The sequence below is a fragment of the Lutibacter sp. B1 genome (assembly GCF_012524075.1).
GTDB lineage: Bacteria > Bacteroidota > Bacteroidia > Flavobacteriales > Flavobacteriaceae > Lutibacter.
Window position 1 is genome coordinate 1 of the sequence record NZ_JAAZUI010000004.1, and the last position, 57,671, is coordinate 57,671.

At 30.5% G+C, this 57,671-nt stretch carries 48 protein-coding genes and 1 tRNA gene (1 of these 49 running past the window's edge); 34 read left to right on the plus strand and 15 right to left on the minus strand.

Annotated elements, in window-relative coordinates:
- Nucleotides 1-63: 63 nt before the first annotated feature.
- A complete protein-coding gene (locus HGB55_RS03220; RefSeq protein ID WP_168814608.1) occupies nucleotides 64-477 on the minus strand; it encodes a hypothetical protein in 414 nt (137 codons plus the stop codon).
- A gap of 88 nt (nucleotides 478-565) precedes the next feature.
- Nucleotides 566-1,585, minus strand: a complete 1,020-nt coding sequence (gene pheS / locus HGB55_RS03225; RefSeq protein ID WP_168814610.1) for a phenylalanine--tRNA ligase subunit alpha — start codon at nucleotides 1,583-1,585, stop codon at nucleotides 566-568.
- Between the two features lie 261 nt (nucleotides 1,586-1,846).
- Between pheS and gdhA (HGB55_RS03230) the strand changes: the two genes are divergently transcribed.
- From gdhA (HGB55_RS03230) to gdhA (HGB55_RS03240), 3 genes are all read left to right on the plus strand, one after another.
- Nucleotides 1,847-3,190, plus strand: a complete 1,344-nt coding sequence (gene gdhA, locus HGB55_RS03230; protein WP_168814612.1) for an NADP-specific glutamate dehydrogenase — start codon at nucleotides 1,847-1,849, stop codon at nucleotides 3,188-3,190.
- Between the two features lie 119 nt (nucleotides 3,191-3,309).
- Complete coding sequence (locus tag HGB55_RS03235) at nucleotides 3,310-6,345, plus strand: PEP/pyruvate-binding domain-containing protein (RefSeq protein ID WP_168814614.1); 3,036 nt, start codon at nucleotides 3,310-3,312, stop codon at nucleotides 6,343-6,345.
- 104 nt (nucleotides 6,346-6,449) lie between these two features.
- Nucleotides 6,450-7,787, plus strand: coding sequence for an NADP-specific glutamate dehydrogenase (gdhA, locus tag HGB55_RS03240; protein ID WP_168814616.1), 1,338 nt, complete (start codon nucleotides 6,450-6,452; stop codon nucleotides 7,785-7,787).
- Nucleotides 7,788-7,994: 207 nt separating this feature from the next.
- On the opposite strand, the gene HGB55_RS03245 is transcribed toward gdhA (HGB55_RS03240), so the two are convergent.
- A complete protein-coding gene (locus HGB55_RS03245; RefSeq protein ID WP_168814617.1) occupies nucleotides 7,995-11,747 on the minus strand; it encodes a restriction endonuclease subunit S in 3,753 nt (1,250 codons plus the stop codon).
- Nucleotides 11,748-11,856: 109 nt separating this feature from the next.
- Between HGB55_RS03245 and dinB the strand changes: the two genes are divergently transcribed.
- Nucleotides 11,857-12,948, plus strand: coding sequence for a DNA polymerase IV (gene dinB, locus HGB55_RS03250; RefSeq protein ID WP_168814628.1), 1,092 nt, complete (start codon nucleotides 11,857-11,859; stop codon nucleotides 12,946-12,948).
- A gap of 90 nt (nucleotides 12,949-13,038) precedes the next feature.
- On the opposite strand, the gene HGB55_RS03255 is transcribed toward dinB, so the two are convergent.
- The gene (locus HGB55_RS03255; protein WP_168814630.1) at nucleotides 13,039-14,157 is read right to left on the minus strand and encodes a saccharopine dehydrogenase family protein; all 1,119 of its coding nucleotides are present in this window, start codon (nucleotides 14,155-14,157) and stop codon (nucleotides 13,039-13,041) included.
- A 248-nt stretch (nucleotides 14,158-14,405) separates the two neighbouring features.
- Between HGB55_RS03255 and HGB55_RS03260 the strand changes: the two genes are divergently transcribed.
- Complete coding sequence (locus HGB55_RS03260) at nucleotides 14,406-15,173, plus strand: membrane metalloprotease (RefSeq protein ID WP_168814632.1); 768 nt, start codon at nucleotides 14,406-14,408, stop codon at nucleotides 15,171-15,173.
- Here HGB55_RS03260 and HGB55_RS03265 read toward each other — a convergent pair.
- A complete protein-coding gene (locus HGB55_RS03265) occupies nucleotides 15,134-16,108 on the minus strand; it encodes a TIGR01212 family radical SAM protein (RefSeq protein WP_168814634.1) in 975 nt (324 codons plus the stop codon). The two genes, HGB55_RS03260 and HGB55_RS03265, sit on opposite strands and share 40 nt — an antisense overlap.
- Nucleotides 16,109-16,172: 64 nt before the next feature.
- Here HGB55_RS03265 and HGB55_RS03270 point away from each other — a divergent pair, with 64 nt between their 5' ends.
- Nucleotides 16,173-16,628, plus strand: a complete 456-nt coding sequence (locus HGB55_RS03270; RefSeq protein WP_168814636.1) for a 3-oxoacyl-ACP synthase — start codon at nucleotides 16,173-16,175, stop codon at nucleotides 16,626-16,628.
- Nucleotides 16,629-16,728: 100 nt separating this feature from the next.
- On the opposite strand, the gene HGB55_RS03275 is transcribed toward HGB55_RS03270, so the two are convergent.
- The gene (locus HGB55_RS03275) at nucleotides 16,729-18,876 is read right to left on the minus strand and encodes a prolyl oligopeptidase family protein (protein ID WP_168814637.1); all 2,148 of its coding nucleotides are present in this window, start codon (nucleotides 18,874-18,876) and stop codon (nucleotides 16,729-16,731) included.
- 227 nt (nucleotides 18,877-19,103) lie between these two features.
- On the opposite strand from HGB55_RS03275, the gene trxA reads away from it, so the two are divergent.
- On the plus strand, nucleotides 19,104-19,460 hold the full coding sequence (trxA, locus tag HGB55_RS03280; protein ID WP_168814638.1) for a thioredoxin: 357 nt from the start codon (nucleotides 19,104-19,106) through the stop codon (nucleotides 19,458-19,460).
- Between the two features lie 72 nt (nucleotides 19,461-19,532).
- Here the strand turns inward: trxA and HGB55_RS03285 are convergent, their stop codons facing one another.
- A complete protein-coding gene (locus HGB55_RS03285; RefSeq protein ID WP_168814643.1) occupies nucleotides 19,533-20,537 on the minus strand; it encodes an aspartate-semialdehyde dehydrogenase in 1,005 nt (334 codons plus the stop codon).
- Between the two features lie 197 nt (nucleotides 20,538-20,734).
- On the opposite strand from HGB55_RS03285, the gene HGB55_RS03290 reads away from it, so the two are divergent.
- The 10 genes from HGB55_RS03290 (at nucleotide 20,735) to HGB55_RS03335 (ending at nucleotide 32,990) form a co-directional block, all read left to right on the plus strand.
- Nucleotides 20,735-22,087: a kelch repeat-containing protein gene (locus tag HGB55_RS03290; RefSeq protein WP_168814644.1), complete on the plus strand. Its 1,353-nt coding sequence runs from the start codon at nucleotides 20,735-20,737 to the stop codon at nucleotides 22,085-22,087.
- Between the two features lie 133 nt (nucleotides 22,088-22,220).
- A complete protein-coding gene (locus HGB55_RS03295) occupies nucleotides 22,221-23,474 on the plus strand; it encodes a peptidase U32 family protein (RefSeq protein WP_168814645.1) in 1,254 nt (417 codons plus the stop codon).
- A gap of 2 nt (nucleotides 23,475-23,476) precedes the next feature.
- A complete protein-coding gene (locus tag HGB55_RS03300; RefSeq protein WP_168814646.1) occupies nucleotides 23,477-23,707 on the plus strand; it encodes a ferredoxin in 231 nt (76 codons plus the stop codon).
- 114 nt (nucleotides 23,708-23,821) lie between these two features.
- Entirely contained in the window at nucleotides 23,822-25,051 is a 1,230-nt protein-coding gene (locus HGB55_RS03305; RefSeq protein ID WP_168814647.1) for a regulatory iron-sulfur-containing complex subunit RicT, read from the plus strand.
- On the plus strand, nucleotides 25,051-25,533 hold the full coding sequence (locus tag HGB55_RS03310) for a gliding motility lipoprotein GldH (RefSeq protein WP_168814648.1): 483 nt from the start codon (nucleotides 25,051-25,053) through the stop codon (nucleotides 25,531-25,533). The genes HGB55_RS03305 and HGB55_RS03310 overlap by 1 nt, the downstream gene beginning before the upstream one ends.
- On the plus strand, nucleotides 25,533-27,815 hold the full coding sequence (locus HGB55_RS03315; protein WP_168814649.1) for a penicillin-binding protein 1A: 2,283 nt from the start codon (nucleotides 25,533-25,535) through the stop codon (nucleotides 27,813-27,815). The genes HGB55_RS03310 and HGB55_RS03315 overlap by 1 nt, the downstream gene beginning before the upstream one ends.
- A gap of 8 nt (nucleotides 27,816-27,823) precedes the next feature.
- A complete protein-coding gene (locus HGB55_RS03320) occupies nucleotides 27,824-29,638 on the plus strand; it encodes an AMP-binding protein (RefSeq protein ID WP_168814650.1) in 1,815 nt (604 codons plus the stop codon).
- Nucleotides 29,635-30,396 (plus strand): exodeoxyribonuclease III, encoded by a 762-nt coding sequence (locus HGB55_RS03325; RefSeq protein WP_168814651.1) that lies wholly within the window; start codon nucleotides 29,635-29,637, stop codon nucleotides 30,394-30,396. The genes HGB55_RS03320 and HGB55_RS03325 overlap by 4 nt, the downstream gene beginning before the upstream one ends.
- 76 nt (nucleotides 30,397-30,472) lie before the next feature.
- Nucleotides 30,473-32,014 (plus strand): lytic transglycosylase domain-containing protein, encoded by a 1,542-nt coding sequence (locus HGB55_RS03330; protein WP_168814653.1) that lies wholly within the window; start codon nucleotides 30,473-30,475, stop codon nucleotides 32,012-32,014.
- Nucleotide 32,015: 1 nt separating this feature from the next.
- The gene (locus HGB55_RS03335) at nucleotides 32,016-32,990 is read left to right on the plus strand and encodes a DUF4837 family protein (RefSeq protein ID WP_168814654.1); all 975 of its coding nucleotides are present in this window, start codon (nucleotides 32,016-32,018) and stop codon (nucleotides 32,988-32,990) included.
- Nucleotides 32,991-33,061: 71 nt separating this feature from the next.
- Here the strand turns inward: HGB55_RS03335 and HGB55_RS03340 are convergent, their stop codons facing one another.
- Entirely contained in the window at nucleotides 33,062-34,741 is a 1,680-nt protein-coding gene (locus tag HGB55_RS03340; RefSeq protein ID WP_168814655.1) for a glutamine--tRNA ligase/YqeY domain fusion protein, read from the minus strand.
- 99 nt (nucleotides 34,742-34,840) lie between these two features.
- Between HGB55_RS03340 and HGB55_RS03345 the strand changes: the two genes are divergently transcribed.
- The 6 genes from HGB55_RS03345 (at nucleotide 34,841) to HGB55_RS03370 (ending at nucleotide 40,091) form a co-directional block, all read left to right on the plus strand.
- Nucleotides 34,841-35,056 carry a zinc ribbon domain-containing protein gene (locus tag HGB55_RS03345; protein ID WP_168814656.1) on the plus strand — a complete coding sequence of 72 codons (216 nt, stop codon included), beginning with the start codon at nucleotides 34,841-34,843 and terminating at the stop codon, nucleotides 35,054-35,056.
- Nucleotide 35,057: 1 nt separating this feature from the next.
- Nucleotides 35,058-35,420 (plus strand): dihydroneopterin aldolase, encoded by a 363-nt coding sequence (folB, locus tag HGB55_RS03350; protein ID WP_168814657.1) that lies wholly within the window; start codon nucleotides 35,058-35,060, stop codon nucleotides 35,418-35,420.
- Between the two features lie 51 nt (nucleotides 35,421-35,471).
- Nucleotides 35,472-35,542, plus strand: a tRNA-Cys gene (locus HGB55_RS03355).
- Nucleotides 35,543-35,635: 93 nt separating this feature from the next.
- Nucleotides 35,636-36,496, plus strand: coding sequence for an MBL fold metallo-hydrolase (locus HGB55_RS03360; protein WP_168814658.1), 861 nt, complete (start codon nucleotides 35,636-35,638; stop codon nucleotides 36,494-36,496).
- Between the two features lie 14 nt (nucleotides 36,497-36,510).
- Complete coding sequence (locus HGB55_RS03365) at nucleotides 36,511-38,154, plus strand: S8 family peptidase (protein ID WP_168814659.1); 1,644 nt, start codon at nucleotides 36,511-36,513, stop codon at nucleotides 38,152-38,154.
- Nucleotides 38,155-38,255: 101 nt separating this feature from the next.
- Complete coding sequence (locus HGB55_RS03370) at nucleotides 38,256-40,091, plus strand: M1 family metallopeptidase (protein WP_168814661.1); 1,836 nt, start codon at nucleotides 38,256-38,258, stop codon at nucleotides 40,089-40,091.
- Nucleotides 40,092-40,172: 81 nt separating this feature from the next.
- Here the strand turns inward: HGB55_RS03370 and HGB55_RS03375 are convergent, their stop codons facing one another.
- From HGB55_RS03375 to HGB55_RS03405, 7 genes are all read right to left on the minus strand, one after another.
- A complete protein-coding gene (locus HGB55_RS03375) occupies nucleotides 40,173-41,549 on the minus strand; it encodes an aldehyde dehydrogenase (RefSeq protein ID WP_168814662.1) in 1,377 nt (458 codons plus the stop codon).
- 29 nt (nucleotides 41,550-41,578) lie between these two features.
- Entirely contained in the window at nucleotides 41,579-42,379 is an 801-nt protein-coding gene (locus HGB55_RS03380; protein ID WP_168814663.1) for an SDR family oxidoreductase, read from the minus strand.
- A gap of 111 nt (nucleotides 42,380-42,490) precedes the next feature.
- A complete protein-coding gene (locus HGB55_RS03385; RefSeq protein WP_168814664.1) occupies nucleotides 42,491-45,361 on the minus strand; it encodes a glycosyl hydrolase 115 family protein in 2,871 nt (956 codons plus the stop codon).
- Between the two features lie 146 nt (nucleotides 45,362-45,507).
- Entirely contained in the window at nucleotides 45,508-45,888 is a 381-nt protein-coding gene (locus HGB55_RS03390) for a hypothetical protein (protein ID WP_168814665.1), read from the minus strand.
- Nucleotides 45,889-45,905: 17 nt separating this feature from the next.
- Nucleotides 45,906-46,970, minus strand: coding sequence for a magnesium/cobalt transporter CorA (corA, locus tag HGB55_RS03395; RefSeq protein WP_168814666.1), 1,065 nt, complete (start codon nucleotides 46,968-46,970; stop codon nucleotides 45,906-45,908).
- Between the two features lie 132 nt (nucleotides 46,971-47,102).
- Entirely contained in the window at nucleotides 47,103-47,780 is a 678-nt protein-coding gene (locus HGB55_RS03400) for a LysE family translocator (RefSeq protein WP_168814667.1), read from the minus strand.
- A 37-nt stretch (nucleotides 47,781-47,817) separates the two neighbouring features.
- Entirely contained in the window at nucleotides 47,818-48,873 is a 1,056-nt protein-coding gene (locus HGB55_RS03405; RefSeq protein WP_168814668.1) for a 2Fe-2S iron-sulfur cluster-binding protein, read from the minus strand.
- Between the two features lie 121 nt (nucleotides 48,874-48,994).
- Between HGB55_RS03405 and HGB55_RS03410 the strand changes: the two genes are divergently transcribed.
- The 11 genes from HGB55_RS03410 to atpA form a co-directional block, all read left to right on the plus strand.
- A complete protein-coding gene (locus HGB55_RS03410; RefSeq protein ID WP_168814669.1) occupies nucleotides 48,995-50,473 on the plus strand; it encodes a DUF5687 family protein in 1,479 nt (492 codons plus the stop codon).
- 17 nt (nucleotides 50,474-50,490) lie between these two features.
- Nucleotides 50,491-51,186 carry an ABC transporter ATP-binding protein gene (locus HGB55_RS03415; RefSeq protein ID WP_168814671.1) on the plus strand — a complete coding sequence of 232 codons (696 nt, stop codon included), beginning with the start codon at nucleotides 50,491-50,493 and terminating at the stop codon, nucleotides 51,184-51,186.
- A 93-nt stretch (nucleotides 51,187-51,279) separates the two neighbouring features.
- Nucleotides 51,280-53,445: a tetratricopeptide repeat protein gene (locus HGB55_RS03420; RefSeq protein WP_168814673.1), complete on the plus strand. Its 2,166-nt coding sequence runs from the start codon at nucleotides 51,280-51,282 to the stop codon at nucleotides 53,443-53,445.
- Between the two features lie 22 nt (nucleotides 53,446-53,467).
- Nucleotides 53,468-53,866, plus strand: coding sequence for a polymer-forming cytoskeletal protein (locus tag HGB55_RS03425; protein ID WP_168814675.1), 399 nt, complete (start codon nucleotides 53,468-53,470; stop codon nucleotides 53,864-53,866).
- Complete coding sequence (locus HGB55_RS03430; protein WP_168814676.1) at nucleotides 53,835-54,065, plus strand: AtpZ/AtpI family protein; 231 nt, start codon at nucleotides 53,835-53,837, stop codon at nucleotides 54,063-54,065. Before HGB55_RS03425 ends, HGB55_RS03430 begins: the two co-directional genes overlap by 32 nt.
- Entirely contained in the window at nucleotides 54,058-54,444 is a 387-nt protein-coding gene (locus HGB55_RS03435) for a DUF6168 family protein (RefSeq protein ID WP_168814677.1), read from the plus strand. Before HGB55_RS03430 ends, HGB55_RS03435 begins: the two co-directional genes overlap by 8 nt.
- A 115-nt stretch (nucleotides 54,445-54,559) precedes the next feature.
- Complete coding sequence (atpB, locus tag HGB55_RS03440; protein ID WP_168814678.1) at nucleotides 54,560-55,660, plus strand: F0F1 ATP synthase subunit A; 1,101 nt, start codon at nucleotides 54,560-54,562, stop codon at nucleotides 55,658-55,660.
- 32 nt (nucleotides 55,661-55,692) lie between these two features.
- The gene (atpE, locus tag HGB55_RS03445; protein ID WP_168814679.1) at nucleotides 55,693-55,884 is read left to right on the plus strand and encodes an ATP synthase F0 subunit C; all 192 of its coding nucleotides are present in this window, start codon (nucleotides 55,693-55,695) and stop codon (nucleotides 55,882-55,884) included.
- A gap of 73 nt (nucleotides 55,885-55,957) precedes the next feature.
- A complete protein-coding gene (locus HGB55_RS03450) occupies nucleotides 55,958-56,458 on the plus strand; it encodes a F0F1 ATP synthase subunit B (RefSeq protein WP_168814680.1) in 501 nt (166 codons plus the stop codon).
- 10 nt (nucleotides 56,459-56,468) lie between these two features.
- A complete protein-coding gene (gene atpH, locus HGB55_RS03455) occupies nucleotides 56,469-57,026 on the plus strand; it encodes an ATP synthase F1 subunit delta (RefSeq protein WP_168814681.1) in 558 nt (185 codons plus the stop codon).
- A gap of 34 nt (nucleotides 57,027-57,060) precedes the next feature.
- On the plus strand, nucleotides 57,061-57,671 hold the beginning of the coding sequence (gene atpA / locus HGB55_RS03460) for a F0F1 ATP synthase subunit alpha (protein ID WP_168814682.1). 967 nt of this gene lie beyond the right edge of the window; 611 of the gene's 1,578 nt are visible here — the first part of the coding sequence; the start codon lies at nucleotides 57,061-57,063; its stop codon lies off the right edge, out of view.

The window sequence follows — 57,671 nt, forward strand, 5'->3', positions numbered from 1 at the left end:
TGATAACTTAATCGAACTGTTTGATCTTTAAACTCTTTACTGTAAATACGTTTTTTCATGTTTCTAAGATATTTGTTTTGTAACAAACGGTCTTAAATTTTGTGTCCGAGTAAAGGTAACAACTCCACTTTCTTTTATAGTTCCTTTTTTAAACAAATATTTTTTATCGAACATTTTAGAATTTTCAAAAAAAGTAACATTAAAAGCATTAGAAAGTTTTATAACATCTTCTTGAAGCAATTCAACTTTAGCAAAAGAATTTGCAGGCAAATTGTCAATTTTATGGCGAAAAAGAGAAGTTTCAATACCTTTTTCTTCATCAAAACCTTTAGAAACTATTATAACCATTTCCAGCTCAACATCTTTATTGTTAATAATATAAGCATTCCAATCTTCACATTGAAATTCTTCATTATATTCTTTTACAACAGCCATGTAAACATTAGAAACCTCAGGTATTTGAATATCTTTTTTCATTGTTCCATTCTTCATCCTTCCCAAAGGGAAAGAAACTTATAATTATTTTTACACGTATTTTTAATTTTCCCTTAAGGGATTCGGGGGCTTACAACACCGATTTAAATTGTTCTAAAAAGCGAACATCATTTTCGTAAAACATTCTAATATCAGGTATTTGGTATAGTAACATTGCAATACGCTCAATTCCCATTCCAAAAGCATAACCGGAATATATTTCAGGGTCTATATTGGCGTTTTTAAGTACGTTTGGATCTACCATACCGCATCCCATAATTTCTAACCAGCCAGTTCCTTTAGTTATTTTATAATCGGTTTCAGTTTCTAATCCCCAATAAATATCTACTTCAGCACTTGGCTCTGTAAAAGGGAAATAAGACGGGCGTAAACGTATTTTAGATTTGCCAAACATTTCTTTTGTAAAATAAAGCAATGTTTGTTTTAAATCGGCAAAAGAAACATCAGTATCAATATACAAACCTTCAACTTGATGAAAGATACAATGTGCGCGAGCCGAAATATCTTCATTTCTAAATACACGACCCGGAGAAATGGTTCTAATAGGTGGTTTATGACTTTCCATATAACGCACTTGAACCGATGAAGTATGCGTACGCAATAAAATATCAGGATTTGTTTCAATAAAAAAAGTATCCTGCATATCTCTTGCCGGATGATATTCAGGTAAATTTAAAGCGGTAAAATTATGCCAGTCATCTTCAATTTCAGGACCTTCGGAAACTGTAAAGCCAACTCTTGAAAAAACATCGATAATTTTATTTCTAACTATTGAAATAGGGTGACGAGAGCCTAATTCAACAGGTTCTGCAGGTCTTGTTAAATCTCCATACAATCCTTTTTGCTCATTTTCATTTTCTATAGCTTCCTTTAGTTCATTAACTTTTTCCTGAGCAATATTTTTTAAAGTATTTAATGCTTGTCCAAATTCTTTTCTTTCAGCAGGAGCAACATTTTTAAATTCAACAAATAAATCGTTAAGAATTCCTTTTTTACCTAAAAATTTAATTCTAAAAGTTTCAATATCCTCTTTAACAGTAGCATTGAAAGCTGTTACTTCTCCAATCAGTTCTTTTACTTTATCTAACATTTTACTTTAAAATTAGGATGCAAATTTACATAAATTTATTTTTATAAACCGGAATGTAAATTTAATAACATTCGTCTAAATTTTTTACAATCCCAGTATTTATAAAGCCTAAATGAAGCTATTTTAAAATAAATTTACGAAAACGTTTTAGTGTGTAAAATATATTACATAAATAAAACACTATATTTTGATTATAGTTTAAAATAATGAGTATATTTGTATTATAAATTAACATATAATTAAAATTACTAGCTATATATTATGAAATCAAAAATAAAAAAGTTTATTGATTTAGTAAAAGAACGCAATCAATTTGAACCTGAATTTTTACAAGCTGTTGAAGAAGTTGCGGAAACTGTAATTCCATATATCGCTAGTCAAAAAATATATAATGGTAAAAATATTTTACTGAGAATGGTTGAACCGGAGCGTGTAATAATGTTTCGTGTTCCATGGATTGATGATAAAGGTGAAATAGTTGTTAATAGGGGCTACCGTATTGAAATGAACTCTGCCATTGGACCCTATAAAGGTGGTTTACGATTTCACCCAACAGTTAATTTAAGTATTCTCAAATTTTTAGCTTTTGAGCAAGTATTTAAAAATGCATTAACAACGTTGCCAATGGGTGGCGGTAAAGGTGGTTCAGATTTTGATCCTAAAGGAAAGTCGGACGGTGAAATTATGCGTTTTTGTCAAAGTTTTATGAGTGAACTATTCCGTCATATAGGTCCAAATACCGATGTTCCTGCGGGTGATGTTGGCGTTGGAGGTAGAGAAATTGGTTATTTATTCGGAATGTATAAAAAATTGCGTAATGAATTTACTGGAGTTTTAACTGGAAAAGGAATGTCTTGGGGAGGTTCGTTAATTCGCCCTGAAGCTACAGGATATGGTACTGTTTATTTTGCTCAAAATATGTTAGAAACCAGAGGAGATTCTATTGAAGGTAAAACAGTAACGGTTTCAGGTTCAGGAAATGTTGCACAATATGCCTGCGAAAAAGCAACTCAGTTAGGTGCTAAAGTTGTTACATTATCAGATTCATCAGGATTTATTTATGACGAAGAAGGAATTAATGCCGATAAATTAGCCTATGTAATGGAGCTTAAAAATGAAAAAAGAGGCAGAATTAACGAATATGTTAAAAAATATCCAAAAGCAAAATTCTTTAAAGATGAAAAACCTTGGGGTATAAAATGCGATGTAGCTTTGCCTTGTGCTATCCAAAATGAAATTAACAGTGATGATGCTAAAACACTTTTAGATAATGGATGCTATGTTGTTAGTGAAGGAGCTAATATGCCTTCTACAATTGATGCGGCACACACATTTTTAGCAGCAAAAATTTTATATGCGCCGGGTAAGGCTGCTAATGCCGGTGGTGTGGCAACATCGGGTTTAGAAATGAGCCAAAACTCTTTACGTATTACTTGGACCAGAGAAGAAGTAGATGAAAAACTTAAAAATATCATGTCTGATATTCATGCATCTTGTATAAAATATGGTAAAAGAGATGATGGATATATAGATTATGTAACAGGAGCAAACATTTCCGGATTTGTTAAGGTTGCTGATGCAATGTTAGCACAAGGAGTTGTTTAATTTTGAATATATTTACACTAATTACGGGTTGTTTAAGTACAACCCTTTTTTATCTGTTTAAAGTTACTTGATATTAAAGTAAAATAATATCTTGCAATATAGAAGCAAGCTAGGTTAAAATGAGAAAAAAGGTACTTCCGGATTTAAAAACGTATGAATTTGAAGAGGTTGCATTTAACCAATTAATGCAAAATCGAATCAATAAAGTTCTTATAGTTTGTTCTAACTACGATTTTTATATGTTAGAAGAAGATGGTAGAATTGACGAGCGTATTTTTAACGAATATACATCGTTAAACTTAAGATATCCTCCTAGTTTTTTACATGCTAATTCTGCCAAAAGAGCTATTAAAACGTTAAGTACAGATAAAATTGATTTGGTAATTACTTGGCTTGATATTGATAATTACAAAGCTTTTGAAACTTCAAAACAAATAAAAGAGGCATTTCCAAATGTTCCTATTGCAGCGTTAAGTCATTATTCATCACAATTAAGAAGTAAATTAGAAAAGGAAAATCCCGGAGTTATAGATTTTGTTTTTCATTGGAATGGTAATGTTGATATTTTTTTAGCAATTATTAAGTTGACGGAAGATAGAATGAATGCTGAAAAAGATATTAATGAAATTGGCGTTAAAGCCATACTTTTGGTGGAAGATTCATTAAGATTTTACTCAAGATATTTACCAATCATCTACAAAATTTTACTGAAACAGGTAGATTCTTTTATGTCGGAAGGTTTAAATGAACACCGTAGAATGATGTTAATGAGAGGTAGGCCAAAAATATTGTTAGCTACACAATATGAAGAAGGTTTGACATTATTTCAAAAATATAAACACAACCTTTTAGGCGTTATATCGGATGTTTCATATTTTAAAGATGGTAAACGAGATTCTAAAGCAGGTTTTCAATTTTTAAAATATGTAAGAAGTATTGATAGGTATTTTCCATTTTTAATTCAATCTTCAGACAGCAATAACGAAAAATATGCTTTAGAACTAAAAGGGAAATTTTTATACAAACATTCATCTACCTTAGAGCAAGAAATTAAAAATTACATCAACAAGTATTTTTCATTTGGAGATTTTGAATTTTGGGATCCGGTTCAAATGAAAGTACTGAAAACAGCAAAAAATCTTAGTGAATTTCAAAAAGCTTTAAGTTCTGTTACCGATGAAGCTATTACATATCATGCCAAAAGAAGTGAATACTCAAAGTGGTTACGATCGCGTGCACTTTTCCCTTTAGGAGACTTGTTTAGCAATGTTGAGTATGAAGATTTTGAAGATGTAAAACAAATCAGAGTATTTTTAATAAATGCAATTAAAGCCTATCGTGTTTTTAAAGCAAGAGGAATAATTTCAAAATTTGATAAAAATAAATACGATGAATATTTAGGTTTTTCACGAATAGGTGATGGCTCTTTAGGAGGAAAAGGTAGAGGTTTAGCTTTTATTGATTCATTTTTAAAAAGACATAAATTATTTAAAAAATATGATGATGTAAACATATCTATTCCGCGTACAGTTGTGCTAAGTACCGAAGTTTTTGATGAGTTTATTGAAACATACGATTTGATCACTTTTGTTGCTGAAACTGATAACGATGATGAAATTTTAAACAAATTTATTTCAAACCCTTTACCAAAATGGGTTTTAGAAGATATTCAGGCTTTTTTAAATATTGCTAAAACACCTATAGCTGTTCGATCTTCAAGTACATTAGAAGATTCACATTACCAACCGTTTGCAGGAATTTTTGCAACCTATATGCTTCCAAATACCGGAAAAGAAAAAATGTTAGAAATGGTTAGTACAGCAATAAAATCTGTTTTTGCTTCAGCATTTTTTAAAAATAGTAAAGCATATTTAAAAGCAACATCACATTCTATTGAAGAAAGTAAAATGGCTGTAATTTTACAAGAGGTTGTTGGAAAACAATATGATAATCTTTTTTATCCAAACATATCAGGAGTTGCACGTTCAATTAATTTTTATCCTTTAGGAAATGAGCAGCCTAGTGAAGGAATTGCCAATATTGCTTTAGGTTTGGGAGAAATTATTGTTGGAGGAGGTAAAACACTTAGATTTTCTCCTTATCATCCAAAAAAAGTATTACAACTATCATCTCCAAGTTCAACTTTAAGAGAAACGCAACAATATTTTTATGGGTTAGATATGAATCCGGATAGCTACAAAGCTTCTACAAGTGAGTCAATCAATAAAAAAAAGATAGTAATTAGAAGTGCTAAAGATCATCAAAAAGCATTAAAATTTGTAGCCTCAACATACGATTTGCAAAATAATGTTATAAAACCGGGTGTTTTACACGAAGGCATTCGTGTAGTAACATTTGATAATATTTTAAAATATAACACTTTCCCTCTACCTGAGATTTTGCAAGATTTGTTACGTATTGGTCAACGAGAAATGAGAAACCCAATTGAAATGGAGTTCGCAATAAATTTAGATGTACCAAAAGATAAACCAAGAGAATTCAGTTTTTTGCAAATTAGGCCAATAGTTGAAAGTAAGGAAATGGTAAGCGATTTGCCTGAAGATTTTAAACTTTCAGATAGTATAATATACTCAGAATCGGCTTTAGGAAATGGAAAATATGAGCATATTCACGATTTAGTATATGTGAAGCCTGAAACATTTAATTCTGCAAATACAAGACAAATTGCAACTGCGGTAGAAGAGTTAAACAGAAAATTTATAGAGCAAAACAAACACTATATTTTAGTGGGTCCGGGACGATGGGGTTCTAGCGATCCTTGGTTGGGTATACCGGTAATTTGGCCACAAATATCTTCAGCAAAGGTAATTGTTGAAGCAGGACTTAATAATTTCAGGATAGATCCAAGTCAGGGAACTCATTTCTTTCAAAATTTAACATCGTTTAAAGTAGGTTATTTAACCATAAATCCTTTTATAAATGAAGGTTATTTTGATTTAGAATATTTGAACAATCATAAAGCGGTATATGAAAATACCTATTTACGACATATAAGATTTAAAACATCTTTAACAGTAATTATTGAAGGAAAAAGTAATAAAGCAGCAATTTTTAAAGAAGGCTTTAAACAATTAAATGGTATGGAGCAATTAGAAGATTTAATTGATGAATTACCTCCCGAAGGCTTTATGTAAAACAATAGCAACTATTAAATATTTATAACATAAGAATAACAATAGTTGAATTTAATATGATTAATTTTAATAATAGATTTTATTTACGTTAAAACAGTAATATTATGAAAGTGCAAGGTATATTAACAAACCTAGAAACCAAACATCCTGGTGAAAAAGAATATTTACAGGCTGTTCATGAAGTGTTGGAATCAATTGAAACAATTTACAATGAGAATCCACAATACGAAGCTGCTAAAATTATTGAACGTTTAGTTGAGCCGGATCGAATTTTAACATTTAGAGTTTCTTGGATGGACGATGCCGGAAATGTACATGTTAATTTAGGGTACAGAGTTCAGTTTAACAACGCAATTGGCCCATACAAAGGTGGTATTCGCTTACACCCTAGTGTAAATTTGAGCATCCTTAAATTTTTAGGTTTTGAACAAATTTTCAAAAATGCCTTAACTACATTACCTATGGGAGGCGGTAAAGGAGGTTCAGATTTTAACCCAAAAGGTAAGTCTGATGCCGAAATTATGCGTTTTTGCCAAGCTTTTATGTTAGAATTATGGAGGATTATTGGACCAAGTGCCGATGTTCCTGCCGGTGATATTGGAACCGGAGGTAGAGAAATTGGATTTTTATACGGTATGTATAAAAAACTACAACACGAAAATTCAGGAGTTTTAACAGGTAAGGGTTTAAATTGGGGAGGAAGTCTTATTAGACCGGAAGCAACCGGATTTGGAGCAACCTATTTTACCAAAGAAATGTTAAAACTTGATGGAGATACTTTTAAAGATAAAGTAGTTTGTCTTTCAGGATTTGGAAACGTAACTTGGGGTGTTGCCCTAAAAGTTATTGAACTTGGAGGTAAAGTAATTACCATTTCGGGACCGGACGGATATGTACTTGATGAAAAAGGCTTAGACGCTGAAAAAATAAATTATTTATTAGCTCTAAGAGCTTCAAATAACGATATAGTTTCTCCTTATGTTGAAGTATTTCCTGAAGCTAAATTTATTCCGGGTAAAAAACCTTGGGAAGTACCTTGTGATATTGCAATGCCTTCAGCAATTCAAAATGAATTAGATGGAATTGATGCCGAAAATTTAATTAAAAATGGAGTTAAATATGTTGTAGAAGTTTCAAATATGGGCTGTACACCTGAAGCTATTTATGCTTTTCATAATGGAAAAATACCATTTGCTCCGGGTAAAGCTGCTAACGCCGGTGGAGTAGCTGTTTCCGGTTTAGAAATGTCGCAAAATGCCATGAAATTAAACTGGACAAAAGAAGAAGTTGATGCTAAATTACATCAAATTATGTCGTCAATACATGAGGCTTGTTTAAAATACGGAACAGAAGATGACGGCTATATTAACTACGTTAAAGGCGCTAATATTGCAGGTTTTATAAAAGTAGCCGATGCTATGTTAGACCAAGGAGTTATTTAATTTTAGTGATTTATGTTATAAAAAAGTTTCTAAAAGTTTAATTCTGAACGGTATACTGAGCGTAGCCGAAGTGTTGGTTCAGAATTTCATCATATTTATTCTCAATTATTATGAGAACCCTTATTTCGATTCCGCTCAATAACCGGTTGCTGAGCGGAGTCGAAGCATAGGTTGTCGAATGGTTTGCTTTTAAACAACCTTTTTATTTTATAAATACTTTTTTAAAACAGCTTCTTTTTGTTGAGGAATTTCTGCTATTTCTTTTTCAATAACACTTATTTTTTTTTCTATTGTTGAAATTTCTGAAACTATTTTTTGTTGTTCTGAAAGTGGTGGAAGTGGAATTTTAAAATCTTCTAATTGTTGTTTCGTTATTGCTTCTCTTGAAGTTGCTCCATTACCAATTTCTAATAATTGAGATTTGTATTTATTTGAAACTAAAATATTTTGGACATATTGCGGCAATGCTTTATCTGTAACTCTAATAATAGAAACGTGTTGATTAACTCTTGCAGGTAAATATTTATCTTCTACAATACAACACCTTGCAATTGAAGCACCTGTAATATTAAAAAGGATATCGTTCTTTTCAACAGTTACATTATTTAATTTTCGTGCTTGTTCCTCATCAATAAAAGCTAATCCTTTGTTATTAAACTGATTATCATATATATTTTGACTTCTAATTAATGAAATTCCACTTGTTTTATATGAGCTTTCTCCACCTCTAGGTGTTGCTCCGCTTCCTATTTTTGAAGTAATATTAGATAATGATACTAAATTACCTGTAACTTTTAAAATAGCGTTTTTTATCTTCTCTTTAAGTGTTTCAATATCCTCTTTTGCTTTTATTTCTTTTGCTTCTAAAACTTCAATTTCAGCAACTATTTTTTGTTGTATGTTTAATGATGGAATTGGAATTTTTATGTTTGATAAATCATCACTATAAACATGGGGCTGCGCTTGACCTCTTTGTAATTGGTAGATTTCAGTTTGTATTGATTTTAAAAATAAATAAATCAATTTTGTAGAAATTAAATTTTCATTGTTTGAGATAATTGTATTACAATCTGACGCAAAAATTGGTGTTTCAAAATAGTTAACGAAACCTGCATAAGCCCCAGATGCACTAACTGTCACAACATTTTTATCACGATTATATTCGTTATGAAAATAAGCAGGTTCCTTTCCTCCTGCAATTACAGGAATTTTTCCTTTTAAGGTTTTATTTTTTGTAATTGATGTTCCTTTTTTAATATCTGAAACAAGACCTAGATATTCTAATTTATCAGTTCCCCAAACTAATTCATATTTAATTTTTTTTTTAACAGAAAGTGAAATGTTTTTTTCAAAATCAACTCGGTCAAAAGTTAACATATCAACCAAATTATGGCGAGAAACGTTGTTTTGCATTGTTTCATCAACAGTACTTTCAAAATCTCCTTGAAATGCTTTATAAATATAGGTACTTGCCTTTGTTTTATCATCAAATTTATCAGGATGAAACAATTGGGTGCAATCTTCAATGTTTTTGCCTCGTTGTATTGGGTGTATGCCTTCACTACCTCTACGGTTACTAAACTCGTATCCTAAAAATCGTTTTTCAGCATTTTTTTCGCCACTTTTTATCAATACCACTTTTTGTGGGTAAGTAATAATAAAATAATACAATTTATCAGCTTCTTTTTCTAAAAGAAGAGTCCAAAATTCTTTATCGTTTTTAGCTTTTAGTTTCTTTTTATATTCTATATAAATTTCGTGTTCAGTAATAATTTTATTTGGTTTTTTTTGTAATAAAGTTATATAATCATCAAAAGAGAATTTCTCTCTTCCTTTGGAGGAGTTGGAGGTAGCTTCCCAAACGTGATTTATATATTTTGTTACAGGTTTTTCTATACCGTTTATTGTAACATCTTGTAAGGCTGCGAAAAATTTTTCTACGGCAATTTTAATATTTAAACTTTCGTAATTATTGCGTCTTCTTAAAAATAGCGTTACTGTGTTGGTTCCTGTTGCCATAAAAGTATTACTGCCCAATTCTGTAATACCAACAATATCAAAATATTGTAAAATAATTTCACGAGACTTTGTGTAAATTCCCGTATTACTTAAAATAGAACTTGGTAAAATTATACCTGCAACACCTCCATCTTTTAATAATTGTTTGGTTCGTTCTATAAACAAACATTCAATTTCACTACTGTTATCAGTTAGTTTATTATACAATTCAAAATCTTCATCTTTATAAAAAGTGCGTGCTGCGTTTTTAAAAGCAGAAACAGAATATGGCGGATTTGAGACTATAATATCAAACTGTTTATTATCTTTTGGAAAATCTTTATCTGTATGTAACAGCTTCCCTTTATAATCTGGATGATTAAAACGCGCCAATCCATCACTATGAATTACATTAGCCAGTCCATCACCATGTAAATAGCAACCTACTTTACCAACTTTTACCAGTCGATAATCTTTTTCAATTCCGTATATATATTGAATTGCCCAAGCAAAATGATCATTTTGCCAATAACTAATTTTTTTGGCTACACTCGGGTTGTATTTTGTACTGTCTTTTTGTTTAATTAACCGTTGCATTTCATGCATGGTTTCGGTCAAAAAGTGTCCGCTACCTGCTGCATAATCCATTACATAAGGTAATAAAGTATCATTATCTATTTTTGCTGTTGCCAATTTGTTTTCTAAAATGGTGTCAATTGGTAAACTTTTAATTACAAATTGCGCTATTGGCACAGGTGTAAAAAATTGTCCGGATTCTTGTTTTAAACCTGTAGTTAATAATAACTCAAAAAAATCGGATAGATATTGTTGTTTTTTGGTGTAGCGGAGCTTGTATTTTTGCAATAATTCAACAATTTCTTTTACTACGACTGCATTTTCATTAAAAGACTGTTCATCATATACATCTTTAATCGCAAACTCATTATTTTTTTCTAATCTAATTTTATGAAATTCATCTAAAATTGGTTTACGTTGATCTTCAGTTAAATAATTAAATTTATTATTAAATTCTGTTTCAGAAAAATCGGTAACTACTTTTTCTAAAAACTCATGCATTCCTTCTTTATATAAATCAGTTAATCGTAGCTGAAAACTTCTGTGGTCATCAATTCCTTCCAACCATTGAAAACCTAATTCGTTGTTAGTTCCTTCGTTGATTTTTTCATCATAAATTTTACAAAGAAATAATGTAAAAATTCTATTAAATGCATTTCCTTTATCTGAAACAACGTTGTGACGTAAAATTTCTAAAAAACGATTAAAAATAAAACTGCTGTCCTCTTGTTTTATTTCAATTAACTCATTTATTGTTAGAGCTTTGCTTTCAAAATTATACGATTTTACCCATTCTTCAAAAACACCATTATCTTTAGTTAGTTTATTCCATTTTTCATAAAAATCTTTTACATCTCCGGTTCTATATTCTTCTTCAATTTTTACAATTTCGTTTTTATAAACAATTTCATTTTCATTTAATTCAGATGCATAAAGCATAATAATATCTGCCTTATTACTAAATTTAAAGTAGGTAAAAAGTTGACCACCATCTTTATTTAAACGATTTAAAGCTTTATCAAATTCTTTACTGTATGTTTTACATTCTATTAAAAGGTATTCAGAACCATCTTCTCGAGTTACACAAATGTCTAATCTTCCTGAAAATCCGTGCCCTGCCGGATATACTTTTTCTAATGAAATATTTTCGGGTTTATATCCTTTTTCAAGTAACCTGTTTACACATTCTAAAACAACCCAATCTTCCTGTTTTGTAATATTTTGAATGTCTTTTTCTCCTATTTTTATTTTTCCGCCAAAATAGAAAGTTTGGTTTTTAAAATCTATTTCAATAGTATAATTATCAGCATATTTTTTTATAAAAATATCTGAAGTATTTTCTTTTGGCTGAAAATTAAGTTTTTGTATGAGTTTTTTTTGATTCAAAGCAGGGTTTTTCAGGTTATTACAAAATTAATAAAAAAGTAAACAAAAAAACGACAATCATTTTGAGTTATCAAAAAAATAATGAACATTACTTTTGTATTTTTGAGTAGTGAGCACTGAACCTAAATACCGCAAAATTATTCATGTGGATATGGATGCTTTTTACGCTTCTGTAGAGCAATTGGATAACCCTGATTTAAAAGGAAAACCAATTGCTGTTGGTGGAGGTAGTGAGCGAGGTGTGGTTTCGGCAGCCAGTTACGAAGCTCGTAAATTTGGTGTTAGAAGTGCCATGAGTGGTGTTACAGCTAAAAAATTGTGTCCTCATTTAATATTTGTAAAACCAAGGTTTGGAAGATATAAAGAAATTTCAAATAAAATACGCACTATTTTTTATGATTATACCGATTTGGTGGAACCTTTATCGTTAGATGAAGCTTATTTGGATGTTACCGAAAATAAAAAGGGTAATCCATCAGCAACATTAATAGCTCAAGAGATTAGGCAACGCATTTTTGATGAACTTAACTTACATGCTTCCGCAGGAATTTCAGTAAATAAATTTGTCGCAAAAATTGCTTCTGATATTAACAAACCAAACGGACAAAAAACCATTCCGCCGGAAGAGGTAATCCCTTTTTTAGAAGAATTACCTATTGAAAAATTTTATGGTATAGGTAAAGTTACGGCAGCTAAAATGTATAATTTGGGCATTTTTAAAGGGAAAGATTTGAAAGAAAAAAGTGAAGAATTTTTAACGCAACATTTTAAAAGTTCAGGAAGTCACTATTATCATATTGTTCGAGGGATACATAACAGCAAAGTGAAACCTAACAGACTTCGAAAATCAGTTGCAGCAGAGCATACTTTTTTTCAAAATTTAACTTCTGAAATATTTATGCTCGAAAAATTAGAAAAAATTTCAGAAGAACTGGAACAGCGCTTAATACATTCAAAAGTATCGGGAAAAACAATCACCTTAAAAATAAAATACAGCGACTTTAAATTGCAAACACGCAGTAAAACTTTACCGTATTTTGTAAAAGAAAAGGCTATATTATTCGAAACAGTAAAAGAATTACTTTTTCAAGAAAAAGTATTGAACTCTGTCCGTTTATTAGGCATTTCAGTTACCAATTTAAATATACACTCTAAAAAAATTGAAAAAGTAATTGATGTTCAGTTAAAGTTTGAATTTTAATTTTGTGATTCCTTTTTATTCCTGATTAGAGTTGAAGTAAAGGCAAGTGTTTATTTTGTCATTCCTGCTGAGGCAGGAATCTAACCTTTTTTAAAACTCTTCTTTTTTATAAACCACATTTCGGTCTTTCAAATAGTTTAAAACATACTTGAAACAGTTTTCATATTTACCAACTAATTCTGGAGGAAAAACACCTTTCTCGCTAAATAAACCTTCTAAAAACATATTTGCTGAGGCTGTTGCCGTGTAACCTGTTGTTCTTGCCATTGATGAGGTTTTTGTTTTTTCACAAAAAGTATCGTGTAAATTATAAATAACGGTTTTGTTTTCACCTTTAACGGTAATGCGCATTACGGTAAGTTCTTTTTCAGTTTCTCCTAATTTCCATTCATTAAATAAAATTTTAGAAGTAAACTCTAAAGGAGAAATTTCTATACCGTTTATTTTTATTTTTTCTTCATTAAAAAATCCGCTTTCTTTTAAAACTTTAACGTATTCTACATGGTTAGGATAACGCAATGTTTTTTCTTTCATATTTGGAATGTGAGACATAGTATAAATAATAGAGCGTAGGCCATCAGAATTGAAAGACTCCAAAGTCCCAACATCTTCAAAATTTACAAATTCACAGTCAGAAAGTGCTTCTTTCACAACAATATTTCCGTTTTCAACATAGCGAGCCGGACGCGTATATTCTTCAATAACATCAACCGGAGAAAAAGGCGCTTTGTAATTAAACGGCCACTTTGTAACTTTAGGTAAACCGCCTACCAAACATTCAAAATAGGTTACTTTAAATTTTTCGTTATAGTAACCTAAAATATAATTTCCCATTCCGGGAGCTACACCACAATCTACAATAGCCGTAACATTTTTTTCTTTTGCCAAAGCATCTAGTTCTAAAGAATTTTCAGGAAAAAACGAGATATCAATTACGTTTTTACCGGCTTCAATAATAGATTTTAAGGTTTCAAAACCCAAAAAACCCGGAACTGCACAAATAACCAAATCAAACGGGGTAATGGTTTTTTGCAATTCTTTTTTATTGGTTACATCTAAAATAATTGTATTGAGTTTATCGCATTTTTTTAAAGCATTATACAATGCTGTTTTACTAAAATCGGTTATAGAAACATGGTGTTTTTTTGCCATATCAACAGCTATTGTGCTGCCTACCATACCGGCACCTAAAACAATAATTTTGCTCATAGTTTAAAATTTTAAAAATGAAAGAAAACAGTAGTGAAAAATTGAAATTTTGATGTAAAAAAACAATAATTATAACCCTGGAATTAAAACCCAAGGCATTTGTGAAAGTGATTTGAAGAGATGTTTAAGCATACTATAAACATACAATAAATTAAATAATGATTTTTAAAAATTAAAATAAAAAACCAATAAAAGAGTTTATATTTAAAGGTGTAAAAAATGATGGTTAAATAAACCCCTAATATTTAATGAAATACATATTTAAAAGTATACTATTACTTAGCTTTTTAACAATTGTAAGTTGTAGCAGTGATGATAATGATTCAAATAATTATACCAGCAGTTATTCTTATACAAAACAAGTAGGTTATTCGGCAGAAGATATATTATCAGCCAATTATTTTAGCAATATTTTAATTGAAGTAATGTATGTTGAAGGGTTTCAACCTCAAACAGAAACGTTGAACAACCTAAAAGCATTTATACAAGAGCGTACTTACAAAAGTAATGTAATTATTCAACAAAAATTACTTGAAATACCTACACAAACTGATTACAGTATGGGTGAAGTAAAGAAAATTGAAGATGAGAACAGAAGCGAATTTTCTTCGGGAGATCAACTAACAATTTCAGCACTTTTTTTAAACGGTAAGTCGGATAGAGATACAGATGACTCTGTAATTTTAGGTACCGCATATCGCAATACATCGTTTGTAATTTTTGAAGAAACCATTCATTCTTTTTCTGATAATCCCTTTGAACCTAGCAGAAAAGTGATGGAAAGCACCGTAATTTTACATGAATTTTGCCATTTGTTAGGTTTGGTTAATATTGGAACTCCTTTAGTGCATGAGCATCAGGATACTGAGAACGGAGGACATTGTACTAACGAGGATTGTTTAATGTATTATCAAGCTGAAAACGGAAGTAGAATTGGTCAGTTTATTTCTGGAGATAAAGTTCCTCAATTAGATGCCTATTGTATTGAAGATTTACAAGCTAACGGAGGGAAATAATTAGTTTTTTGGTAAAATTTTCCTTGCCACATATTTTTTTCGGTTAGTTTTTTATCAATTTTGGCTACTATTTCAAAATTTTTAATTCGATTCCATTTGGGTGCAATAAGTAACTCTTTTGGAGCTTCGCTTATAAAGCGTTCAATAATAATAGTTGGGCGTAAATAGCCAATAAATTCAGTAATAAAATCAATATAATCTTCTGATGTAAATAACTTAAAGTTTTCAGGATTACGTTTGTATTGCACAGCCATTACAGAGTTTTTCACAATTTGTAAATGATGCAGTTTTAGGGTATCAATAGGAAGTTTAGAAATTTCTGTAGCATGGTTTAATAATTCCCTTTTAGTTTCGCCCGGCAAACCAATTATTAAATGGGCTCCTAAATGAAAACCTTTGTTTTTACATTTGTTAAAGGCTTCTTTGGTTTCTTCAAAGGTATGGCATCTGTTTACATTTCTTAAAGTTTTGTTTAATGTACTCTCTACTCCAAATTCTAATGAAATAAAATATTTTTTCGACAGAAATGATAGATAATCAATAATTTCATCAGTAATACAATCGGGTCTTGTACCTATGGCCAAACCAATTACTCCGGGAACTTTTAAAGCTTCTTCATACAAATTTTTTAAAGACTCTATATCAGAATAAGTATTTGTGTATGCTTGAAAATAAGCTAAGTAATGAGTAATTTTATTTTTTTTGGAAAAAAAAGAAATTCCTTTTTCCAATTGCTCTTTAATGCTTTTTTCAGGTTCACAATAATCAGGGTTAAAAGAATTATTATTGCAATATGTACAACCTCCATAACCTTTAGTTCCATCTCGATTGGGACAAGAAAACCCGATATCCAATGATATTTTTTGTACTCTTTCACCAAATTGAGATTTAATGAACGAAGAGTAATCGAGATATCGTTTTCCTGTAAATTGCATTTGTAAAAATTGTACTACAAAATTATCAAAAGAATATGGATTGGGTTATTTTTACCGATAATTTATGGAAAACCACAAAGAAATTAAGAGAAAATTGTTTGAAACGTGTATGCTTTTTGTTGAAAGGCAGCATAAAACAGTTATAGATATAATTGAATTGAATAAAACTTCGCTTTTTTCCGAAACTAAAAGTTCTGCTGGAGACAAACATGAAACCGGGCGCGCCATGTTACAACTGGAAATGGAAAAAGCAAGCCAGCAACTAACATCGATCAATCAAATGAAAGAAGTTTTATCTAAAATTTCTACTGAAAACACATCAGATATAGTTTGTTTAGGAAGTTTGATTTTAACAAGTAAAGAAAATTACTATTTATCAATAAGTATTGGTAAAATAACCATAAATAATATAGATTATTATGCGGTTTCTACCAATTCACCAATAGGGCAACAATTATTAGGCAAAAGAGTTAAAAGCATTATACCATTTAATAATGCTGAAATTTCGAGTACATACTAAATTATCGTCATTGCGAATGAAATGAAGCAATCTATTAGTTATTATAAGGTTACTTCGTTGTTTTACTCCTCTCAATGACGATAATTTATAATGTAAATTTTTAACCTTTAATTTTTTGTTTATTCGGCAATTCTTTAAAGCCCATATTGTATAAAGTAAAACCAAAAATATCGGCATATTGTTCAATAGTTTTAGTAACAGGAGTACCGGCTCCATGCCCTGCATTGGTTTCAATTCTAATTAGGGTAGGATTATTACCTGTTTGTTTTGCTTGTAATTCGGCTGCAAATTTAAAAGAATGTGCAGGTACAACTCTATCATCATGGTCGGCAGTAGTTACCAAAGTTGCAGGATAACTAACACCTTCTTTTATGTTATGTACAGGTGAATATCCTTTTAAATATTCGAACATTTCTTTAGAATCTTCAGCAGTTCCATAATCGTAAGCCCAGCCTGCACCTGCAGTAAAAGTATGATAGCGTAACATATCCATAACACCAACAGCGGGTAAAGCCACTTTCATTAAATCGGGTCTTTGAGTCATAGTAGCACCTACTAATAAGCCACCGTTAGAGCCACCTCTAATTGCTAAATATTCAGATGAAGTGTAGTTATTTTCAATTAAATATTCGGCAGCAGCAATAAAATCGTCAAACACATTTTGTTTTTGCATTTTGGTTCCGGCTATGTGCCATTCTTTACCGTATTCTCCACCTCCGCGTAAATTAGGAACTGCAAAAATACCGCCTTGTTCCATCCATACCGCATTTGTAATACTGAAACTTGGAGTTAAACTAATATTGAAACCTCCATATCCATATAAAATGGTAGGATTTTTACCATTCAGTTCAGTACCTTTTTTATAGGAAATTATCATAGGTATTAAAGTACCGTCTTTAGATGGATAAAATACTTGTTCAGTAATAAAATTATCAGAATTAAAATCGATAGCAGGTTTTTTATATAATTCAGATTCGCCTGTTTTTGTTTTAAATGAATAGATTGAGCCCGGAGTAATATAATTTGAAAAAGAATAATATATGATTTCATCATCTTTTTTACCACCAAACCCTGAAGCTGTTCCAACACCGGGAAGTTCAATTTCACGAATTAATTTACCTTCATAATTATATTGTTTTACCTGAGATACGGCATCAACCATATAATTTGTAAAAATATAACCATTAGCTTTAGAAGGTAATAATACATTTTTGGTTTCTGGTATTACATCAATCCAATTTTCCGGAGCAGGATTACTTGCGTTTACTTTTACAATTCGTTTGTTTGGAGCATCTAAATTGGTTACCAATAAAAGTGTATCATTTTTATTGTCTAGAACATAGGTGTCGTAATCAAAATCTTTAATTATAGGTAAAATTTCACTTTTAGGATTTGATAAATCTTTAATATATAATTCGTTACCCGAAGTTGAAATAGAAGCTCTAATCACTAAATATTTTCCGTCTTCAGTAACATTTCCATTAATATATCGGCGTTTTACTTTATCGCCAAAAATAATTTTATCCTCTTTTTGAGTAGTTCCTAATTTGTGAAAAAATAAACGATGCTGATCTGTTTTTGCAGAAAGCTCACTCCCTTCAGGCTTTTCATAGCTTGAATAATAGAAGCCTTCGTTACCTTTCCATGACATTCCGCTGAACTTAACATCAATAATGGTGTCTTCTTTAATTTCTTTAGTAATGGCATCCATAATAATTATTTTTCTCCAATCTGAACCGCCTTCAGAAATGGCATAAGCTAACATCTTCCCATCATCAGAAAAAGATAAACCGCCTAAAGACGTTGTGCCATCTTCAGAAAAAGTATTTGGATCTAAAAACACTTCAGGCTCATCGCCTTCATTTTTAAAGCGATACAATACATATTGATTTTGCAAACCGTTATTTTTATAAAAATAGGTATACTCGCCTTCTTTAAAAGGAGCTCCTATTTTTTCATAATTCCAAATTTTTTCTAATCGTGCTTTCAATTCTTCCCTGTAAGGAATTTTAGATAGATAATTAAAAGTAACTTCATTTTCAGCACTTACCCAAGCTGCGGTTTCATCAGACATATCATCTTCTAACCACCTGTATGGGTCTTTAACTTTTATACCAAAATAATCTGTAACAGAATCAACTTGTTTGGTTGTAGGATATTTCAATTGCACTTCATTTTTTGTTGAATCGGTGTTTTTACATGAAATTATAAAAACGCCAATTACTGTAATTAATAAAATATTTTTCATTGTAAATAGATTTGCATTTAACAAATTTAACCAAAAAAGTATGCTTAAGGTTAGTACTTCAATATAATTTGATGTTAAAAAGAATTGTTTAAAAAAATAGTATATTACAGAATACTAAATGGAGTAACTTATGTTACTTAAGGTTTGTAACTTTTTGTGTCACTTTGCCATATAAATAATAGTGGTATAAAAATTGCTGTTTTTTAATAAAATAAAATTTAATAACAATGACAGAATTATTAACAAAAGAAACTTTTTTTGAAAAAGTTTTTAATTACGAAAAAAATAAAGAGTGGAAATTTGAGGGAGATTTACCTTGTATTATTGATTTTTATGCAGATTGGTGTGGCCCGTGTAAAATGGTAGCTCCAATTTTAGAAGAATTGAGTGAAGATTATAAAGGGAAAGTGAATATTTATAAAATTGATACTGAAGCTGAACAAGAATTAGCGGGAGCTTTTGGTATTAGAAGTATTCCTTCAATTTTATTTGTTCCAAAAAATGCTGAGCCACAAATGGCACAAGGTGCTTTACCTAAACATCAGTTAGAACAAATTATAAAAGACGTGCTAGAGGTTAAATAAATTGCCCCAACAGCCCTAATAAAAAAACCACATATTATGTGGTTTTTTTAGTTTTAATATTTTTAAAACAAGCTAAGCTACAGTTTCCCCAACAAGTTTGTTTTCAATTAAATATTCAGCAATTTGAATTGCGTTAGTAGCTGCTCCTTTACGTAAATTATCGGCAACTATCCACATATTTAAAGTGTTAGGTTGAGACTCATCTCTTCTAATTCTACCTACAAAAACATCGTTTTTACCTTCTGCATAAATTGGCATTGGGTAAGTATTGGTATCTGTATTATCCTGAACTTTCACACCTGGTGTTTCGCTTAATAATTTACGTATTTCAGCCACATCAAATTCATTTTCAAATTCAATATTAACACTTTCGCTATGTCCTCCAACAACAGGAATTCTAACAGCAGTTGATGTAATAGCAATAGTTCTGTCGTTCAATATTTTTTGAGGTTCACGAACCAATTTCATTTCTTCTTTTGTGTAACCGTTTTCTTCAAAAACATCACAATGCGGAATTGCATTTCTATGAATTGGATAATGATAAGCCATTTCGCCTTTTACACCATTAAACTCATTTTCTAATTGTTGTACAGCTTTAACACCTGTACCTGTTATAGATTGGTAGGTAGAAACAATTAAACGTTTTATTTTATATTTTTTATGAAGTGGTGCTAAAGGCAATACCATTTGTATAGTAGAACAGTTTGGATTAGCAATAATCTTATCGTCTTTAGTTAATTCTGAAGCATTAATTTCAGGAACAACCAATTTTTTTGTTGGATCCATTCTCCAAGCCGATGAGTTGTCTACAACCGTAGTACCAACTTCAGCAAATTTTGGAGCCCATTCTAAAGAAGTACCTCCTCCTGCTGAAAAAATAGCAATATCAGGTTGTGCATTTACAGCATCTTTCAAACCAATAACTGTATATTCTTCACCTTTATAAGATAATTTTTTGCCAACTGATCGTTCCGAAGCTACTAATAATAATTCTGTAATTGGGAAATTTCTTTCTTCCAAAACCTGTAACATTACGTTTCCTACCATTCCGGTAGCACCTACAACAGCTACTTTCATTCTTTTAATTTTTTATAAATTTAACTGGAACAAATTTCTTAAAAAATATTATATACAAGCAGTAAATAGTTAAAATTAACAAATAAATATTTATTTGTTAAAAACATGGTAGACTATTGATTTTCTTATATTTAATAGAAAATTAATTTTTTACTCCCTTAGGTATAATTTTTGAAGCTATTTTTAATAAACTTATCATGAAAAAAAGTGCTTTACTCCTAATTTTATTGTTTTCAACTTTTTCAGCATTTTCTCAATATATTGAAGGGAAGATTTTTGATGTTAAAACTAATGAGCCTATTGAAGGTGTGCATGTGTATTTAAAAAAAACCGGAAAAGGAAATTTAACAGATCGTAATGGTGAGTATTTTTTAAAAATAGGTCCAAAAGTTAAAACCAACGATACTATTTTTATTTCACATGTAAGCTATAAAACGGTTGCTTTACCTTATGTGAAAGGGAAAAATGAGTATTCGGTTTATCTTTTCCCTGAAATAAATAAGTTGGATGAAGTTAATATTATAAATCAGAGAAGATTACAACCAACTATAAAGTATCATACGTTAGCTTCTATGAAAAACGCTATACATTCTTTTGGGTCTACCTTAATAGATGATAAAATTTATGTTATTGGAGGTGATGCTTCTTTTGAGCATAATGAATTTAAAAAATTGATGGACTATGATCCTGAAAACGCCTTGGGTGTTTTTATGAGAAAAGGTGGTAATCACAATTGGGAAAGTTATAAAGGTGATTTACTTCTTTATGATATAAAATTGAATACGTGGGAAACAATAACCAAACCTAAGTTCAGAAAAAGAGCATACCATAATTTAAATACTTTTGATAATAAAATATATGTTTTAGGAGGTAAACGACTGGCAAAAAACAAAAAACATGAATATTTGGATGATAAAATAGAAGTATTTGATCTTGAAAATAATGCCATAACGGTTGATGATACAAACCCTCATCAGGCAGTAGATTTTGCTTCGTTTGTTTATAAAGATAATATAATTGTTATGGGTGGTTCAGTTAAAAAAAATAAACTTGATGTAAAAAAATATACTGATAAGGTTCATTTGTACGATATAAAATCAGGGTATTGGTATCAATTAGATAGTATGCCAGTTGCCAAAGAAACACAAGGTGTTTTAATAAACGATAAAATTTATTTAATAGGAGGTTTTAATAAAAAGGCTTTAAGCACTATAGAATCTTTTGATTTAGTAAGCAGAAAATGGAAAAATGAAGGAGAATTATTTGAAGGAATAAGCAAACCTGCTGTAACCAGTAATAATAATATCATCTATTTTTTTGATGATGGGAAAATATCCACCTACAATGTAATAACAAAAGAACTAAACGTATATTTAATAGATTTGTATTTAAAATCGGCTAAATTATATTTTAAAGATAATACCTTGTACATACTTGGAGGATATAAAGAAACCAGTTATTCGGTTTTTCCTTCTAATGAGCTTTTTAGTATTGGTATAAATGAATTTGATAATACAAAAGTTAATAAATCAAAAATGTTTTTGCATTGAAATAAAACAGAACTCTTCATCATATTAAATAATTATAAAGGGTTAGATAAATTTAATCTTAAAAAATGATTATTAAACTGAAATACCTTTAGTTACAAGAAAATATGTAGTTTTGCAAAAAAATCAAAAACGAATGACTACTACTGGGAAAATTGAATTAATGGCTCCTGCCGGAAATTTTGAATCGTTACAAGCTGCGTTAGATAACGGAGCAGATTCAATCTATTTTGGCATTGAGCAATTAAATATGCGCGCAAGAGCATCTATAAATTTTACGTTAGATGATTTACAGGAAATTTCAGACAGATGTAAAGCTAAAAATGTAAGAACATACCTTACTTTAAATACCATAATTTACGATCACGATTTATCAATAGTTAAAACACTTCTTCAAAAGGCAAAAGATGCCGATATTACAGCGGTTATTGCTATGGATCAGGCGGTTATTGCAACTGCAAGAGCAATTGGTATGGAAGTGCACATTTCAACCCAAATAAATATTACAAACATTGAGACAGTAAAATTTTATGCCATGTTTGCTGACACATTGGTGTTGAGTAGAGAACTAAGTTTACGACAAGTAAAAAAGATTACTGAACAAATTGTAAAAGATGATGTGTGTGGGCCTTCAGGAAATTTAATTGAAATAGAAATTTTTGGTCACGGAGCATTGTGTATGGCTGTTTCGGGTAAATGTTATATGAGTTTGCACAATCATAATTCGTCGGCAAATCGCGGCGCTTGTAAACAAAATTGTCGAAAAAAATATACAGTTATCGATCAGGAAACAGGTGTTGAAATGGAATTGGATAACGAGTATATAATGTCTCCAAAAGATTTATGTACTATCGATTTTTTAGATCAAATTGTTGATGCCGGTATCAAGGTTTTAAAGATTGAAGGAAGAGGTAGAGCTCCGGAATATGTAGCAAAAGTAATTAAATGTTACCGTGATGCTATTGATAGTGTTGAGCAAGGAACGTATAGTAAGGAAAAAGTAATTACCTGGATGCAAGAGCTCGAAAAAGTATACAATCGCGGTTTTTGGAGTGGTTACTATTTAGGACAGAAATTAGGAGAATGGAGTAAAGGTTCTGGAAGCCATGCTACACAAAAAAAAGTATATTTAGGTAAAGGAATGCATTATTTTCCAAAATCTAAAATAGGAGAATTTAAAATAGAAGCTTACGATATCACAATTGGAGACACCATTTTAATTACTGGCCCAACAACAGGAGCTAAAGAAATGGAGGTAAAAACGATGTTTGTTAACGATATTAAAGGTGAAAAAGCTCAAAAAGGTGATTCGTGCACCATACCATTAGATTTTAGAATTCGTCCATCAGATAAATTATATAAAATAGTTGAAAACAAAGTAGAAGCATAACTATGGTAATTATTACATTGCAAAGAGCTAAGTGTATTGGCTGTAATTACTGTGTTGAATTGGCTCCTTCTCAGTTTCAAATGTCAAAAAAAGATGGAAAATGTGTATTGCTTCATTCAAAAGAAAAAAAAGGATTTTTTACCTTAAAATCTCCCGATGAAACTATTTTTGATAACAGTTTAAAAGCAAAAGAAGCTTGTCCGGTTAAAATTATTGATGTTAAACAAACGTAAAATACGTTTTTTAACGTTTTACAGTTCGTAATTTTAACTGTATCTTTACAAATTAGTTAAGATTGTAAAATTGAAATTTTCAATTTACATTAACATATTAAAATTTAAAACTATATGAGCTGTAATAATTGCTCTTCAGATATAAATACTGTACCTAAAGGTTGCAAAAGTAATGGAAATTGCGGAACAGGAAGTTGTGATAAACTCTCTGTTTTTGATTGGTTGTCCAACATGGGTTTACCAACAGGACAAAAACCTGTTAACATTGTAGAAGTTCGATTTAAAAATGGTAGAAAACATTTTTATAGAAATGTAGATGAATTAAAAATTTCTATTGGAGATATTGTTGCTGTTGAAGGAAATCCGGGGCACGATGTTGGAACTGTATCGCTTACAGGCGAACTTGTAAAAGTTCAACTTAAGAAAAAAGGTATTGATATTAATAGTGAAGAAATCAAAAAAGTATATCGTATAGCTTCTCAAAAAGATATTGATATTTGGCAAGCTGCACGTAATAAAGAATACGAAACACAATACAAAGGCCGAGAAATTATCAGCAGACTTGGGTTGGTAATGAAATTGTCAGATGTTGAATATCAAGGCGATGGGAATAAAGCAACATTTTATTATACTGCCGATGATCGTGTAGATTTTAGGCAATTAATAAGAGATTTGGCAAGTGCTTTTAGCATTAGAGTTGAAATGAAACAAGTAGGTTTACGCCAAGAGGCAGCTCGTTTAGGAGGTGTTGGTTCTTGTGGTAGAGAATTGTGTTGCTCAACTTGGCTAACCGATTTGCGAAATGTAAATACAACTGCTGCGCGTTATCAGCAATTATCATTAAATCCTCAAAAATTAGCAGGGCAATGCGGCAAACTTAAATGCTGTTTGAATTATGAGTTAGATACCTATTTAGATGCTTTAACCGACTTCCCAAAACAAGATGTTATTTTAAAAACTGAAAAAGGAGATGCTATTTTTGTTAAAATGGATATTTTTAAAGGATTACTTTGGTATACCTATAAAGAAGATAGAAATAAGTGGTACAAATTAACACTGGAACAAGTAAAAGAAATCATTCAATTAAATAAAAACAAAGAAGTTGTTCCTTCATTAGAAGAATATGAGTCTGAGATTATTGAAAGTTCTAACGAGGCATTTGAAGATGTTGTTGGGCAAGACAGTTTAACAAGATTTGATGCTCCAAAAAGAAGTAAAAAACGAAAACCAAAAAATAAAAATCAGCAAACTCAACAAAATCAACAGAAGAAAGCAACAAACCAACAAAGTAAAAGTAACATTAGAAGAAGATCTTCTAACAGAAATACAAACAATAAAAAATAATGCGTATTAAGTTAAGTAGTATACTAATTGTTTTTGTGTTATTCTCATGTGATTCCAATAGAGTTTTTGATGAATATAAACCTATTAAAGATCATAAATGGTACTCAGATAATAAAATTGATTTTATTATAAACAATCAAGATACTATTTCAAAAAAAAATGTGTTTATTACTATTAGAAATAATAAAAACTATGAATTCAGTTCGTTATTTTTAATAACAAAAATTGAATTTCCCAGTGGTTTTCAGGTTATTGATACTTTAGAATATGAAATGACTGATGCTATGGGCAACTGGTTGGGTTCTGGATTTACCGATATAAAAGAAAACAAACTGTTTTATAAAGAAAATGTTGTTTTTTCTGAAAAAGGAGACTATAATATCGATATTCAACATGCTACGCGTAGTATAAATGATATTGAAGGTACAGAACCTTTAAAAGGTATAACCGACGTAGGTTTAAGAATTGAAAAAGTAAAATAATGACAAAAAAACAAACTGTTAACAATCAATTTTCAAAATATATTAAATGGTTTTGGATTACTATTTTAGGAGGTACCTTAGCCGTTGTTTTTTTATTTTTGTTAGCCTCTTGGGGTGTTTTTGGTGCACTTCCATCATTTGAAGAATTAGAAAATCCTGAAAAAAACTTAGCAACTGAAGTTATTTCTATTGATGGTAAAACACTGGGTAAATACGCTAAAGAAAATCGTACTCCTGTAAAATATAAAGACCTTCCCGATAACTTAATAAAAGCATTAGTTGCAACTGAAGATGAACGTTTTTACGAACATTCGGGTATCGACTTTAAAGCTTCAGCAAGAGCAGTTGTAAAACTTGGTAAAGATGGTGGAGGAAGTACCATTACACAACAATTGGCTAAATTGCTGTTTCATGGTGAAGGTTCAAAAAATATTGTTGAAAGAGTACTTCAAAAGGTAAAAGAATATGTAATTGCCATTCAATTAGAGCGTCAATACACAAAACAAGAAATTTTAACCATGTACTTAAATAAGTACGATTTTCTGAATCTGGCAGTAGGTATTCGATCTGCATCAAGAATTTATTTTGGTAAAGAACCCAAAGAACTCACCGTGCCTGAATCAGCAATGTTAGTTGGGATGCTAAAAAACGCTTCATTATACAATCCTTTAAGAAGAGAAGAATTGGTAAAAGATCGAAGAAATGTTGTGTTGGGGCAAATGTATAAAAACAACTTTATTTCTAAAGAGCAAAAAGATTCGTTAAAATTAAAAGATTTAGGTTTAGATATTCACAGAGAAGGGCATAGTGAAGGTTATGCTACGTATTTTAGAGAATATTTGAGAGATTTTATGAAAGATTGGATTAAAAAGAACCCAAAACCAGATGGAACTGAATATAATATTTATAGAGACGGACTTAAAATTTATGTAACATTAGATTCTCGTATGCAACAATATGCAGAAGAAGCTATGCAAGAACATATGGCTAATTTGCAACGAGCCTTTTTTAATGAACAGAAAAAAAACAAAACTGCTCCTTTTTACGATTTAGACAGTAAGCAAATTACAACAACAGTAGAGCAAGCAATGAAACGCTCAAATCGTTGGATAAGGATGAGAGCCGCAGGTGCTTCTGAAAAAGAAATTAGAGCTTCTTTTGAAGAAAAAACTAAAATGAACGTTTTTTCATGGAAAGGTGATATTGATACCATTATGTCTCCAAAAGATTCCATTTTATACTACAAACATTTTTTAAGAGCTGGGCTAATGTCTGTTGAACCACAAACAGGTCATGTTAAAGCTTGGGTAGGTGGTATAAATTACAAACATTTTCAGTTTGATGCGGTAAAACAACAAAAACGTCAGGTTGGCTCAACATTTAAGCCTTTTGTGTATGCATCAGCAATCAATCAATTGCAATTATCACCTTGTACAAAATACCCAAATACACCTTATACCATTCCAAAAGAAAAATATGGAATGCCCGAAGATTGGACTCCAAAAAACTCCAGTAGCAGTTATGGCGGAGAGTTAACTCTTAAAGAAGCTTTGGCGGGTTCAGTTAATGTAATTACCGCTAAGTTAATAGATATGGTTACACCGGCAACTGTAGTTAGGTTAGCAAAAAGTGCGGGTATTAAAAGTGAAATACCTGAAGTTCCTGCAATTGCACTAGGATCAGTAGATTTATCTTTGTTTGAAATGGTTGGTGCCTATGCAACATTTGCTAATAAAGGTTTACAAGTAGAACCGATGATGGTTTTAAAAATTGAAGATAAAAATGGTACTGTATTAGAACAATTTATTCCAAGCTCTAAAGAGGTTTTAAGTGAAGAATCTGCATATGTTGTTATAAATTTATTAGAAGGTGTAACACAATCGGGTTCAGGAGTTCGATTAAGAAGTAAATGGGGAAAATATCCGGATGATATTGTAACAGGTTATCCATACGAATTCACAAATCCAATTGCCGGTAAAACAGGTACAACACAAAATCAATCTGATGGTTGGTTTATGGGAATTGTACCTAATTTAGCAACAGGAGTTTGGGTTGGTGGCGAAGACAGAGCTACTCATTTTGCAGGAATTGCAAAAGGGCAAGGAGCATCTATGGCTTTACCTATTTGGGCCTTATATTATCAAAAATTATATGCTGACAGTACTTTACACGTAAGTAAAGAAGAGTTTGAAAAACCGGAAGAATTAACTATAGAAATAGATTGTTCAAAAACTTCAACTAATGATGGCAAAGAATCTCTTGAGGAAGTTCCTGAATTTTAAAAGTTAAAATGAGTTTTATTTGGAAGCCTTCAAAAAATCAGATTGGGAAAAGCAACATAGGTAAAATGATGCAACTTAATGGGTTTTCAAATTATGATGATTTTTGGAAATGGTCGGTTATAAATAAAGGAGCTTTTTTAGAGCAAACTTTAGAGGCTTTAAAAATTAAATTTCATAAAAAGTACACATCAATTTTAGATATTTCCAAAGGTGTTGAAAATGCCTTATGGCTAAAAGATGCTCAATTCAATATTGTAGATTCTTGCTTTCAAAATGCCAATGATGCTGTTTCGATAATTTTTCAGAAAGAAAGAGAAACATTTCAAAAAATTACTCAAAAAGAACTTGAAATTTTGGTAAACAGAATTGCTAACGGCTTAGTTGAATTAGGATTAAAAAAAGGTGATAAAATTGCAATTTGTATGCCTATGACTGTTGAGGCTGTAGCAATATATTTAGCTGGTATTAAGGCCGGTATGCCCATTGTTACAATTGCAGACAGTTTTACACCAAACGAAATAGAAACTCGTTTAAATATAACTAAACCAAAAGTAATTTTTACCCAAGATGTTTTAAAAAGAGCAGGTAAAATTTTACCGCTTTATTCTAAATGTGTAGAGGCTAAAGCTCCTCAAATAATTACAATAGAAACTGAAAATTCATCAGTTAATTATAGAGAAGAAGATATTTTATGGACCTCTTTTTTGAGTGATAATTATAAGTTTACAACGGTTATTCAAACTTCAGAAGATGTAATTACGGTTTTATTTTCATCGGGAACTACTGGTGAGCCAAAAGCTATTCCGTGGACACATATAACTCCTATTAAATGCGCAAGTGATGGTTATTATCATCAAAATATACAAGAAAACGACATTATTTGTTGGCCCACAAATTTAGGATGGATGATGGGACCATGGCTGGTATTTTCAGCTCTTATTAATAAAGCAACCATAGCTTTGTATAACGGTTCTCCAACAGAAGAAAATTTCGGAAAATTTGTAGAAGAAACCAGAGTTACTATGTTGGGTGTAATTCCAAGTTTTGTTAAAAGCTGGAAAAGTTCCGGATATATGGAAAAATACAATTGGAACAGTATAAAATGTTATAGTTCTACCGGTGAGGCTTCAAACCCGGATGAAATGGAGTATTTAATGAGATTAGCAAATAATAAACCTATAATTGAATACTGTGGCGGAACTGAAATAGGTGGAGGTTATGTAACAGGAACTGTAGTTCAGGAAAATATTCCAAGTACTTTCTCTTCACAGGCATTAGGCAGCGAATTTGTTTTATTAGATGAAAATAATAATGAAACAAATAAAGGAGAAGTTTTTCTAATTCCACCAATTTTAGGTATTTCAAACAAGCTTTTAAATAAAGATCACTTCAACGTATATTATAAAGATACTCCAACATATAAAGGTAAATTATTACGCAGGCATGGCGATCAATTGGAGCAGTTAGAAAACGGTTATTATAAAGCACATGGAAGAGTTGATGATGCTATGAATTTAGGCGGAATTAAAGTGAGTTCTGTTCAAATTGAAGCTGTTATTAATACATTGGATTTTATAAAAGAATCTGCCGCAATTGCAGTTTCACCAACAAATGGAGGGCCAAGTTTACTGGTTGTTTATTATGTTGAAAATGAAACTGATTTATCAGATAACGAGAAGTTTCAACTAGTTAAAGAAAGTATAAAAAACCAGTTGAACCCGCTGTTTAAACTTACTGATTTGGTAAAAATTACTAAATTGCCGCGCACAGCATCAAACAAAATAATTAGAAGAAAATTAAGAGATTTATACGAAAATAAATGAGAATAGCATCGTACAACGTAAACGGAATTAGAGCAGCATTAAATAAAGGATTTATAAGTTGGCTACAAGTAGCAGATCCTGATGTAATTTGCATTCAAGAAACAAAAGCTCATAAAGAACAGTTAGATTTAGAATTATTTGAAAAGGCAGGATATCCTTATCACTATTGGTTTTCAGCACAAAAAAAAGGATATAGCGGTGTTGCTATTCTTTCTAAAATTGAACCAAATAAAGTAGCATATGGCACAGGTATGGAATCAATGGATTTTGAAGGTAGAAATTTACGTGTTGATTTTGACGATTTTTCAGTAATGAGTTTGTATTTACCATCAGGTACAAATGATGACCGGTTAGATTTTAAACTAACGTATATGGATCAGTTTCAGGAATATGTAAATAGTTTAAAACAAGAAATACCAAACTTAATTATATCAGGCGATTATAATATTTGCCATACCGAAATTGATATTCATAATCCGGTTCAAAACAAAAATACTTCAGGGTTTTTACCTGTTGAAAGAGAATGGCTTGGTAGTTTTATTGATAGTGGTTTTATTGATTCTTTTCGATTTTTAAATAAAGAACCCCACAACTATACATGGTGGAGTTACAGAGCAAACGCACGTAATAACAATAAAGGTTGGAGAATCGATTATCATATGGTTAGTGAACCTTTAAAAGACCGAATTAAAAGAGCTTACATTTTACCAGAAGCTAAACATTCAGACCATTGTCCAATAGTTGTAGAAATAGAATAATTATTAAATTTGATAAAAAGCAATTAAATACGTACAATTACTCCCAATAATAGTGCAAAAAATAAGATTGAATTAAATGAAGAAATTACTAAATATAGCTTTCCTATTAATTTTTAGTATTGGATTTTCGCAAACCCCAACAGATACTATAAGATTTCAAAAACTAGAAGATACCAAAGAATTGTTTTCATCAAGTGATTCTTTATTTTTAAAAAAGAACGACACACTAACATTAAAAATACATAAAGAAGCTACTTTAATAGATAGCCTATGGTTAAATGAATTAATAAAATCTCCATTATACGACACTATTCAATATGTGCTAAAAGATGACGAAATTATAGAAACTGAGTTAGAAGAATTACCTACTGATTTACTAAAAGAACGTTTAAAAGTACTAAACAGTAAAACACCTTTTAACATTGAATATAATATCCATTTAGAACAAGTAATCAAAACATATTTAAAGCGAAGAAAATCTACATTTTCAACATTAATGGAAAGAGCTCGTTATTACTTTCCAATGTTTGAAGAAAGTTTAGATAAATATGATATTCCTTTAGAAATAAAATATTTGGCCATTGTAGAGTCTGCATTAAAACCAACAGCTAAATCGCGTGTTGGAGCAACAGGTTTGTGGCAATTTATGTACCAAACCGGAAAGCAATTCAATTTAAATGTAAGCTCTTATGTTGATGAACGCTCAGATCCTTACAGAGCAACTGAGGCAGCTTGTAAATATTTAGCAAGTTTATATCAAATTTTTGGTGATTGGGATTTAGCACTAGCGGCTTACAACTCTGGCCCTGGAAATGTGAGTAAAGCCATAAGAAGATCTGGAGGAAGTACTAATTATTGGAATATAAGGCATAATTTACCACGTGAAACAGCAGGATATGTCCCTGCTTTTTACGCCACCTTATATATTTTTGAGTATGCAAATGAGCACAATATTAAAGCTAAAGAAAATGCAATAACTTATTTTGAAACGGATACAGTTCAAATAAAAAGGCAACTTACTTTTGAGCAAATTTATGAAACTACAAAAGTGGATATTGAAGTTCTTCAATTTTTAAATCCGCAATATAAACTGGATATCATTCCTTATATAAAAGGAAAAAATTACACACTTACCTTACCTGTAAAAGATATTGGTAAATTTTTAAGTAACGAAAAAGAAATTTATGCTTTTGCTGAAGCTGAAGATGCAAAAAGAGAAAAACCATTGCCTCAGTATGTTGAAATGAATGATCGAATTTTGTATAGAGTTAGAAGCGGAGATTATTTGGGGAAAATAGCAAATAAATATGGTGTCTCGGTCAACAACATAAAACGTTGGAATAATTTAAGAAGCACACGGTTAAGAATAGGGCAGCGTTTAACAATATATCCTAAGAAATTAACAGGAAGCACAGTTGCAAAAGCAAAACCAAAAACAACAACAAAATCGGTACCAACAGGTAATTTTAGTACCTATATAGTAAAATCAGGAGATTCACTTTGGAAAATAGCTCAAAAATATTCTAACGTTTCTGTTCAAAATATTAAAGATTGGAACAATATTTGGAGTGTTAAAAGTCTAAAACCGGGAATCAAACTTAAAATATTTAATAAATAAGATGAAAAAACTAGGAGTACTTTTGGTAATTATTTCTTTTTTAGTTGCTTGCAATTCAAAAAATGATAAAATGACGTATAAAGGAGCAAATGGAAGAATTAACCACTTGCTAATTGTTATAAAAAACAGCCAATGGCAAGGAGAAATTGGAGATGAGATTCGTAAAGTTATCGCTGAACCGGTATTAGGATTACCTCAACCTGAAGCTCAGTTTGAAGTTTCGCAAATTCCAATCGAAAATTTTGGAACAATGTTTAGAGCTACCAGAAGTGTACTAAATGTAAGTATTTCTAATGAAAATTCTTTTACTGTTGCTACAAATGTTTATGCTGCTCCTCAAAAAATTATTACAATAACGGGTAAAACTAAAGAAGATTTAATAGAGGAAATTAAAAAGAACAGTAAAAAAATTGTTTCAGTTTTTAAAGAAGCAGATTTAAAATCGGTTCAAAATAGTATTCTAAAAAAATATTGGGACCCAACACAAATTAAAACTTTTAAAAAGCAAGGTTTTTCATTAAAAATTCCTAAAACCTATAATAAAGTTGAAGATAATGGCGATTTTATATGGTATCGTTATCATTTAGATAGAGGAAACAGTATGGAAATATTTGCATATACTGTTCCAATTACTTCAGAAGAAGATGAAAACGGAGGAACAATAGTTGCTATCAGAGATGCTTTTGGTAAAAAAAATATACCGGGTCAATTAGAAGATTCATACATGATTACAGAAGAAGCCTATACACCACATGTTTTTGAAGTTGAATTAGATGGTAGAAAAGCTTTTGAAACCAAAGGTAAATGGGAAGTGAAAGGTGTTTATATGGCGGGCCCTTTTATAAATTATACAATTGTAGATAAACCAAATAATCGTTTAATTATTGTGGAAGGATTAACTTTTGCTCCATCAATTAATAAGAGAGATTATATGTTTGAATTAGAAGCCATTTTAAAAACATTTAAAATTAATTAGCAATAATTTAATATCAAATAAAAAAGCTGTTCATTATGAACAGCTTTTTTTATATATAAAGTTAAAAATTACTATTTATTCATTTTTGCCCAACTATCACGTAAAGGAACAGTTCTGTTAAATATTAATTTATCTTTTGAAGAGTCTTGATCTACACAAAAATATCCTAAACGTTGAAATTGAAATCTGTCTAAAACTTTGGCCGATTTTAAACTTGGTTCAACATAAGCGTTAATAATGTTTAAAGAATTTGGGTTTAAAAATTCTTTAAAGTTTTTATCTTTAAAAGTATCTGGTGCTTCATGAGTAAAAAGTCTATCGTACACTCTTACTTCAGCTGTCTCGGCATGTTTGATAGATACCCAATGTAAGGTACCTTTCACTCTTCTTTTACTTGCTTCTGTTCCACTTCCACTACGACTATCTTTATCATAGGTACAATAAATTTCAGTAATTTCACCATTCTCATCTTTAACACAATTTTCAGCCTTTATAATATAAGCATTTTTTAAACGCACTTCTTTACCTATACTTAGACGGAAGAATTTTTTGTTTGCTTCTTCTTTAAAATCTTCCTTTTCAATATAAATTTCTCTGCTAAAAGGTACTTCTCTAAAACCAGCACTTTCATCTTCCTGATTATTTTCAGCAGTTAACCATTCGTCTTTTCCTTCAGGATAATTGGTTATTATCAATTTTACAGGGTCTAAAACAGCCATTACGCGTGGAGCCGTTTTATTTAGATGATCTCTAACGCAGTATTCTAATAAAGCTACATCGGTTACGTTATCTCGTTTGGCAATACCGGCAACTTCGCTAAAATTTCTAATAGATTCCGGAGTATAACCTCTACGTCTTAGTCCTGAAATTGTAGGCATTCTTGGATCATCCCAACCGGCAACAATACCTTCTTGTACTAATTGTAACAACTTACGTTTGCTCATAACGGTATAACTTAAATTTCTACGGGCAAACTCACGTTGTTTTGGACGTAATAAGTTTTCATCATATACTTGATTTACATACCAATCGTATAAATCTCTGTGAGATTTAAATTCCAAAGTACAAATAGAATGTGAAACTTGTTCTATATAATCAGATTCACCATGTGTCCAGTCGTACATTGGGTAAATGCACCAATCATTTCCGGTTCTATGATGATGTTTTTTTAAGATTCTGTACATAATTGGGTCGCGCATATGCATATTGGTATGAGCCATATCAATTTTTGCACGCAAAACATGTGACCCCTCATCAAATTCTCCATTTTTCATTTTGAAGAATAAATCTAAGTTTTCTTCAACAGTTCTATTTCTGTTTGGGCTATCAGTTCCTGCTTCAGTAGGTGTACCTTTTTGAATAGCCATTTGTTCTGAAGTTTGATTATCAACATAAGCCTTTCCTTCTTTAATAAGCATAACGGCCCAGTCAAAGAGTTGTTGAAAATAGTCTGACGAATACAATTCTTTATCCCATTTAAAACCTAACCATTGTACATCGTGTTTAATGGAATCAACATATTCCTGTTCTTCTTTTGCAGGATTTGTATCATCAAAACGCAAATTTACAGGAGCATTGTACTTTAATCCCAAACCAAAATTTAAGCAAATTGATGCTGCATGGCCAATATGTAAATATCCGTTTGGCTCTGGTGGAAATCTAAACCTAAGCTTATCTTTAGATAAACCTTTTGCTAAATCTTCTTCAATAATTTGCTCAATAAAATTCAACGACTTTTTTTCTTCATTCATAATAACGCGAAACTAATTAGGTTGCAAAATTATTGATTTTTTTGGCAACACAACTACAAAAAAACAGGCTAATTACTATATTTGATAAAAATATAAGATATGAACAATGTACAATTAAAATATACTTGTCCCAAATGTAACAATAAAACATATAAAACGGGTGAAATAAGAACAACAGGTGGGTTTTGGACTAAAATTTTTAATATTCAAAATAAAAAATTCACATCTGTAACTTGTGAAAGATGCAGTTATACAGAATTTTATAAAGCACCAACAAAGGCATTAAGTAATATTTTCGATTTTTTTGCTAACTAAAATGGGTACAATTAAAATAAGAAATATTCGTGTTTATGCGTATCATGGATGTTTGATTGAGGAAGGAAAAATTGGTTCCGATTATAGGGTTGATTTAACGGTTAAAGCTAATTTATCAAAATCGGCAATTACTGATAGTCTTTCAGATACAGTTGATTATGTACATTTAAATAAAATTGTAAAAGAAGAAATGGCTGTTCGTTCAAAATTATTAGAACAAGTAGCGCAACGCATTTTAGACCGAATTTTAGCAGAAATACCTTTAGTAAATAAAGTTGATGTAGCTGTTTCAAAGCTAAACCCACCAATTGGCGGAAATGTTGCAATGGTTACTATTGAAATGTCAAAAAGAAGGAAAGAGTAAAAAAAATCTTGTCAGCTTATTAAAATTCATTAAATTTGCAATCCGAAATAAGGCGTCGTGGCCGAGTGGCTAGGCTGGGCTCTGCAAAAGCTCCTACAGCGGTTCGAATCCGCTCGTCGCCTCAATAAAACCTAAGCAATTGCTTAGGTTTTTTGTTTTCTTTAACATATTGATAAATATAAATTGATGTATATTTGTACAATTAAGCTTATTTTATGAACATTTATCCTATTGAAACAGGGAATTTTAAATTAGATGGAGGGGCAATGTTTGGTGTAGTTCCTAAAGTTTTGTGGCAACGTACAAACCCTGCTGACAGCAATAATTTAATTGATATGAGTATGCGCAGTATGCTTATTGAAGATGGAGACAGACTTATACTAATTGATACAGGGCTTGGCAATAAACAATCTGATAAATTTTTTAGTTATTATTATTTATTCGGAGACTTTTCATTAGATACATCTTTAGCAAAATTCGGTTTTCATAGAGATGATATAACCGATGTTTTTTTAACTCATTTACATTTTGACCATTGTGGAGGAGCCATAAAATGGAATAAAGACCGCACAGGCTACGAACCGGCTTTTAAAAATGCAAAATTTTGGAGTAATAAAAATCATTGGCAATGGGCTGTAGAACCAAATCCACGAGAAAAAGCGTCTTTTTTTAAAGAAAATATCCACCCAATGGAAGCTAGCGGACAGTTAAACTTTGTTGAACTTCCTTCAAATGACTTTGCTAAAAATACGAAGTTGGGTTTTGATATTTTATTTGCTGATGGGCATACCGAAAAACAAATGATTCCGCACATACAATATAAAGGTAAAACCGTTGTATATGTTGCAGATTTGTTGCCAACTGTAGGACACATACCTTTACCATATGTTATGGGTTATGATACAAGACCTCTATTAACAATGAATGAAAAAGAAAAGTTTTTAAACTTGGCTGCAGATAATAATTACATTTTGTTTTTAGAACACGATGCTACCAATGAACTTTGTACAGTTAAGCATACCGAAAAAGGAGTACGTTTAAACGAAACATATAAATTTACCGAAATATTTAATTAAACAATAAATAAAAAATGAGAATATTTAAACCAATGTACGCAATAGCAATTGCTGCTGTTGCTTTAACCAGTTGTAGTTCTGTTAAAAATTTAGCAGTACCAACTATGGATACAGCTGTTAATTTGAATACAGCAAAACAAGGAATTGTTAGTGAAGAACAATTTAATAAATGGGCACATGCCGATTTAGCAACGGATACAATTCCCGGTATGAGTTTAAACAAAGCGTATCAGTTTTTAGAAGGGAAAAAAGGAGAAACTGTAATTGTTGGTGTAATTGATTCGGGTATTGACATAGAGCACGAAGATTTAAAAGATGTACTATGGACCAACCCTAAAGAAATTGCAGGAAATGGAATTGACGATGATAAAAATGGATATGTTGATGATATATATGGATGGAACTTTTTAGGAGGAAATGGAGATCCGGCTCCTGAACAGTTAGAAATTACACGTTTGGTAGCTAGATGGATGCCTCGTTTTGACGGTAAAACAATTGAGGATATTAGTGAAGCTGAAAAAGCTGATTTTGAAAAATATCAAGAATATTTAGAAGCTTATAAAGCATCTTCTTCAAGACATTTCAAAACGATGGAAAGTTTAGAGATAATTGGTGATAATATTGCTGAAATAAAAAAATATTTAGGGAAAGATACTTTTACAATTGAAGATTTGGAGGGTATAGAAACAGAAGATGAAGATTTTAAAAATAAGGTAACTGATATTCTTGGATTATATGGAAGAGGCTTAGATGAAGCAGCTTATTTAGAATTTTATGAAAGCCAAAAGAAAAACAAAAACTACGATTTTAATTTTGACGGAAGAGCAATTGTAGGTGATAATCCTCAAGATATTACAGATACTAAATATGGGAACGGTTTTGTAATTGGATCTAAAGATGAAGAATCTCACGGTACGCATGTTGCAGGTATTATTTTGGCAACTCGTAATAATGGTGTTGGTTTAGATGGTGTTGCAACAAATGCTAAATTGATGTCGGTTAGAGCTGTTCCGGATGGTGACGAACGAGATAAAGATGTAGCTTTAGCAATTAAATATGCCGTTGATAACGGAGCAAAAGTTATTAATATGAGTTTTGGTAAAAGCTTTTCACCATACCGTCATTGGGTTTTTGATGCTATAAAATATGCTGAAAAACATGATGTTTTATTAGTACATGCAGCAGGTAACGATAATAAAGATATTGATGTTAAAGATAACTTTCCTAATGATTCGGAAGATAAAATAACTGAAATTGCAGACAATGTACTTACTGTTGGAGCAATGAGTATCAATTACGATGAAAATTTACCGGCAACATTTTCTAATTACGGTAAAAAGAATGTTGATGTGTTTGCTCCTGGAGTGCAAATATATTCTACAGTACCAAAAGATGAATATGCAAAATATAGTGGTACTTCAATGGCTTCACCGGAAACAGCAGGTGTTGCTACACTTATAAGATCGTACTATCCACAATTATCTGCAAGTCAGGTAAAACATGTTATTATGAATTCCGGAACTAAAATTAATATGGAAGTATTAGTACCTGGAAAAGAAAGTGAAAAAGTAAACTTTTCTGAACTTTCTGTAACAGGTAGTGTTGTGAATGCTTATAATGCACTGCTTTTAGCTGATAAAATGGTTAACAGTAAATAAGATATTATATAATATTCTGTTAAAAAGCACACTCAATTTGAGTGTGCTTTTTTCATTTATAGATATATGATTATATTGCGAAGCGGAAAAATATATATTATATGAGAAAATTACTAATACTACTATCATTAACAATTACCTCACTTTTTACTTCAGCCCAAAATAATACATCATACTGGCAACAACATGTAGATTATACAATGGATGTAGATGTTGACGTGAATAAATATCAATATAAAGGAACTCAAAAATTAATTTACACTAATAATTCTCCTGACGAATTAAATCAGGTTTTTTATCATTTATACTTTAATGCTTTTCAGCCCGGAAGCGAAATGGATATCAGATTGCAAAATATTGTTGATCCTGATGGAAGAATGGTTACTAATTTAGGCACAAAAGAAAATCCTAAATATGAAAGTAGAATAGCAAAATTAAAACCAAATGAAATAGGTTATTTAAAAGTTTTATCATTAACACAAAATGGAAAGCCAGTAAAATACCAAACTGTAGGTACTGTTTTAGAAGTTGTTTTAAATACCCCTATACAAAGCGGAGAAAAAGTAACTTTTGATATGGAATTTGAAGGCCAGGTTCCTGTTCATATTAGAAGAGCTGGCAGAAACAGTGAAGATGGAGTTGCGCTTTCAATGGCACAATGGTATCCAAAAATGGCAGAATACGATTTTGAAGGTTGGCATGCGGATCCATATATTGCACGAGAGTTTCATGGAGTTTGGGGAAATTTTGACGTTACACTTCATATTGATAAAACTTATACCGTTGGTGCAACAGGATATCTACAAAATCCACAAGAAATAGGTCATGGTTATGAAGATAAATCACTAGACCTGAATATTAAAAAGGGTGAAAAATTAGCTTGGCATTTTGTGGCTCCAAATGTACACGATTTTACTTGGGCGGCAGATCCAAATTACATTCATGATGTTTTAAGAACTGTTGACGGAACTGAACTACATTTTTTATATAAAAATGACAAAAAATATAAAAAAGCATGGAATGAAGTACAACCCTTTACAGTACAAGCCCTCAATTTTTATAATGAAAATATTGGTCCATATCCATGGAAACAATATTCAATAATTCAAGGAGGTGATGGAGGTATGGAATATGCTATGTGTACATTAGTTGCTGGCGGAGAAAAATTAAGAGATATCGCAGGAACTGTATTTCATGAGTTTGCTCATGCATGGTTTCAGCATTTATTGGCTACTAACGAGAGTAAACATTCTTGGATGGATGAAGGTTTTACAACGTATATTTCTACGTTAGCTTCAAATAAAATATTAAAAGGAGGTGATGGAAAACCTTCAGCAGCTAGTTACAATGGCTATTTTTATGTTGTAAAAAATGATTTGGAAGAACCTTTAACAACACATGCCGATAGATTTAATACAAATATTGCTTTTGGCATTGGAAGTTATACAAAAGGGAGCATGTTTTTATCTCAATTAAATTATATTATTGGTGAAGAAAATGTAAAAGAAACGCTTAAAAAATATTACAACGATTTTAAATTTAAACACCCAACGCCAAATGATATTAAACGTGTTGCTGAAAAAGTATCCGGGATTCAATTAGATTGGTATTTGAATGAATGGATTGAAACAACTCACACAATAGATTATGCTGTAGCTAAAATTGAAGGAACAAATATTACTTTAGCAAGAGTTGGTAAAATGCCAATGCCTATAGATGTTACGGTTACTTATGCTGATGGAAGTTCAGAAGATTTTTACATCCCATTACAAATGATGAGTGGTGAAAAACCAACTACTGCAACTATTTTAAAAGATTGGGCTTGGGCGTATCCAACATATACTTTTACTACATCTAAAGAAATTAAATCGGTTGAAATTGACACTTCTCAATTAATGGCAGATATAGACAGAGAAAATAATACGTTAGAAAAATAAATAAAAAGAGGTTGACTAAAAACACAATAAGCTTATTAATAATGTATTAATTGTTTTAATTAATCGAATTCACGTTAATAATCAAATTATCTTTTTTAACAGTTTAAAATTCTTAAATGGCGCATATTTAAGAGGTATATCTAACCACGTAGGGGTATTTACAATGGTACGTTGATTGCTAAAACTTAAAAAGCTGGTATAACCATGATATTTTCCCATTCCGCTATTTCCAACGCCTCCAAAAGGTAAATTGTGATTGGTGATATGCATTAAAGTATCGTTGATACATCCGCCTCCCGAAGTAGTTTTAGCTAAAATTTCTTTTGCTTTATCATTTTTCCCAAAATAATAGAATGCAAGTGGTTTTTCGTTAGAATTAATATAGCTTATAACTTCATTTATATCATCAAATGTAAGAATTGGAAGAATAGGACCAAATATTTCTTCCTGCATAATAGGAAATTCAGGTTTTACATCATCAATAATAGTTGGAGCTATGTATTTTTCTGAAGGATCTACTTCGCCTCCATATTTGATGGTACCTTTTGTCATTAATTTTTGTAAACGCTCAAAGGCTTGTGAACTAACAATTCTGGTAAAATGCTTACTCTCTTTTATATTGGAACCATACATTTTTACGATATGAGCTTCAATTTTTGTTAAAAGTTCTTCTTTAACAGTATGATGCACAAAAAGATAATCCGGAGCAATACAAGTTTGTCCTGCATTAATAGTTTTTCCCCAAGCAATTCGTTTTGCTGCAACATTAATATTCGCATTAGCATCAACAATACAAGGGCTTTTTCCTCCCAATTCCAAAACCACAGGAGTTAAATATTCAGCAGCAGCTTTCATCACTACTTTTCCAACTGTAGGACTTCCTGTAAAGAAAATAATATCAAAGCGTAGTTCAAACAGAATTTCATTCACTTTTCTACCTCCTTGCACTAAACTGATATAATTTGAATCGAATGTATTTTGTACTAAAGTCTCCATTACTTTAGCTATTTTTGGAGCATCTGGAGAAGGTTTAAGAAGTGCGCAACAACCGGCAGAAATAGCACCAACAACCGAATTCATTAATAATTGAAATGGATAGTTCCAAGGTGCTATAATAAGCGCAACGCCTAAAGGTTCATAAATAATTTTACTGGAAGACGGCAGTAGAAACAAAGGTGTTTTTACCCGTTTTGGTTTTGCCCATTGTTTCAAATGTTTTATATGATTGTCTATTTCTTGAAGTACAATGCTTATTTCAGTAATATATGCTTCTTCATAAGACTTATGTAAATCGATCCAAAGAGCATCACTGATTTCTTTTTCATATTGAAGTATAGCCGCTTTAAATTTTTTGAGATTGGCTATTCTGAATTCAACATTTTTAGTTGTATGAGTAGAGAAAAATTCTCGATGTTCTTTCAGTAAATTTTCAATGTTATTTCTTGATGTATCTTCCATTTTAAGTGATAATGTTAAGCTTCATAATTTTATTTTCTTCCTGTAAAATGCTCCATGGTTTTATAAATACCCATTACACGACCAACAAACCAATCGAAAAACCAAATTGGCAATATTCCTTGACTAAAACGCACAAAATGTACGCTCCACGGCATACTTAAAAATATACGGTTACGCTCAATAGCTCTAATTATCTTTTTTGCAACTTTTTCAGGATTAAGTATTGGGATGATTGATTTTACACCGTCAAACATTCCTGTATTAATGTAATACGGGGTAACGGTGGTTACACCAATATTTTTTTTAAGTTGTTTCATTTCTAGTCTTAAACTGTCCGACCAACCAATTACAGCCCATTTACTGGCAGCATAAACCGACATTTTAGGGTTGGAAATTAAACCTGCGGAAGAAGCAATATTGCAAATATATCCGGAATTTTGGTTTAACATATCAGGTAAAAATTGCTGAGTTATAATCATAGGAGCATTGCTGTTTATATCCATAGTTTTTGTGATATCTTGTAAGCTATGTTCGTGAAAATATTTCCCCACAACAATTCCTGCATTATTAATAAGAATATCAACTATACCTATGTCAGATTTCACTATAGCAGCACTATTTTTAACCTGTTCGGGGTTTGAAACATCAACAGTATAACCATGTGTTTTTCCTAATTCAGAAAATTCATTCTGAACTTCTTCAATTTTAATAGTATTAATATCCCAAATAATAAGTTCTGCACCACGCTCAAGAACTAACCTTCCCATAATTTTACCGATTCCTGAAGCTCCACCGGTAATGAGTACTCGTTTACCTTTTAATACACTCATTTTTTAGTTTTTGTATAATAGTTTAAAGGAACTATTCATTATAAAAATCCTTCAGAATTTTTATAAAGTTAAAAAACTAAACACAATAAATACGTAAAATTATGGTGTATTTTACTTGCTATAAACACTTTGAGGAGGGCCTAAATATGTTTGTTTTAAATTTCCGGTATCAATTACTATTTTTTGAAGCACCAAACCGCTGTCTACCATATAAAATTTAAGTGTGTGATTTCCTGCATTTGTAATTGTATGTGTAGAGGTAAGCACTTTAATGTTATTAGCTACAGATTGTTCCCAGTCTAAACCAGAAGTATCCAAATTCATAGTAACAATTTGAGGTTTCTCATTGTCAATGCCAATACCATATTTTAAACCATCTCGAATGGTATAATTAATTGTTGGAGAAAAGTATGCATGTACTTTAATTTCTCCTTTTGTAAATAGATGAAGGTTATATTCCAACCTTGGACTGTCATCTGTAATGGTTTGAGGGGCGACTTTTACAGGCATGGGTGTAATTCCCGACGAGGTTTTTCCCAAATTAGGTATTGTTACCCATTTAAAAGGAATGTTGGTTACTTTAGCTGAATAATTTTCAGCTTCTATAGAAATATAACCGTTACTTTCTACAAAACCTTTTATTGAAGTTTTTTCAGGATTATTAATAGTTATTGTTACAGGAATTTCCTTTTGTGTGCCTTCAACAATAACTTCAGAAGAAACGATTCCTTTTGGTGCATTTTTCCAGTCAATATTGAAAAAAATTTCCTTTTGTGTAGCTACACTTCCTTTAGTTTCTGAAATTACTAACCATTTTTCAGCAGATTTAATTGTAAAGTCAAACGGAGTTTTCCCTCTGTTAAAAAGGGTAATACAAAATGTTTGTTTATTAAAAGGGTCAAATGTTGGTAAAACTGCTTTTTCTGAAGCGTTTGGCCACCATTTATCAGAATTGTCTATTGCAATACCCATTTCTGCTTCCTCTTTCAATTCGATGGTTTTAGTTTCAGGAATATTATTATGTTCGGGTTGTTGCCAATAGGTATAACCAATATGTGTTTGAGACATGATGTGATTCCATTTTCCATCAGCAAGTTTTGTATGATAGTCATTTGCCAAAGAAGCATCTTTATCAAATAATTGCTGTACTCTTTTGGCTGTTTCATTTGTTAAAACTCTACCTTGCTGAGCATACAAGTTATTTTTTGCGGCTGTTACATAAAGTTCATTTAAGTTTGCACAAGCCAATACTGGAAATAAGACTAGCTGATAATAAGCATCTTTTGCTTCATCAGGAATAAGGTTGTAAATATCTTCTGCTTCTGAAGCTAAGATATTATATTCTTTTACAATTCTTTCAGCTTCATTATAATTTGTTAAACTATAGGTTGAAGCATCAATTAATTCAGGTTTTCTACGCGCATTGTATTTGGTGTATTTTTTTACAATTGCGCCAATATCTGCAGCAAAAGCATTACCAAAAATTTCTTTAGCCCAAAGAGTATAATAATTGTTAAGATTTTCAGCTGTCCATTCATCAGGATTCCATGCATAGTCTAAAAAGAATTCTGTTGGAAATTCCATTGGTTTTATGTCCCCAACATTTACAATCCAAACTCTATCCGCCCCATACTTGTAAGCTAAATGCATTTGTTCCCAAGTGCGTTCAATTTGTGTGGTGTTTAACCATTTGTAATTACGCGGACCACCAACATAATCAAAATGATAGTAAATTCCGTAGCCACCTTTTCGTGGCTGAGCATCTAAGTTCGGAAGTTTTCGAATGTTTCCCCAATTATCATCGCATAGCAACAATGTTACATCATCCGGCACTCGCATACCTTTATCGTAATAATCTTGAACTTCTTTGTATAAAGCCCACATTTGAGGAGTTTCTTCAATAGGTTTACCAGTTATTTCAGTAATAATTTCACGTTGGGTTTTGACAATATTCTCTAAAAGTTCTATGGCGGTTCCTTCAGTCATGGGTTCGTCACCATCACCGCGCATACCAATAGTAACAATAATTTCCGTATTTCCTTTACGTTCCATTCCTTCTTTCCAGAATTTTTTGAGTTCTTCGGCATTGGTATTAAAATTCCAATCGCCTTTTCCAAAGGCTTTCCATTCAGCATGTGCACGCGTTAAAGGTTCGTGGTGCGATGTTCCCATAACAATACCATACTCATCGGCTAATTTTGCGTTTTCAAGATCATTAACATAAAACATTCTTCCCCACATCGATGGCCATAGATAATTGCCTTTCATTCTTAAAATGAGTTCAAAAACCTTATCGTAAAACTTCGCATTAAAACCTCCGTAATTTTCAAAAGCCCAACCTGAAAGTGCCGGAGCTTCATCATTTATAAAAATACCGCGATATTTTACTTTTGGTTCGCCTTGCGTGTGCGTTCCTGATACTACATGCAATTCTGTTTGTTTTAAAATAGGCACATCTGCCCAAAAGTGCCAAGCGTGTACACCAATTTGTTTAGATAAATCATACATTCCGTAAATAGTTCCGCGCTTGTCACTACCTAAAATTACCAATGCTTTTTTTATACCTTTAAAAGGATTTTCAACTGTTTTTGTACTAAATTTTTCCCATTTACCTTCAAGTTCTGTTGCGTCAATTTTTCCTTCTTTGATTAATTTTTCAATGAGTGGATTTTTACCGAGTGTTCCAATAAGCACTATATAATCTGTATTTTCAATACTGTCTTGATAAATGTTTGGAGTAATTTCGGTAACGTTTTTAATATCATTTTGAAGATGTGTAGCAACACGTAAAACCCCTGAAAAATCAGTACTACTTACCATAAGTGATGCTACTTTTCCGTTACTTGCCAAAGGAAAACTTCCTTTAGAGGATTGGTTGGTTATATACTTGTTTTTTTCAACGGCAAAACTGCTTTGAAAACAAGTTACTATACATAAGATTGTTACTACTAAGGTTGAAATTTTTATTGTTGAAACTCGCATAACTCTTCTTTAAGTTTATAAATACATTTCTTAATTAGAAACGAATAACTATTATTAAAATTATTTAATGCAATCGGTTGCATAAAGATACTATTTAGTACTTTAAATTAAAATAAAAAAACTCAAAATTTAATTTGAGGCTTTTTTTAATCGGGATTTGAATCTAAAACAATACAATCGCATTTACTTGTTTTGGCAGGTAAAAGAACCGGTTTTTTTAAACTTCCATTTGGTTCGAGCGTTCTTTCAAACACAACATTTTTTTGTTTTAATATATTGTTGTTACTGTCGTAAGCTGTAATTCTTACAGTTACATTATTATGAGTTCTTCCAAGTAGATTGGTTACGGTTAATTCAGTAGATGATGTAAGCAATAAATTTTCAATTTTTGAACAATCAGCTTTTAATTCAATTTTTTTTGGAGTGTTTAAAATAGATTCAAGATTATGACCGTTTTGAGTCATATAAATATAAACACCTGCAATAATTAAAAGAGTAACAACAACAAATTTTACTGGTTTTTTCATATTTTTTTAAGTTGAAATTATAACCACCGTTTGCGTTTAAAATATCGTAGCATAATAATTACAATAACAATCATAACTATCCAAGTAGCTACATAACCATATTTCCAATGCAACTCGGGAATATTGTCAAAGTTCATTCCGTAAATGCCTGCTATAAATGTTAAGGGTATAAATATGGTCGATATTATGGTTAACAGTTGCATTACTTGATTGGTTCTGTTGCTTACGCCTGTTAAATATAGCTCCATAATACTTGCAATCATTTCTCTTTGCGTTTCAACAGTATCATTTATTTGGATGATATGTTCATATACATCTCTTAAATAATGAGTGGTATTATCTTGTATTAGATTATTTGTATTTTTTTGAAGGTTTGAAACAGCCTCTCTTAAAGGGTAAGTAGCTTTACGTATTTTAAACAGCAGTTTTTTTATTTCGTGAATTTCATTTAACGATTCACTTGTTGGTGAATTTATAACTCTTTCTTCTAAATTTTCAGTTATTTCACTAATATGTTCAATAACAAAAAAGTAATTATCAACAACAGTATCAAGAAGTCTGTAAAGAAGATAATCAACACCTTTTTCTCTCATATTTCCTTTGTTTTCTTGAAGTCTTAAACGAAGGCCATCAAACAAATCGCCTTCTTTCTCCTGAAAAGAAAGAATCCAGCCAGCACCCATTACAAAACTGATTTGTTCTGAAATTATAGAAACTTTATCTTTTCCAATTCCAAGCATTTTTAGTGTTAAAAAAATATGATCATCATACTCTTCTAATTTTGGTCTGTGTTTTGTATTTAACACATCTTCAATTAACAAAGGATGTAAGCCAAAATTGGTTCCAATAGAAGCTATTGCTTCAGTATCGTGCAAACCATCAATATTTACCCAGCTAACACTATTTTTTGTTTTATAAGGAAAACATTCTTCTGCAGTTTTATAAATGGTTTGTGCATAATCGGTTTTGGTATAATCAATAACAGATATTTTCATTTTATCTGCCTTACGTTTTCCAACATGAATAAGACTTCCGGGAGGTAATCCGGCTTTTTTTGAGATGTGTTTGGCAGATTCGTGCATTAAATTAACTGTATTTATTAAAGTTGTTTTATATTAAATAATTTTATTTCTTAAAAGTAAAAATACAAAATATTTAAATAGATTAAATTTTACTATAAAGCAATAGTTTTTAAAAGAAGTTTAAGGTAAAAGCTATTTTTCAACCTGTTCAATTACCGTATTGATATTTAATTTTTGGTTGGGTAAAAACCCTTTAACCATTAAAAAAATACCGAAAATGATTAATAAAACACCCATTGTGCGTTTAATTTTATAGGTAACTGAGGGTGTAAGTTTCTTTTTTAACTGTTTTGCTAAAACTATTTTACAAATATCAGTTACTAGATAGCTTATTAAAACAATTCCGAAATAGTTAAATATTTTTGTTGAATCCATTTCTAAAGTTGGTCCAATAACAACTATCATTCCTAACCAAAAAGCCAAAACTCCAATATTGATGAAATTAAGTAAAAATCCTTTTATTAGAAGTTTCAAATAGTTTGTTTTTTCAGGTAGTACAACTGTTTCATCTTGTATAGCTCTTTTTTGACTTTTATCAGCAAAAGTAATAATACCATAAACCAATAAAATTAAACCTCCTATTAAAAATAATTTCGGGTTGTCTTTAATTTCTTCCAGTAAACTTCTACTGCCATAATATGCTATTAAAATAAAAGTAATATCACCTAAAACAACCCCAATATCAAAGGTAAAAGCAGCTCTAAACCCTTTTATTATACTAGTTTGTATGAGCATAAAAAAAACAGGACCTATCATAAAGGCTAAAAAGAACCCAATTAGTACTGCATCTTTTATTTCGGTAAAATTCATAAGCGTTTAATAATAAAGAGTGAAATTACTATAATTATTAAACATTATCATAGTCAACCGTTATTTTTTGTGTTGTTGGATGTGCTTGGCAGGTTAAGATAAAACCATCGTTGATCTCAGCTTCGCTTAAAATTGAGTTTTTAACCATTTTTGCTTTGCCATCCGTAATTTTTGCTAAACAACTGCTGCAAATACCGCCCTGACAAGAGTATGGAGCATCGAGCCCTTGTTTTAAAGCAGCTGTTAAAATGGTAGATTTTGAATCCATTGTAAAAGTTTCTTCTTCGTCATCAACAATTACAGTTATTTCACAAGTTCCTTCAAATAGTTGAGTGTTTTCTTCTTCGGAAGTAATTGGAGTTGAAAACAATTCAAAATAAATAGCGTTTTCGTTAACACCATAGTTAGATAAAGTTTCTTTTGCGGTATGTACCATTTCTTCCGGACCACAAATAAACGCTTTATCAAAAGTTAAGTTTTTGAATTTATTTTTTAGTAAATAGTTAATATTTCCTTTATCAATTCTTCCAAATAAAGCATCTTCATTTTGCTCTCGGCTATATAGATATTGGACAAAAAAAGTAGTTGGATGTAGTTTTTTTAATGTCTCAATTTCATTTTTAAAAATAGTATCCTCTTTACGTCTGTTGCCATAAATTAGAGAAAATGTACTATTAGGCTCTTCACTTAATACAGCTTTTATCATAGCCATTATTGGAGTAATACCGCTTCCGGCAGCAATTGCCAAATAATTTTTAGCATTATTAGTAGATGTTTCTAACACAAATTTTCCTTCCGGTTTTGAAACTTCTAAACTATCCCCTTCTTTTAAAATGGTAGTAGCAAAAACTGAAAAAGTTCCATTATCTACAGCTTTAACGGCTATACGAAAATCGTTACTGTTTGGTGACGAGCAAATTGAGTATGCTCTTCTTAATTCTTCGCCTGAAATTACTTTTTTAATAGTAATATACTGTCCGGGAGTAAAATTAAATTCGTTTTCAAGTTCATTTGGAATATCAAAACGTATAGAAACTGCATTACGAGTTTCTTTAATAATTTCTTTTATAGCGAGTTTATGAAATTTAGACATTGTTAAATAATAATTTATAATTACAAAAGTAATTAAACTTTAGAGAACATTTTAAATACATTATATTTACCTGTAACAAATGAAAAAGATTTTATACTTATATTAAAACAACAAATCCAAAATGATCAAACAATTTTTAAATCAGGAATGGAAACAGTTCTTTCGTTCATCATATTGGCAAAAAAGTGTAGCATTAAACATTTTAATGGGATTTTTAGCACTATATTTTATTGTGGTGTTTTTAGCTTTAGGTATTAGTTTATACCCAATACTTAAAAAACAATTCCCAGAATCTGATCCGTTGATTATTGTGAATGGGTTTATATTTTATTGGTTTTTAGCCGATTTACTAATACGATTTTTTTTACAAAAATTACCTGTAATGAATGTAAAACCATTACTTGTTTTACCTGTAAGCCGAAGTAAAATAACACATTACGTTTTAAACAAATCGGTAGTTTCTTTTTTTAATTTTTTACCACTTTTTGCAACTATTCCATTTGGATTATTTTTAATAAATGAAGACTATAATACAACATCAGTAATTATATGGATAGTTTTACTCACAATTTTTACTCTTATTATTAATTTTTTAAATTTTATTATTGAAAGTAAATCGTCTGAAACAGAATTGTCGTTTTTACCAATTTTAGTGATAGCTTCAGCATTATTCGCCTTAAATTATTTTGAAATAGTTTCCTTTTCATCCATACTTTCAAAAGCAATTAACAGTATAACTCAAAACCCGGTATTATTAATAATTCCTGTAGCAATTTTAATAGGACTTTATTATTTGAACTATTCAATTATAAAGAAAAAATTATATATAGACGCTTCATTAAAAAAGAAAACGCAAGTTGCCACAACAACTGATATGGCTTGGACTCGCAAATTTGGAGATATAGCACCTTTTTTACAGTTAGATTTAAAATTATTGTGGAGAAATAAACGACCTCGTTCTTCTATTTTTATGATTATTATTGGTTTGTTGTACGGATTGTTTTTTTACCCGAATCCTACATATAAAGATATGGTGCCTATGTTTGTTTTTGTTGGTGTTTTTATTACAGGAATTTTTATGATAAACTTTGGGCAATTTATACCGGCTTGGGATAGTGGTTATTATAAATTATTAATGAGTCAGAACATCAAATATAAAGAGTATTTAAAATCAAAATATTCATTAATGATAATTAGTGCTGTAGCATTGTTTGTGTTAAGTATTCCTTATGTGTATTTTGGTTGGAAAATATTACTCATTCATTTTGCGGCTATGGTTTATAATATTGGCGTAAATTCGTATGTTTTGTTATATGGAGGCTCTTTTAACCGAAAACAAATTGATTTAACACAAAAAGCGGCATTCAATTATCAAGGAACAGGAGCCGTACAATGGCTTATAGGTTTTCCTTTGTTATTAGCACCAATTCTTATTTTTTATCTTCCTTATAAATTTATAAGTTTTGAAGCTGGTATAGCTACCTTAATTATTTTAGGAACTATTGGAATTATTTTTCATCAAAAATTAATGAAATTTATTTCACAACAGTACCTAGCATCAAAATATAAAATGATAAGTGCATTTGAACAAAATACTTAATATAAAAATAATTTGTAATGATAAAATCAACTGAACTTTCAAAAAAATACGGCTCAAACTGTGTATTAAATATAGAAACATTAGAAATACCAAAAGGGCAAACTTTTGGTTTGGTAGGTAATAACGGAGCCGGAAAAACAACCTTTTTTAATTTAATGCTCGATTTAATTAAGCCAACAACCGGTTATATTATTAACAACGAAATTCAAGTAAATAAAAGTGAAGATTGGAAGCCTTTTACAGCTGCTTTTATTGACGAAAGTTTTTTAATAGGTTATTTAACACCCGAAGAATATTTTTATTTTGTTGGAGAACTACGAGGAATGAATAAAGCTGATATTGATACTTTTTTAGATCAATTTCAAGAAATTTTTAATGATGAAATTTTAGGGAAGAAAAAGTACTTAAGAGATTTATCTAAAGGAAATCAAAAAAAAGCTGGAATTGTAGCTGCATTAATTGGAAATCCTGAAGTAATTGTTTTAGACGAACCTTTTGCAAATTTAGATCCAACAACACAAATAAGGCTTAAAAAGTTATTAAAAGAAATAGTTCAAAACAGTAATGTTACGGTATTAATTTCAAGTCACGATTTAGGTCACGTAACAGAAGTTTGTGAAAGAATTGTTGTGTTAGACAAAGGAAATATAATTAAAGATATTAAAACGTCTGAAGAAACCTTAAAAGAGTTAGAAGCGTATTTTTCTGTGTAACACAATTAAATACACATAATTTTGTATTTTTACATCCCATCAACAATAAATAATAATATTGAGAAGTTAAAGGGTAAGTAAAAACAATTTCTTTTGAAAAATACGTTTAAAATATTTGTAAGTTTTTTAATAATTCTTCTTACAATTGGGTGCTCAACCAAAAAAGATGCTTTTATAAATAGAAGTTATCATTCTATAACTACAAAATACAACGTACTTCATAACGGTAATGAAGCTTTTCGTGTAGGCTTAGAGCAGCTTAATGAAAATTACGAAGATGATTTTTGGAATATTTTACCCATAGAACCTTTAAAAGTAGATGAATTAGCAATTCCGGGAATTGCTTCCGATACCGATAGCTCTCCAAAAGAATTTGAAAAGGCAGAAGAAAAAGCGGTAAAAGCCGTTCAAAAGCATTCTATGTTAATTGCCCGAAAAGAAAAAAATAACCAAATAGATGATGCATATCTGCTTTTAGGAAAATCAAGATACTATTCTAAAAGATTTGTTCCTGCTTTAGAAGCGTTTAATTATGTGATTATAAATTACCCTAATGCCGATTTAATTAATGAAACAAGAATTTGGCAATCAAAAACACATATACGCTTGCAAAATGAAGATCAGGCAATTGAGAACCTAAAATTACTGCTTAAAAATAAAAATCTAAGCGAAAAAATTAAGGAAGATGCCCATACAGCTATTGCTATGGCTTATACAGAAAAAGATAGCATTCGTCAAGTAATTGATCATTTAAACAAAGCAGTAATAACCGATAATAATAAAGAGCAAACAGCAAGAAACCTCTATATTTTAGGGCAGCTTTATCAACAAAATAAGTTAATAGATTCATCTAACATTGCTTATCAAAAAGTTATTGATTTAAAAAGAGTTCCGTATAAATATAAAATTCATGCTCAAATAGAAAAAGCAAAAAATGTTTCTACTAAAGAAGAAGCTGTTGCTACAATTGAAACACTTAAAAGCCTGATTAAAGATAGAGATAACAGACCCTATTTAGGAGAGCTGTATTATCAGTTGGCAATGATTGAAAAAGAAAGTAATTTAGAAAATGCAATTACTGATTTTAAAAAATCATTACAATCAGAATCCATACAAAATTTCCAAAAAGAATTATCTTTTGAAGAAATTGGAAACATATATTTTGATAAAGCCGATTTTATAACAGCAGGCGCATATTACGATAGCATTTTACAAATTACCGATGATGAAAATTCTAAAAGAGTTCGTCGTTTAAAAAGAAGAAGAAATAATTTAGATGAAGTAATTTTTTACGAGAATATTGCTAAAGTAAACGATAGTATTTTGAATATAGTCTCAATGAGTAAAGACGAGCAATCAGCATTTTTTACATCATATATTGAAAAACTGAAAGAAAAAGAAGCACAACAGCAAAAGAAAATAACTACCGGAAGCGGATTTTTAAGTTCAAAAAATAATAATTCTAATTCTGGCAAATGGTATTTTTACAATATACAAACTGTTGGTTTTGGCGAACAGGAATTTAAACGTATTTGGGGTAACAGACCTTTAGAAGATAATTGGCGTTTAAGTGAAAAAACTCAATTAAATTTTGGAGGTAAAAATGTAATTACACAAAATAATACTGAAACGGATACTTCAAAAAACCTAGACTTATCGTATTATTTAGATAAAATACCTACCAATCAATTTAAGATTGACAGTATTAAAAACGATCGAAATAATGCTTATTATAAATTGGGAATAATTTATAAAGAACAGTTTAAGGAAGTAGATTTAGCTGCGGATAAATTAGAAAAATTGTTGGTGTTTAATCCTAACAAAGATATTGAACTTCCGGCAAAATATCATCTGTTTAAAATTTATGAAAGCAAAAATAGTGAAAAAGCAAATTCATTAAAAAATGATATAATTACCAATTATACTAATTCAAAATATGCTAAAATCATTTCAAACCCAAATCAATTATTAGATGAAGGCGATAAAAATTCACCCGAAAGTGAATACGAATCTGTTTATTACGAATATAAAGATGAAAAATTTGAAAGCGTAATTACTAAATCTACTCAGGCAATAAGTAAATATGAAGGTCAATCAATAGTGCCAAAATTTGAATTATTAAAAGCATATGCTATTGGTAAAAAAGATGGAGTAGCATCTTTTAAAGAAGCTTTAGAGTTTGTTGCTGTAAACTATCCAAATACTGAAGAAGGAAAAAAAGCGCAAGAAGTAATAGAAACCATAAAAGCAAAAATATAACAAACCCTAAAAGTAAAAGATCATGTTTACAGAAAAAAAAGAAAAACAGTCGCAAGTTTTGGAACGTAATGTTATAGGAAAAAACACATCAATAGTAGGAGATATTATCTCTGAAGGAGATTTTAGAATTGATGGTAAAGTTGCAGGAACTATAAAAACAATAGGACGTGTTATTGTTGGTAAAACAGGTAGTATTGAAGGTAAGGTTGAATGTGATAATGCAGATATTGAAGGTGAGTTTTCAGGAGAATTACTTGTTAAAAATATACTTACTTTGAAAGCTACTGCAAAAATATCAGGGGATGTTGTAATTTCTAAATTATCAGTAGAACCGGGAGCGCAGTTTAATGCAACATGCTCAATGAAAGGAGCAATTAAGGAATTAAAAAATGGACAAGCCAAAAAAGAAAAAACAGCTTAATAAATATATACAATTAACAGGTTTAGCATTTCAAATGGGAGCTACCATATATTTGGGGGCTTACTTTGGTAAATGGCTTGATGCTCATTTTCAAACTTCAAAAAAAACATTCACTATTATACTTACATTGTTAGCGTTATTAATTTCAATTTGGAGTGTTGTTTCACAGCTAAAAAAAATAAACGACAAATATGAGTAAAACAATTATTGGTTTCTGTTTAAAATTACTAGTAGTAATGAGTGTTGTTTTTAGTATGCATAGCTTAATTTTATATTTTTTAAAGCTTCCATTATTTGCAAATCTAATAATACCTTCTTATTTAATAAACAGTATTTTAGTTACTGTAATTTTTATAATCTTGTTTAAACTAAGAGAAAAGTATAATCATCTTTTGGGATTTATTTTTATGGGGAGCAGTTTTTTAAAATTTGCAGTATTTTTTATTTTTTTCTATCCTATTTTTAAAGAAGATGGTCATATAAGTACGTTGGAAGCAACGTCATTTTTAGTACCATATCTTGTAAGTTTGATTATTGAAACTTTTTTTCTGGTAAAAGTGTTGAATAATAAGATTTAATAGTTAAAATTTTTAAGGTATAAAAGCCGAATTGAAAATGGAAATATTTTTTGGTTTCTAATATAAAACCGTACATTTGCATTACGTTTTTATAAAATACTATTAATAAAGTAATATGTATAGAGTTAACTTGGTAAAAATAATTACCTTACTACTATTAACCGTAACAATCTCGGTAAATGCACAGCATGAAGCTTCAAAATCAGCTCAAGTAGAAAAATCTCATTCAGAAGAAGGTGGCGATTTTAAGGCTGAAATACACAAAGATATTAGACATCATGTGAAAGATGCTTATGAGTTTGTGTTTTTTTCTAATTCAAAAACAGGAACACATTACGGATTTTCTTTACCGGTTATTTTGATAGATAATGGATTGCATGTTTTTATGGCATCTAAGTTTAATCAAGGAGAAAGTTTGGTTCATATAGGAGGTGCGTATTACAAGTTATATCATAGTAAAATTTATAAAACAGATGCAAGTGGTGAAATACATTACAATGAAAAACACTTTGTGTCAAATGAAAAACCATTAGATTTATCAATAACAAAAGGAGTTGTTAGTATTTTTATTGTAGGTGTACTTTTGTTTTTAATATTTACAAGTTTGGCAAAATCATATGTTAAAAATGGAGCAATACCAAAAGGGATTGGTCGGTTTTTTGAGCCTATTGTTCTTTATGTTAGAGATGAAATAGCTATTCCGAATATTGGTGAAGAACATTATAAAAAGTATATGAGTTACTTGTTAACAATTTTCTTTTTTATATGGTTTTCAAATTTATTAGGGCTTACACCTTTTGGTATAAATATAACAGGAAATATTGCTGTTACTTTTGTATTAGCCTTATTTACGTTTGTGATTACACAGTTTTCAGGAAATAAAAATTATTGGAAACATATTTTTTGGATGCCAGGAGTTCCTACTCCAATGAAAATAATATTAGCTCCAATAGAGCTGTTAGGTGTTTTTATTAAACCTTTTGCATTAATGATTCGTTTATATGCAAACATGTCAGCAGGGCATATTGTAATTTACAGTTTGTTGGGTTTAATGTTTATTTTTCACAGCATCATTGGAAGTAGTTTTAGTTTTATTTTGGCATTTCTAATTTCAATATTAGAATTACTTGTTGCAATACTACAAGCGTATATTTTCACCATTCTATCAGCATTGTATTTTGGTTTTGCGGTAGAAGAACATGCTGAAGAGCATTAAAATTGAATGTTTAATTAATTAATTTATATATTATGGAAATTCCAGGAATTGTAGGAGCGGGTTTAATTGTTATTGGAGCTGGTATTGGTATTGGTAGAATTGGTGGTTCAGCAATGGACGCTATTGCTCGTCAACCAGAAGCATTTGGTAAAATTCAAACAGCTATGCTTATCGCAGCAGCTCTTATTGAAGGTATTGCGTTTGCAGCTTTATTTGCATCCTAAAATTAAAATAAAAAGCTGTAACGGTTGGTTATAGCTTTTTATTAAAATTAAACAAAACATAATTAAAAAAAATATGGAACAATTATTAAATGATTTTTCTTTTGGATTGTTTTTTTGGCAGTCATTATTATTTATTCTATTATTAATTTTGCTAGGTAAATTTGCTTGGAAACCTATTTTAAAAGCAGTTGATGATAGAGAGCAAGGAATTAAAGATGCATTAGCAGAAGCAGAAAATGCTCGAAAAGAAATGCAAAATCTTACAGCAGATAATGAGCGTATTTTAAAAGAAGCTCGTGCGGAACGTGATATTCTTTTAAAGGAAGCAAAGGTTATGAAAGAAAATATTATTAGTGACGCTAAAGAGCAAGCAAAAGAACAAGCTAATAAAGTTATTGAACAAGCTAAAGCAACTATTGAATCTGAAAAACAAGCTGCCATAACCGAATTAAAAAATCAAGTAGCAGAATTGTCTGTTGGCATTGCAGAAAAAGTTGTAAGAGCTGAATTATCTGATAAGGACAAGCAATTAAAACTTGTTGAAGATATGTTAAAAGAAGTAACTATTAGTTAATAAAATTCAAATGAGCGGAACCAAAGCGGCATTACGATACGCAAAAGCAATACTAAATTTAGCACTTGAACAAAAAAAAGAAGTTGAAGTAAATAATGACATGTTGCTTATTACAAATACAATTGTTGAAAGCAAAGACTTGCAATTGTTGCTTACAAGTCCAATTTTAAAATCTGACAAAAAAAAATCAGTTTTAAAAGAAATTTTCTCAAACAAAATTTCAAGCTTATCAAGTAGTTTAATTAATCTTTTAATTGATAACGAAAGACTTGCTATACTTGATGAAGTTTCAAAAAAATATATTTCCCTTTTTGATTCATTAAAAGGAAAAGAGATAGCTAAAGTAACTACAGCTATTGCTTTAGATGATGAATTAAACAATAAAGTTTTACAAAAAGTAAAAGAAATTACAGGAAAAGAAGCAATAGTTGAAAATATTATTAATCCGGATATTATAGGCGGATTTATATTGCGTGTTGGAGATATTCAATACGATGCAAGTATTGCAAATAAATTACAAGTATTAAAAAGACAGTTTGAAAACAAAAGTTTTATTTCAAAATTGTAAAATAAAAAGAATTTAGTTTTAAAAAAAATAAAAAATGGCATCAATAAAACCAGCTGAAGTATCAGCGATTTTAAAACAACAATTAGAAGGCTATGAGTCATCAGCTACGTTAGACGAAGTAGGAACAGTATTAGAAGTAGGTGATGGTATTGCTCGTGTTTATGGTTTAGCTAATGTAGGATACGGTGAGTTAGTTGAATTTGAAGATGGATTGGAAGGAATGGTACAAAATTTAGAAGAAGATAATGTAGGTATTGCATTATTAGGACATTCTGATGAAATTAAAGAGGGCTCTACCGTAAAACGTACCAAAAGAATTGCTTCGTTAAATGTAGGTGAAGGTATTGTTGGGCGTGTTGTAAATACATTAGGTGATCCAATAGATGGTAAAGGACCTGTTCAAGGAGAAATGTTTAACATGCCTCTAGAACGTAAAGCTCCGGGTGTTATTTTCCGTGAGCCGGTAACAGAACCTTTGCAAACAGGTGTAAAAGCTGTTGATGCTATGATTCCCATCGGAAGAGGTCAACGTGAGCTTATTATTGGCGACCGTCAAACAGGTAAATCTACTGTTGCTATTGATACCATTATCAATCAAAAAGAATTTTATGATGCCGGTGAACCGGTATATTGTATATACGTTGC

What these genes read in the sequence shown, in the direction of transcription:
- HGB55_RS03320 (WP_168814650.1), top strand. Translation starts at nt 27,824, where the DNA reads ATGAGTTTTATTTGGAAGCCTTCAAAAAATCAGATTGGGAAAAGCAAC.
- HGB55_RS03235 (WP_168814614.1), top strand. Translation starts at nt 3,310, where the DNA reads ATGAGAAAAAAGGTACTTCCGGATTTAAAAACGTATGAATTTGAAGAG.
- HGB55_RS03290 (WP_168814644.1), top strand. Translation starts at nt 20,735, where the DNA reads ATGAAAAAAAGTGCTTTACTCCTAATTTTATTGTTTTCAACTTTTTCA.
- HGB55_RS03435 (WP_168814677.1), top strand. Translation starts at nt 54,058, where the DNA reads ATGAGTAAAACAATTATTGGTTTCTGTTTAAAATTACTAGTAGTAATG.
- HGB55_RS03380 (WP_168814663.1), bottom strand. Translation starts at nt 42,379, where the DNA reads ATGAGTGTATTAAAAGGTAAACGAGTACTCATTACCGGTGGAGCTTCA.
- HGB55_RS03405 (WP_168814668.1), bottom strand. Translation starts at nt 48,873, where the DNA reads ATGTCTAAATTTCATAAACTCGCTATAAAAGAAATTATTAAAGAAACT.
- HGB55_RS03255 (WP_168814630.1), bottom strand. Translation starts at nt 14,157, where the DNA reads ATGAGCAAAATTATTGTTTTAGGTGCCGGTATGGTAGGCAGCACAATA.
- HGB55_RS03385 (WP_168814664.1), bottom strand. Translation starts at nt 45,361, where the DNA reads ATGCGAGTTTCAACAATAAAAATTTCAACCTTAGTAGTAACAATCTTA.
- HGB55_RS03310 (WP_168814648.1), top strand. Translation starts at nt 25,051, where the DNA reads ATGCGTATTAAGTTAAGTAGTATACTAATTGTTTTTGTGTTATTCTCA.
- atpH (WP_168814681.1), top strand. Translation starts at nt 56,469, where the DNA reads ATGAGCGGAACCAAAGCGGCATTACGATACGCAAAAGCAATACTAAAT.
- HGB55_RS03360 (WP_168814658.1), top strand. Translation starts at nt 35,636, where the DNA reads ATGAACATTTATCCTATTGAAACAGGGAATTTTAAATTAGATGGAGGG.
- HGB55_RS03340 (WP_168814655.1), bottom strand. Translation starts at nt 34,741, where the DNA reads ATGAATGAAGAAAAAAAGTCGTTGAATTTTATTGAGCAAATTATTGAA.
- atpE (WP_168814679.1), top strand. Translation starts at nt 55,693, where the DNA reads ATGGAAATTCCAGGAATTGTAGGAGCGGGTTTAATTGTTATTGGAGCT.
- HGB55_RS03325 (WP_168814651.1), top strand. Translation starts at nt 29,635, where the DNA reads ATGAGAATAGCATCGTACAACGTAAACGGAATTAGAGCAGCATTAAAT.
- HGB55_RS03295 (WP_168814645.1), top strand. Translation starts at nt 22,221, where the DNA reads ATGACTACTACTGGGAAAATTGAATTAATGGCTCCTGCCGGAAATTTT.
- gdhA (WP_168814612.1), top strand. Translation starts at nt 1,847, where the DNA reads ATGAAATCAAAAATAAAAAAGTTTATTGATTTAGTAAAAGAACGCAAT.
- HGB55_RS03425 (WP_168814675.1), top strand. Translation starts at nt 53,468, where the DNA reads ATGTTTACAGAAAAAAAAGAAAAACAGTCGCAAGTTTTGGAACGTAAT.
- folB (WP_168814657.1), top strand. Translation starts at nt 35,058, where the DNA reads ATGGGTACAATTAAAATAAGAAATATTCGTGTTTATGCGTATCATGGA.
- HGB55_RS03220 (WP_168814608.1), bottom strand. Translation starts at nt 477, where the DNA reads ATGAAAAAAGATATTCAAATACCTGAGGTTTCTAATGTTTACATGGCT.
- HGB55_RS03270 (WP_168814636.1), top strand. Translation starts at nt 16,173, where the DNA reads ATGGAAAACCACAAAGAAATTAAGAGAAAATTGTTTGAAACGTGTATG.
- HGB55_RS03375 (WP_168814662.1), bottom strand. Translation starts at nt 41,549, where the DNA reads ATGGAAGATACATCAAGAAATAACATTGAAAATTTACTGAAAGAACAT.
- pheS (WP_168814610.1), bottom strand. Translation starts at nt 1,585, where the DNA reads ATGTTAGATAAAGTAAAAGAACTGATTGGAGAAGTAACAGCTTTCAAT.
- HGB55_RS03345 (WP_168814656.1), top strand. Translation starts at nt 34,841, where the DNA reads ATGAACAATGTACAATTAAAATATACTTGTCCCAAATGTAACAATAAA.
- HGB55_RS03285 (WP_168814643.1), bottom strand. Translation starts at nt 20,537, where the DNA reads ATGAAAGTAGCTGTTGTAGGTGCTACCGGAATGGTAGGAAACGTAATG.
- HGB55_RS03275 (WP_168814637.1), bottom strand. Translation starts at nt 18,876, where the DNA reads ATGAAAAATATTTTATTAATTACAGTAATTGGCGTTTTTATAATTTCA.
- HGB55_RS03400 (WP_168814667.1), bottom strand. Translation starts at nt 47,780, where the DNA reads ATGAATTTTACCGAAATAAAAGATGCAGTACTAATTGGGTTCTTTTTA.
- atpB (WP_168814678.1), top strand. Translation starts at nt 54,560, where the DNA reads ATGTATAGAGTTAACTTGGTAAAAATAATTACCTTACTACTATTAACC.
- HGB55_RS03260 (WP_168814632.1), top strand. Translation starts at nt 14,406, where the DNA reads ATGAAATACATATTTAAAAGTATACTATTACTTAGCTTTTTAACAATT.
- HGB55_RS03300 (WP_168814646.1), top strand. Translation starts at nt 23,477, where the DNA reads ATGGTAATTATTACATTGCAAAGAGCTAAGTGTATTGGCTGTAATTAC.
- HGB55_RS03365 (WP_168814659.1), top strand. Translation starts at nt 36,511, where the DNA reads ATGAGAATATTTAAACCAATGTACGCAATAGCAATTGCTGCTGTTGCT.
- HGB55_RS03305 (WP_168814647.1), top strand. Translation starts at nt 23,822, where the DNA reads ATGAGCTGTAATAATTGCTCTTCAGATATAAATACTGTACCTAAAGGT.
- corA (WP_168814666.1), bottom strand. Translation starts at nt 46,970, where the DNA reads ATGCACGAATCTGCCAAACACATCTCAAAAAAAGCCGGATTACCTCCC.
- HGB55_RS03410 (WP_168814669.1), top strand. Translation starts at nt 48,995, where the DNA reads ATGATCAAACAATTTTTAAATCAGGAATGGAAACAGTTCTTTCGTTCA.
- HGB55_RS03430 (WP_168814676.1), top strand. Translation starts at nt 53,835, where the DNA reads ATGGACAAGCCAAAAAAGAAAAAACAGCTTAATAAATATATACAATTA.
- trxA (WP_168814638.1), top strand. Translation starts at nt 19,104, where the DNA reads ATGACAGAATTATTAACAAAAGAAACTTTTTTTGAAAAAGTTTTTAAT.
- HGB55_RS03450 (WP_168814680.1), top strand. Translation starts at nt 55,958, where the DNA reads ATGGAACAATTATTAAATGATTTTTCTTTTGGATTGTTTTTTTGGCAG.
- HGB55_RS03330 (WP_168814653.1), top strand. Translation starts at nt 30,473, where the DNA reads ATGAAGAAATTACTAAATATAGCTTTCCTATTAATTTTTAGTATTGGA.
- HGB55_RS03415 (WP_168814671.1), top strand. Translation starts at nt 50,491, where the DNA reads ATGATAAAATCAACTGAACTTTCAAAAAAATACGGCTCAAACTGTGTA.
- HGB55_RS03315 (WP_168814649.1), top strand. Translation starts at nt 25,533, where the DNA reads ATGACAAAAAAACAAACTGTTAACAATCAATTTTCAAAATATATTAAA.
- HGB55_RS03390 (WP_168814665.1), bottom strand. Translation starts at nt 45,888, where the DNA reads ATGAAAAAACCAGTAAAATTTGTTGTTGTTACTCTTTTAATTATTGCA.
- HGB55_RS03370 (WP_168814661.1), top strand. Translation starts at nt 38,256, where the DNA reads ATGAGAAAATTACTAATACTACTATCATTAACAATTACCTCACTTTTT.
- HGB55_RS03335 (WP_168814654.1), top strand. Translation starts at nt 32,016, where the DNA reads ATGAAAAAACTAGGAGTACTTTTGGTAATTATTTCTTTTTTAGTTGCT.
- gdhA (WP_168814616.1), top strand. Translation starts at nt 6,450, where the DNA reads ATGAAAGTGCAAGGTATATTAACAAACCTAGAAACCAAACATCCTGGT.
- HGB55_RS03265 (WP_168814634.1), bottom strand. Translation starts at nt 16,108, where the DNA reads ATGCAATTTACAGGAAAACGATATCTCGATTACTCTTCGTTCATTAAA.